Origin of the sequence: Vibrio sp. RM-41-2B (assembly GCF_024744415.1) — a bacterium.
Classification (GTDB): Bacteria; Pseudomonadota; Gammaproteobacteria; order Enterobacterales; family Vibrionaceae; genus Vibrio; species Vibrio diabolicus.
In genome coordinates this window covers 1-57,671 of sequence record NZ_JAMQWD010000051.1, presented here as the reverse complement: position 1 = coordinate 57,671, position 57,671 = coordinate 1, and the positions used below count along the sequence as shown (strand labels likewise).

The 57,671-nt window shown below is 44.6% G+C and carries 52 protein-coding genes (1 of these 52 running past the window's edge); 23 read left to right on the top strand and 29 right to left on the bottom strand.

Annotated features, from left to right (window positions below; genetic code table 11):
* The 3 genes in view from NB463_RS20670 to NB463_RS20660 are tightly spaced (at most 9 nt apart) and all read left to right on the top strand, a layout consistent with a single transcriptional unit that may run on beyond the window.
* A protein-coding gene (locus NB463_RS20670; RefSeq protein ID WP_258432555.1) for an ABC transporter ATP-binding protein crosses the window boundary here: on the top strand, nucleotides 1-91 show its 3' end. 893 nt of this gene lie to the left of the window's left edge; the window shows 91 of its 984 coding nt (coding positions 894-984); its start codon lies beyond the left edge, outside the window; it ends in the stop codon at nucleotides 89-91.
* 9 nt (nucleotides 92-100) lie between these two features.
* Complete coding sequence (locus tag NB463_RS20665) at nucleotides 101-1,093, top strand: ABC transporter ATP-binding protein (protein ID WP_258432554.1); 993 nt, start codon at nucleotides 101-103, stop codon at nucleotides 1,091-1,093.
* The gene (locus NB463_RS20660; RefSeq protein WP_258432553.1) at nucleotides 1,093-2,889 is read left to right on the top strand and encodes an aminopeptidase P family protein; all 1,797 of its coding nucleotides are present in this window, start codon (nucleotides 1,093-1,095) and stop codon (nucleotides 2,887-2,889) included. The genes NB463_RS20665 and NB463_RS20660 overlap by 1 nt, the downstream gene beginning before the upstream one ends.
* 161 nt (nucleotides 2,890-3,050) lie before the next feature.
* On the opposite strand, the gene NB463_RS20655 is transcribed toward NB463_RS20660, so the two are convergent.
* The gene (locus NB463_RS20655) at nucleotides 3,051-5,495 is read right to left on the bottom strand and encodes a collagenase (protein WP_053807322.1); all 2,445 of its coding nucleotides are present in this window, start codon (nucleotides 5,493-5,495) and stop codon (nucleotides 3,051-3,053) included.
* Nucleotides 5,496-5,845: 350 nt separating this feature from the next.
* On the bottom strand, nucleotides 5,846-6,379 hold the full coding sequence (locus tag NB463_RS20650) for a DNA repair protein (protein ID WP_258432551.1): 534 nt from the start codon (nucleotides 6,377-6,379) through the stop codon (nucleotides 5,846-5,848).
* Nucleotides 6,380-6,824: 445 nt separating this feature from the next.
* On the opposite strand from NB463_RS20650, the gene NB463_RS20645 reads away from it, so the two are divergent.
* Entirely contained in the window at nucleotides 6,825-7,259 is a 435-nt protein-coding gene (locus tag NB463_RS20645) for a hypothetical protein (RefSeq protein WP_258432550.1), read from the top strand.
* A 120-nt stretch (nucleotides 7,260-7,379) separates the two neighbouring features.
* On the opposite strand, the gene NB463_RS20640 is transcribed toward NB463_RS20645, so the two are convergent.
* From NB463_RS20640 to NB463_RS20610, 7 genes are all read right to left on the bottom strand, one after another.
* Complete coding sequence (locus tag NB463_RS20640; RefSeq protein WP_053807319.1) at nucleotides 7,380-8,228, bottom strand: ABC transporter permease; 849 nt, start codon at nucleotides 8,226-8,228, stop codon at nucleotides 7,380-7,382.
* A 2-nt stretch (nucleotides 8,229-8,230) separates the two neighbouring features.
* Nucleotides 8,231-9,511: an ABC transporter permease gene (locus NB463_RS20635; protein WP_258432549.1), complete on the bottom strand. Its 1,281-nt coding sequence runs from the start codon at nucleotides 9,509-9,511 to the stop codon at nucleotides 8,231-8,233.
* Nucleotides 9,508-10,629 (bottom strand): ABC transporter ATP-binding protein, encoded by a 1,122-nt coding sequence (locus tag NB463_RS20630; protein WP_258432548.1) that lies wholly within the window; start codon nucleotides 10,627-10,629, stop codon nucleotides 9,508-9,510. Before NB463_RS20630 ends, NB463_RS20635 begins: the two co-directional genes overlap by 4 nt.
* 73 nt (nucleotides 10,630-10,702) lie before the next feature.
* A complete protein-coding gene (locus NB463_RS20625) occupies nucleotides 10,703-11,617 on the bottom strand; it encodes a dihydrodipicolinate synthase family protein (RefSeq protein ID WP_005377851.1) in 915 nt (304 codons plus the stop codon).
* A 56-nt stretch (nucleotides 11,618-11,673) separates the two neighbouring features.
* A complete protein-coding gene (locus tag NB463_RS20620) occupies nucleotides 11,674-12,648 on the bottom strand; it encodes an ornithine cyclodeaminase family protein (RefSeq protein ID WP_258432577.1) in 975 nt (324 codons plus the stop codon).
* 87 nt (nucleotides 12,649-12,735) lie between these two features.
* On the bottom strand, nucleotides 12,736-13,809 hold the full coding sequence (locus NB463_RS20615; RefSeq protein WP_258432547.1) for a polyamine ABC transporter substrate-binding protein: 1,074 nt from the start codon (nucleotides 13,807-13,809) through the stop codon (nucleotides 12,736-12,738).
* Between the two features lie 121 nt (nucleotides 13,810-13,930).
* Nucleotides 13,931-15,187 carry an NAD(P)/FAD-dependent oxidoreductase gene (locus NB463_RS20610; RefSeq protein WP_258432546.1) on the bottom strand — a complete coding sequence of 419 codons (1,257 nt, stop codon included), beginning with the start codon at nucleotides 15,185-15,187 and terminating at the stop codon, nucleotides 13,931-13,933.
* A gap of 109 nt (nucleotides 15,188-15,296) precedes the next feature.
* Here NB463_RS20610 and NB463_RS20605 point away from each other — a divergent pair, with 109 nt between their 5' ends.
* The 6 genes from NB463_RS20605 to NB463_RS20580 all read left to right on the top strand — a co-directional run bounded on the left by NB463_RS20605 (nucleotide 15,297) and on the right by NB463_RS20580 (nucleotide 21,819).
* On the top strand, nucleotides 15,297-16,298 hold the full coding sequence (locus tag NB463_RS20605) for a 4-hydroxyproline epimerase (protein ID WP_048626298.1): 1,002 nt from the start codon (nucleotides 15,297-15,299) through the stop codon (nucleotides 16,296-16,298).
* A 21-nt stretch (nucleotides 16,299-16,319) separates the two neighbouring features.
* Entirely contained in the window at nucleotides 16,320-17,852 is a 1,533-nt protein-coding gene (locus NB463_RS20600) for an aldehyde dehydrogenase (NADP(+)) (RefSeq protein WP_258432576.1), read from the top strand.
* Nucleotides 17,853-18,004: 152 nt separating this feature from the next.
* Nucleotides 18,005-18,679, top strand: coding sequence for a GntR family transcriptional regulator (locus NB463_RS20595; protein WP_005377862.1), 675 nt, complete (start codon nucleotides 18,005-18,007; stop codon nucleotides 18,677-18,679).
* Nucleotides 18,680-18,709: 30 nt separating this feature from the next.
* On the top strand, nucleotides 18,710-19,474 hold the full coding sequence (locus NB463_RS20590) for a transcriptional regulator (RefSeq protein WP_258432545.1): 765 nt from the start codon (nucleotides 18,710-18,712) through the stop codon (nucleotides 19,472-19,474).
* 361 nt (nucleotides 19,475-19,835) lie between these two features.
* Nucleotides 19,836-21,428, top strand: coding sequence for a S41 family peptidase (locus NB463_RS20585; protein ID WP_005397753.1), 1,593 nt, complete (start codon nucleotides 19,836-19,838; stop codon nucleotides 21,426-21,428).
* Between the two features lie 70 nt (nucleotides 21,429-21,498).
* Nucleotides 21,499-21,819 (top strand): hypothetical protein, encoded by a 321-nt coding sequence (locus NB463_RS20580; protein ID WP_053350410.1) that lies wholly within the window; start codon nucleotides 21,499-21,501, stop codon nucleotides 21,817-21,819.
* 72 nt (nucleotides 21,820-21,891) lie between these two features.
* Here NB463_RS20580 and rlmF read toward each other — a convergent pair whose 3' ends face one another.
* Both rlmF and NB463_RS20570 read right to left on the bottom strand, forming a co-directional pair.
* Nucleotides 21,892-23,019, bottom strand: coding sequence for a 23S rRNA (adenine(1618)-N(6))-methyltransferase RlmF (gene rlmF, locus NB463_RS20575; protein ID WP_258432383.1), 1,128 nt, complete (start codon nucleotides 23,017-23,019; stop codon nucleotides 21,892-21,894).
* The gene (locus NB463_RS20570; protein ID WP_005377870.1) at nucleotides 23,006-23,521 is read right to left on the bottom strand and encodes a M48 metallopeptidase family protein; all 516 of its coding nucleotides are present in this window, start codon (nucleotides 23,519-23,521) and stop codon (nucleotides 23,006-23,008) included. The genes rlmF and NB463_RS20570 overlap by 14 nt, the downstream gene beginning before the upstream one ends.
* Nucleotides 23,522-23,659: 138 nt before the next feature.
* On the opposite strand from NB463_RS20570, the gene NB463_RS20565 reads away from it, so the two are divergent.
* Nucleotides 23,660-23,890 (top strand): glutaredoxin family protein, encoded by a 231-nt coding sequence (locus NB463_RS20565; RefSeq protein WP_005377871.1) that lies wholly within the window; start codon nucleotides 23,660-23,662, stop codon nucleotides 23,888-23,890.
* Between the two features lie 27 nt (nucleotides 23,891-23,917).
* Here the strand turns inward: NB463_RS20565 and NB463_RS20560 are convergent, their stop codons facing one another.
* Nucleotides 23,918-24,787, bottom strand: a complete 870-nt coding sequence (locus tag NB463_RS20560) for a LysR family transcriptional regulator (RefSeq protein ID WP_054866061.1) — start codon at nucleotides 24,785-24,787, stop codon at nucleotides 23,918-23,920.
* Between the two features lie 106 nt (nucleotides 24,788-24,893).
* On the opposite strand from NB463_RS20560, the gene NB463_RS20555 reads away from it, so the two are divergent.
* The 3 genes from NB463_RS20555 (at nucleotide 24,894) to NB463_RS20545 (ending at nucleotide 27,465) form a co-directional block, all read left to right on the top strand.
* The gene (locus NB463_RS20555; protein ID WP_258432237.1) at nucleotides 24,894-26,117 is read left to right on the top strand and encodes an MFS transporter; all 1,224 of its coding nucleotides are present in this window, start codon (nucleotides 24,894-24,896) and stop codon (nucleotides 26,115-26,117) included.
* A gap of 89 nt (nucleotides 26,118-26,206) precedes the next feature.
* Nucleotides 26,207-26,779, top strand: coding sequence for a DUF1415 domain-containing protein (locus NB463_RS20550; protein WP_258432238.1), 573 nt, complete (start codon nucleotides 26,207-26,209; stop codon nucleotides 26,777-26,779).
* Nucleotides 26,780-26,889: 110 nt separating this feature from the next.
* Nucleotides 26,890-27,465, top strand: coding sequence for a nucleoside triphosphate pyrophosphohydrolase family protein (locus NB463_RS20545; RefSeq protein ID WP_005397767.1), 576 nt, complete (start codon nucleotides 26,890-26,892; stop codon nucleotides 27,463-27,465).
* A gap of 67 nt (nucleotides 27,466-27,532) precedes the next feature.
* Here the strand turns inward: NB463_RS20545 and btuD are convergent, their stop codons facing one another.
* From btuD to cobT, 8 genes are all read right to left on the bottom strand, one after another.
* Nucleotides 27,533-28,300 carry a vitamin B12 ABC transporter ATP-binding protein BtuD gene (btuD, locus tag NB463_RS20540; protein WP_134646785.1) on the bottom strand — a complete coding sequence of 256 codons (768 nt, stop codon included), beginning with the start codon at nucleotides 28,298-28,300 and terminating at the stop codon, nucleotides 27,533-27,535.
* Nucleotides 28,287-29,282: a vitamin B12 ABC transporter permease BtuC gene (gene btuC / locus NB463_RS20535; protein ID WP_053807303.1), complete on the bottom strand. Its 996-nt coding sequence runs from the start codon at nucleotides 29,280-29,282 to the stop codon at nucleotides 28,287-28,289. The genes btuD and btuC overlap by 14 nt, the downstream gene beginning before the upstream one ends.
* Nucleotides 29,283-29,364: 82 nt before the next feature.
* Nucleotides 29,365-30,393: a succinylglutamate desuccinylase gene (locus NB463_RS20530; RefSeq protein WP_005377878.1), complete on the bottom strand. Its 1,029-nt coding sequence runs from the start codon at nucleotides 30,391-30,393 to the stop codon at nucleotides 29,365-29,367.
* Nucleotides 30,394-30,667: 274 nt separating this feature from the next.
* A complete protein-coding gene (locus NB463_RS20525; RefSeq protein ID WP_258432240.1) occupies nucleotides 30,668-32,464 on the bottom strand; it encodes a M3 family oligoendopeptidase in 1,797 nt (598 codons plus the stop codon).
* Between the two features lie 128 nt (nucleotides 32,465-32,592).
* Nucleotides 32,593-33,207 carry an alpha-ribazole phosphatase gene (gene cobC, locus NB463_RS20520; RefSeq protein WP_258432242.1) on the bottom strand — a complete coding sequence of 205 codons (615 nt, stop codon included), beginning with the start codon at nucleotides 33,205-33,207 and terminating at the stop codon, nucleotides 32,593-32,595.
* Between the two features lie 11 nt (nucleotides 33,208-33,218).
* A complete protein-coding gene (cobU, locus tag NB463_RS20515) occupies nucleotides 33,219-33,752 on the bottom strand; it encodes a bifunctional adenosylcobinamide kinase/adenosylcobinamide-phosphate guanylyltransferase (protein ID WP_258432243.1) in 534 nt (177 codons plus the stop codon).
* Nucleotides 33,749-34,555 carry an adenosylcobinamide-GDP ribazoletransferase gene (locus NB463_RS20510; protein ID WP_258432244.1) on the bottom strand — a complete coding sequence of 269 codons (807 nt, stop codon included), beginning with the start codon at nucleotides 34,553-34,555 and terminating at the stop codon, nucleotides 33,749-33,751. The genes cobU and NB463_RS20510 overlap by 4 nt, the downstream gene beginning before the upstream one ends.
* A complete protein-coding gene (gene cobT, locus NB463_RS20505) occupies nucleotides 34,555-35,598 on the bottom strand; it encodes a nicotinate-nucleotide--dimethylbenzimidazole phosphoribosyltransferase (protein WP_258432246.1) in 1,044 nt (347 codons plus the stop codon). The genes NB463_RS20510 and cobT overlap by 1 nt, the downstream gene beginning before the upstream one ends.
* 248 nt (nucleotides 35,599-35,846) lie before the next feature.
* Between cobT and NB463_RS20500 the strand changes: the two genes are divergently transcribed.
* The 7 genes from NB463_RS20500 to purT all read left to right on the top strand — a co-directional run bounded on the left by NB463_RS20500 (nucleotide 35,847) and on the right by purT (nucleotide 43,449).
* On the top strand, nucleotides 35,847-36,536 hold the full coding sequence (locus tag NB463_RS20500) for an NAD(P)H-binding protein (protein ID WP_258432247.1): 690 nt from the start codon (nucleotides 35,847-35,849) through the stop codon (nucleotides 36,534-36,536).
* A gap of 200 nt (nucleotides 36,537-36,736) precedes the next feature.
* Nucleotides 36,737-38,110, top strand: coding sequence for an L-cystine transporter (locus tag NB463_RS20495; protein WP_258432249.1), 1,374 nt, complete (start codon nucleotides 36,737-36,739; stop codon nucleotides 38,108-38,110).
* A gap of 156 nt (nucleotides 38,111-38,266) precedes the next feature.
* A complete protein-coding gene (gene sbcB / locus NB463_RS20490) occupies nucleotides 38,267-39,688 on the top strand; it encodes an exodeoxyribonuclease I (protein WP_005397785.1) in 1,422 nt (473 codons plus the stop codon).
* 55 nt (nucleotides 39,689-39,743) lie between these two features.
* Nucleotides 39,744-40,118: a CidA/LrgA family protein gene (locus NB463_RS20485; protein ID WP_005397786.1), complete on the top strand. Its 375-nt coding sequence runs from the start codon at nucleotides 39,744-39,746 to the stop codon at nucleotides 40,116-40,118.
* Between the two features lies 1 nt (nucleotide 40,119).
* Nucleotides 40,120-40,797, top strand: a complete 678-nt coding sequence (locus NB463_RS20480; protein ID WP_005377888.1) for an LrgB family protein — start codon at nucleotides 40,120-40,122, stop codon at nucleotides 40,795-40,797.
* A 443-nt stretch (nucleotides 40,798-41,240) separates the two neighbouring features.
* The gene (cdd, locus tag NB463_RS20475; protein WP_258432251.1) at nucleotides 41,241-42,128 is read left to right on the top strand and encodes a cytidine deaminase; all 888 of its coding nucleotides are present in this window, start codon (nucleotides 41,241-41,243) and stop codon (nucleotides 42,126-42,128) included.
* Between the two features lie 145 nt (nucleotides 42,129-42,273).
* The gene (purT, locus tag NB463_RS20470; RefSeq protein ID WP_258432252.1) at nucleotides 42,274-43,449 is read left to right on the top strand and encodes a formate-dependent phosphoribosylglycinamide formyltransferase; all 1,176 of its coding nucleotides are present in this window, start codon (nucleotides 42,274-42,276) and stop codon (nucleotides 43,447-43,449) included.
* Nucleotides 43,450-43,520: 71 nt separating this feature from the next.
* On the opposite strand, the gene NB463_RS20465 is transcribed toward purT, so the two are convergent.
* Nucleotides 43,521-44,171, bottom strand: a complete 651-nt coding sequence (locus NB463_RS20465; protein ID WP_164666168.1) for a thiopurine S-methyltransferase — start codon at nucleotides 44,169-44,171, stop codon at nucleotides 43,521-43,523.
* A gap of 316 nt (nucleotides 44,172-44,487) precedes the next feature.
* Here NB463_RS20465 and NB463_RS20460 point away from each other — a divergent pair, with 316 nt between their 5' ends.
* Nucleotides 44,488-45,267 (top strand): RelA/SpoT domain-containing protein, encoded by a 780-nt coding sequence (locus NB463_RS20460; protein ID WP_258432254.1) that lies wholly within the window; start codon nucleotides 44,488-44,490, stop codon nucleotides 45,265-45,267.
* Between the two features lie 123 nt (nucleotides 45,268-45,390).
* Here NB463_RS20460 and ihfA read toward each other — a convergent pair whose 3' ends face one another.
* Nucleotides 45,391-45,687: an integration host factor subunit alpha gene (ihfA, locus tag NB463_RS20455; RefSeq protein WP_005377899.1), complete on the bottom strand. Its 297-nt coding sequence runs from the start codon at nucleotides 45,685-45,687 to the stop codon at nucleotides 45,391-45,393.
* Nucleotides 45,688-46,220: 533 nt separating this feature from the next.
* On the opposite strand from ihfA, the gene NB463_RS20450 reads away from it, so the two are divergent.
* Nucleotides 46,221-47,102 (top strand): AEC family transporter, encoded by an 882-nt coding sequence (locus tag NB463_RS20450; protein WP_258432255.1) that lies wholly within the window; start codon nucleotides 46,221-46,223, stop codon nucleotides 47,100-47,102.
* 217 nt (nucleotides 47,103-47,319) lie between these two features.
* On the opposite strand, the gene pheT is transcribed toward NB463_RS20450, so the two are convergent.
* From pheT to NB463_RS20415, 7 genes are all read right to left on the bottom strand, one after another.
* Complete coding sequence (gene pheT, locus NB463_RS20445; RefSeq protein ID WP_258432256.1) at nucleotides 47,320-49,725, bottom strand: phenylalanine--tRNA ligase subunit beta; 2,406 nt, start codon at nucleotides 49,723-49,725, stop codon at nucleotides 47,320-47,322.
* Nucleotides 49,726-49,743: 18 nt separating this feature from the next.
* The gene (pheS, locus tag NB463_RS20440) at nucleotides 49,744-50,727 is read right to left on the bottom strand and encodes a phenylalanine--tRNA ligase subunit alpha (RefSeq protein ID WP_005385470.1); all 984 of its coding nucleotides are present in this window, start codon (nucleotides 50,725-50,727) and stop codon (nucleotides 49,744-49,746) included.
* 191 nt (nucleotides 50,728-50,918) lie between these two features.
* Entirely contained in the window at nucleotides 50,919-52,094 is a 1,176-nt protein-coding gene (locus tag NB463_RS20435; protein ID WP_258432257.1) for a hypothetical protein, read from the bottom strand.
* A gap of 10 nt (nucleotides 52,095-52,104) precedes the next feature.
* Entirely contained in the window at nucleotides 52,105-52,896 is a 792-nt protein-coding gene (locus NB463_RS20430) for an outer membrane lipoprotein-sorting protein (RefSeq protein ID WP_258432259.1), read from the bottom strand.
* A gap of 18 nt (nucleotides 52,897-52,914) precedes the next feature.
* Nucleotides 52,915-55,293, bottom strand: a complete 2,379-nt coding sequence (locus NB463_RS20425; RefSeq protein ID WP_258432260.1) for an efflux RND transporter permease subunit — start codon at nucleotides 55,291-55,293, stop codon at nucleotides 52,915-52,917.
* Nucleotides 55,294-55,539: 246 nt separating this feature from the next.
* The gene (locus NB463_RS20420) at nucleotides 55,540-56,328 is read right to left on the bottom strand and encodes a TetR/AcrR family transcriptional regulator (protein ID WP_005395898.1); all 789 of its coding nucleotides are present in this window, start codon (nucleotides 56,326-56,328) and stop codon (nucleotides 55,540-55,542) included.
* A gap of 489 nt (nucleotides 56,329-56,817) precedes the next feature.
* Nucleotides 56,818-57,627: a helix-turn-helix domain-containing protein gene (locus tag NB463_RS20415; RefSeq protein WP_006741660.1), complete on the bottom strand. Its 810-nt coding sequence runs from the start codon at nucleotides 57,625-57,627 to the stop codon at nucleotides 56,818-56,820.
* Nucleotides 57,628-57,671 lie beyond the last annotated feature (44 nt).

Sequence of the window (57,671 nt, the reverse complement as noted above, 5' to 3'; positions counted from 1 at the left end):
CCCACGGTTTTCTCCATTAAACACGAGCCAGTCCATTGCCTGTCACGTTAACGCACCCAGTGTTATCACTCCTATTCAAATAAAAGCTTAAGGAGGCGTTATGAATAAAAAAGAAGTCCTCATGTCTGCTCGTGATTTAAACGTCCACTTTCCTGTTTCGCGTCACCTTATTCCAAGTCGACGTAAAATCGTGAAAGCGGTCAATGGTATCGACTTAGATGTTTATCGAGGTGAAACACTTGGCATTGTGGGGGAATCAGGCTGCGGAAAATCAACGCTTGCACGCGCCTTACTTCGCTTAATTGAACCCACACATGGCGAGTTGACTTGGAAAGGTCAAGACATGCTCGGGTTTAGTAAGAAAGAGCTTTCCTCTCGACGTAGAGAATTTCAGATGGTGTTTCAAGACCCATCCGCTTGTTTGAATCCGAGATTAACCATCTCAGAATGCATCGCCGAACCACTGCTCACCCACGAGCCGCAACTTAAACGGGCGGAGGTAGAAAAGCGTGTCATCGCTATGATGGATAAAGTGGGCCTCTTGGCGAGCCAGCGAAACCGCTATCCACATGAATTTTCCGGAGGTCAATGCCAGCGTGTGGGCATTGCCAGAGCATTAATTCTCAATCCAGATTTGGTCGTGTGTGATGAACCTGTTAGTGCGCTAGATGTCTCCATACAAGCTCAGGTCATCAATCTTCTAGACGATCTTAAACAAGAAATGGGGTTAACACTGGTGATGATTGCGCACGACTTAAGCGTGGTGCGCCATATCAGCGACCGCGTTATGGTGATGTATCTTGGTAAACCTATGGAAGTAGGACGTTACGATAAAGTATTTGATGATGCTCAACACCCCTACACCAAAGCACTGTTATCTGCTGTCCCGATAGCTAATCCGCAATTAGCACGTGACCGTGAAATACAACTATTGCCCGGCGATCTTCCTTCTCCACTTAACCCACCGAGCGGTTGCGTTTTTCGTACTCGATGCCCAGAAGCCACAGAAGTATGCGAGCAACAGAACCCAATAAAAACAGGCTCGGTGCAGCATCATATCTATTGCTCAAATATGACTTTAGGAACCATTTAATGAACAATACTAACTCAGTAAACCAACGCCTTACGTTATTGCGTGAGGCAATGTCCTTTCACAACGTGTCTGCATATATCGTGACCAACAATGACCCACATAACAGCGAATACTCAGCGGATCATTGGTTAGCGCGAAGCTGGATTTCAGGTTTTACCGGCTCAGCAGGCGATGTCGTCATTCCCCAACAAGGTGGTGGCCTGTGGACTGATGGTCGTTACTATATTCAAGCTGAAGAACAGTTACACGGCACAGGACTTGAACTGTTTAAAGCCAAACAACCAGAAACGCCGACAATTGCCAAATGGCTAGCTACCACGCTCCCAGAAAACGGGATTGTAGCGGTTGACGGGCGCGCCATCAGTTACGCTTTTTATCAAGGCCTCAAACATGCCTTTGAAGCGAAAAACATTAAGATCATTCTCGACCTGGATTTACTCGCACCGATTTGGCTTGAAAGACCACCTCGCCCAAGTGCACCCGTATTCGAGCACCCCACCGCTTTTGCTGGCGTTGACACAGAAAATAAGTTAGCGAGAATCCGTTCTTGGTTAACCGAGAACCAAGTAGATAGCTTATTAGTGTCAACGCTAGATGATGTCATGTGGACAATGAATATTCGAGGTGGTGATACGAATTACTGCCCAGTTTCAGAAGCCTATCTAATCGTAGAGCAATCACTTGCGACACTGTTTATTGATAAGGCCAAACTGCCTCAAGACGTTGAAAGAGCGCTGACCGAGCAGAGTGTACACATTCGCCATTACAACTACGTAAGTCAGTATTTGAATCAGCAATGTGAGGGATTATCGCTCGCTTTTAGCCCGACCCACACAGACAGCTTATTGGTGAGTTCGATTGAACGGAATATGAATCTAAAGCCAATGGCTTGCCCTGTAACGGCAATGAAGGCCATAAAAAATGCAACCGAGCTAACTAGCCTAGAACAGGCATTAACAGATGATGGTGTGGCAATCGTAAGGTTTATGAACTGGCTAGAAGAGCAAGTTCCAAGCGGACTCGTTACAGAATTATCTGCTGAGGCACAACTGAATCACTATCGCCGTCAAACCCGACATTATGTAAGTGACAGTTTCCGCACTATTGCAGGCTTCGCAGCTCACGGGGCAAAAATGCATTATGCCGCCGATGAAGAAAGCAATGCAGTAGTCAATGAAAGCAACTTCTTTCTCGTCGATTCTGGTGGCCAATACCTTGGCGGGACAACAGACATCACCCGTACTTTCCACTTCGGGTCACCGACCATTAAGCAGCGCAAAGATTATACCTTGGTGCTCAAAGCGGTCATCCGACTGACTCAGACTCGATTCATGAAAGGCTCTACGGGTGCCAATCTTGATATCATGGCGCGTGGCGTCTTATGGCAACATGGTATTGATTACAAGTGCGGCACTGGACACGGCGTGGGCATTTGCTTGAATGTTCACGAAGGCCCACAAAATTTCTCGCAAAGCCACCACGAGGTTGAGCTAAAACCGGGTATGGTCATTACTAATGAACCAGGCGTTTATCGCGAAGGTGAGTACGGGGTAAGAATAGAGAACATTCTTAAAGTTGTAGAAGTAGAACAAAATGAGTTCGGCACGTTTTACGGTTTTGAGACTATCACTCTTGCTCCAATTGCGACCAACGCCCTTGATTTATCAATGCTAGATCAAGCAGAGCTAGACTGGCTCAATCATTACCATTCACGAGTCTATCAAGCACTTAGCCCTTTTCTTGATACGCAAGATAAAAACTGGCTTCAACGCACAACCCAACTTATTGAGAAATAGGATATCAGCAAGCTTTATAACGTTTTCATTTTCATCTCAAACTCCTTGTTTGCCAGCCTTCGGGCTGGTTTTTTTTATAGAGATAACGGCGTGAAAAACAAAAACGCCCCGCAATGTTAGCGAGGCGATCAATTAAATTAAAATGATGCAGTTAAAATGCCCTACTGACGACACTTCTGAGCATCAAAATCAACGACGATGGCGGCATTCTCAAAGTCACCAGATACTTTAACGTAGCCCCAGTAGTTACTCTGATTTGACAACGTAATACACTCTCCATTACCAATATTATCTGACCATCCGTGAAGATTAGTATCATCCGGCCAACCAGAGTTACTGTATTCAAGCTTTAGGTTGCCCGTACCATTCCCCGTCGTTATCGCCAGATTTGAGCTCTCATTCACCGCTGGTACGCTCAGCCACATGGTTTGTTGATTTGCCAAGCAAACTGGTTCTCCTGCTGTTAAGCGCCCACCGCTTACTTTACTTTGCACCGCGCAGTCTTGTGGCAATGTGTCATTACCGCCCAACGCTGAGATAACAACAGTATGAGTGGCGGTTGCCGTCAAGCCTTCACTGTCTGTCACACTTAGGCTGACCGAATACTCCCCTTCACTCCCATATTGGTGCGTCGGCTTGGTTTGTGTACTTGTCGAGCCATCACCGAAGTCCCATAAGACGCTGACGATCTTCCCGTTTGGGTCTGTACTGTTTTCACTGCTAAATGTAATGCTTTCACCGACTTTCCCCTTGTTGTTTGCGGTTATGACTGCATTAGGTGCACCATTTGAAACAAGGGCTTGCTGCCACTGCTCAAACTCACTTTGATACAAATTCGCCCATTGGGTGATCGTGGCCTTGTAATTGCTCCAATTCCCTTGGCGTGTTTCCACCAGCATTTGGTTTACGTCATCTTTATGATTTTCAAACATAAAACGTACAGCTAAGTACCCCCAACGATAAATTCGATCGACATCAAACCCATCATAAGTAGTCTCGAAAATCTCACTTAAGGTATATGTCGAGCCGTCTAAAATCGTCTCAAGTGCTGCTTGGTTGTCATTTTCTTGAGCGACGTACTCTGCAATGCCTTCACTCCACCACACTATTTTTTCAGTTGGATGACTAAACCCTCCATAGAGATCAAATCGACCATCTAAGTAATGCACGTATTCGTGCTCTAGGTTCCAGACAAAGTGATCCGCGTTCGCATAAGAGGCTTCATAAGCAATAAAGTTGGGAATATTCCCCGGCTGGGAAGGGTCACCCTCCAAGTACATACCGCCATTGTCAGTACTAATATCGAAAATTGGCCCTGCGTACTTACCATAATCAGTGCTTGAATCGAAGATATTGACTTGGAGCTGAGTGTTGTGGTCATCTTTTACTGGCTGTTCACCCGTTTCTAAAGACTGATGAAAGTAACCCTCTTCGTAACCCATTTTAGAACATGCAGCCGCGTGTTGCTCTTGCGTCATATTCTGGGACAATATTCGAATTGTCGGACTACAGGTATAAGTTTGCGATAGCACCAAGCCTTTTAGCTCAGTTTCGAAATTACAAATTCCGAACTCACTACAATCTGCGTAATATGAGGCGGTGTCCGCCGCCGCAAGCCAAACCGCGTCACCCCGACCATACATTTCATACTGTTCAAAGATTCGACTCAGCTGACTCTTCACCACAGAACTCGCGTTACCCGCATACTTGGTCAAACGCCCGAGCTCTCGCCCCGCATTCGCGGCCATGAACTCATCTTCAGCACCGATTGATGACGCCCTTAGAGCAAAATCGCCTAAAGCTTTGGCAAGGTCCGTTTGGTTGCCAATTATTTGCACAAATTGCTCGTTCCACTGCCCACCAAACAAAATAGTGAAAACACCATTAACCGCATTGCGCATATACCAGTGCTGGGCGTATTGATCATTCCAACGTGTAAGCCACTGGGTCACTTGCGGTAAGTACGCGTGCTGCAAGCCCGCACTATCCATCGTGATGATAACTTCACTAAGCACTTTGCCATGACGATCGCTGTTCTCGTAGAAGTTTGCGTTGTTAACAAACGCATCCACGGACTCTTTCACCGCAGGGGTGACCCATTCAATAAATGAGATGTTGTCATTGTAAAACTCGGCGTAATAACCCGCGCGTAAGTATAAGAACAACGTTTCTAGTTCATCGCTCCCGCCACCTGTATACCCCTTCGCCAATGTCGTAGTGTGCTTAGCGATGTTGTACATATGATCGGAGCTAAATACCGACTCTTGAATCCGACTTTCAGCAGAGAATAACTGGTTCACACACGTCGCGCCCTGACTTAAAATTTCGCTGATCAATTGGTTACTGCTTTCGGTAACCAATGCCTCCAAATCACAAGCAGTGCTCGACTCATCAAGGCTTTCAAGTGACTGTACTCGAGTTGCCTTAGAGGGCTGAATTGGGAGAGTTGCGGTTGGTTGGTATTCAACTCGATTGGATTCAACACCGTGTGTATGAGCCGAATGTGCATGTTGCTCTGTAACTTGAGAAACTGGCTCGCTTAACGCAAATACGCCAGTGCTGGTTAATGTTGTCGCAATCGCGACACTCAAAATCTTCAGTTCCATCTAATTTCTTCTATATTGAGTTTTCCTTAGATGCATTACGTCTTTTGCATCGCCACTGCCCTTATTACTGCAAGAGCATCTCCATATAATCTACTCGCAAGACAAGAAGAAACATTTTGTTAACAAATAGATGTGGCGGTATCAGTTTTTGGTACCAGAAGGAACACGGAGTGAGCTTTTAAAATTCGTATTTGTTAAAAAATAGAGGTGAGCTAGAGAAGAAACGTGTAGTTAAACGAGTATACCCAGCACGTTAAATGGCTAGGTATACTCCAAAGCGGGTCGGTAAAAATTCGCGAATCAAAGCCCCTGCAGAAGGAATCGGGCAATAGGCGAATACTTTGTAGGTTCTAGGCTGCTTTGTGGTCGAAGAGTGCGGTAATTTGCTCTTTTAACGCGTGCAAAAATTCGGTATTTGGTGTGTTTTCAAGGTACATTTCATACTCTTTAGAGTTATAAAAGTACTCATGTGCAGATGCGTTAAGGATCTTACTAAAAGATAGTGTTTCCAACTCGTCTTCAAGGGAACGACTGCTCAGTTCACCATATCCTAAAGCGCTATCCTCAGCGAATTGGGACTCAATGTTGCTGACATATAAAGCACAATCCTTAATACAGAACTCGACATTACTTATACGTTGCTCGATGTCTTTGAGCTGATCACTGTTCCATTTAGACTTCTCTTGCTCAAGCTTATCAATAAGCCCACTTTCACGAAGCCTTGAATTGTTATCTTTAATTCTTAGTAGCTCATCAAGCACTTTATTAAACTCAGTTTCAGCTCTAAGTCTTAAGATTTCCAACTCCTTGGAGAACAGCTTTGCTTTAAGTTCACTCGCTTGGTACAAGCCAGAGATAGCAGTATTTCTTTTAACTCCAAACATAAAAACCCACCCAAAAGATACTTATTAAAAAGTAGCACACAAAAAGCCAGATAGAAGACGCAAGGTTTTCGTCATTAGGCTACATTCTACGAACGACACTCGATTGTAGCGCAATAAACAGAATTTTCATCACCATGAAACACATACTATTTGAATGAAAATCACACAGTTACTTTGATAAAAGTATTTATTTCAGAAAGAGTAAGACGTGAGTATGTGATGATGTATATTGACGCTTCAAAACAAAAAACGCCCACACTCTACTACCTAAGTCAAACACTAATGTCAGAAACTGGACAAATCACTCACTATTTACAGTAATAAGAAGTCACTGTTTCATTGAAAATCAAAGTGTCAACATAAAGATGGGAAGTAACCGAATCATAGACGGCATCGCTGATGAAACGTTAGAATGCCACTACTTTAATAATCTTCCATAATATTTATGACCGACGCTGATATTGAGCTACAACACCTTTGGTTAGAAGTCCAAGCCGAACGCTGGCAAAACCTGCCACGCTTTTTATTCAGTTACTACTGCTACAAGCACAACCTTGTCAGTAAAACCAACAAAGTTTGTTGGGAGACGGCACGTGCAACACTGCCCGCTTCAACATCAATAAAAGAGCGAAAAAAGGCGGTGGTTGAACCGTTAGTCTCTGAGGAAACCGTCGTTGGATTATTGAAAGCCATCAGCAAAGATGGGGAAATGACATTTGACGTGATGGTAACCACACTTAATACATTTTTGCACTATGTTGTGATTAGCAAGGAAGAAAAAGCCCGACTTAAACCAAACATGCCAGCTAGTTGGTATCAGCGATCAAACAAGTCGCCTTTGGCACGTTTCGAGCAGGCTGGCATTAATCTACAAGAGTGACATGTCAGTCATCGCTGACGATAAACACAAAATATAAGCGCCTACAATGAGGCGCATTTGGTCAAAAATTGAGGAGCCCCTAAACAAAAGTGCATAGCGAGCAACAAAGAAAAAGTTTGGTTATTCTTGAATGCCTCGAATGCGTACATTACGCCTACGTAGAACTTCTAAAGTCACGAGCAAACACACCGACATAAAAATCAGCAACGTAGCGACCGCCAATATGGTCGGACTAATTTGCTCTCGAATTCCTGACCACATCTGCCTCGGAACGGTTTTTTGTTCTGCCCCAGTCAGGAATAACGCCACCACAACCTCGTCGAACGAAGTGCCAAAAGCAAACAAGCCGCCAGATATCATCCCTGGACGAATCAGCGGAAAGGTAATGTGTCTGAAAGTATAAACAGGGTTTACGCCTAAGCTAGCCGCCGCTTTTACCAAGCTATGGTCAAAGCCGCTTAACGTCGCAGTAACGGTAATGACGACAAAAGGCGTACCTAACGCAGCGTGTGCCAAAATGACGCCTAAATAAGTTTGTGACAAGCCAAGGCGTGTGTAGAAAAAGTACATCGCAGCAGCAGAGATAATGACTGGTACGATCATGGGTGAGATCAACAGCGCCATAATCGTATTACGAAAAGGCAAGTTACTACTTGCTAAACCCAACGCCGCCAGAGTTCCTAGCCCTGTTGCAACGAGTGTCGCCATAAAAGCAATGAACGTGCTGTTTTTCAGCGCCAACAGCCACTGATCACTAGTAAACATTTCTTGATACCAGCGAGTAGAATACGCTGCCGAATCAAGGTTTAGCATCCCCTCGGTAAAAGTAAAGTAAGGCGTTGCATTAAACGATAACGGGATGATGGTCAGAATCGGAGCGATTAAAAAGAACAGCACCAACCCACAAAAAACTAAGTAGCCTGCGTAAGCGACTCGCTCTACTTTTGATGCATAGTTTGGTAATGCCATGGTTATCCTCCTACCTTAAGGTTATTCATGCCAACCACACGGTTGAATATATAAAACAGAACCAGTACAACGAACAAAAGCAGTCCACCCAATGCGCCAGCCATCCCCCAGTTCAGTGATGTCTGCATATGATAGGCAATCATATTGGATATCATCTGTCCGCTTCTTCCACCAACCAAAGCGGGCGTAATGTAGAAACCAATAGAAAGAATGAAAGTGAGCAAGGCCCCCGCACCTATCCCCGGTAACGTAAGCGGCATATAAACTTTGATGAACGCAATGAAAGGCGTCGCGCCTAGAGAACGAGCGGCACGGAAATAAGTTGGGCTAATTCCTTTCATTACGCTGTACAGAGGCAGGATCATAAACGGCAGCAGAATGTGAACCATAGACACCACCGTTCCGAAGGTATTGTGAATCATCTGAATTCGTTCGGAAGTAAAACCCGACCAAATAAGGAGATCATTAATGACCCCTTGGTTTTGCAGCAGAACAATCCAAGACGTGGTTCTGACTAATAATGACGTCCAAAATGGCAGCAGTACAATGATTAAAAGTAAGTTCGCGCGCTTATCAGGTAAATTGGCAAGCAGGTAAGCAACGGGGTACGCCATCACCAAACAAATTAAGGTGATTGAAATAGACATCCAAAAAGTTTTAAAGAAAAGGTCGACGTATATTTGGCGTTTTTCTGGTTGGGGCTCAATGTCTCCAAACTCATTCACTTGCAAGTCTAGCGCAGCAAGATAATGACTGAATGTTAGTGCGCCACTAAGATTCTTAAACGCCGCCCAATATTTAGGATTAGTCCATCGCTTATCAAGCTTGGCCAACTGTGTCACCGAGCTAGGCAGCGACGTCAAACGAGACAACTTTCTACCTGTTTTCATCAATAAGCTGCGCATACCAGACTCTTCAATATTCATCCGGCTGGCTATTTTCGGTAGCTCTTTGCTTTGATAAAGCGCAAGTACTTCAACAGAGAATGCCTCAATGACTTCTTGATGAGGCTGACCTTGATAATCCCAACTTTCCAAGGCTTGAATAGTTTGTGGCAGTGACTGGGATATTTCTCGGTTATCCACGCTTCGATAAAGCATGTCGAGGATAGGAAAAGCAAACGTAAGCAGAATAAAACACACCAATGGCGTTGTGAGCATAATGGAGCGAAGCTTTTTTCGGCGCTCCGCCTTTTGCAACTGCGCTTTAAGATTGGTTTCTTGTTGATGAACTTGACGTTCGATTTCCAATACAGAATCTAATGCGGTTAGCTCTCGACTCATGCTGCTACCTCGCTACTTTGAGTTTGTGTCCCATCAAGAGCATGGCAATCGTCACTTTGCCAACCAATACGACAAATTGAGCCAGGCGTTAACTGCAAGTGTTTACGATTATCGTTAGGTACTTTAACGATGAAGTGACCAACGCTCTCTACTTCGACGACCAGACGATAATGATCACCGTGATAAATCAATTCTCGTAAGACACCCGAGACTTGGTTCTCACAAGACGCTTTCTCTGGTTGAATAACAATCTTTTCTGGTCGAATGGAAAGTGTTGTCCTCTGCCCTTGCTCAGAGACTCTGACAGGTTTCGCAGTAAATAACTCTTTCCCAACGAGCACTTGGCAATACTTTCCGTTCCACTCTTTGACTAAACCTAAGAGTTGGTTGTTTTCTCCAATAAACTGCGCAACAAACGTATTACTCGGAGATTCATAAAGCTCGGTTGGTGTCGCGAGTTGTTGCACTTCGCCGTGATTAAAAACCGCAATACGGTCGGACATAGTGAGAGCTTCGTCTTGATCGTGCGTCACATACAAAATGGTAATGCCAAGCTTTTCATGCAAATGTTTAATTTCCATCTGCATTTGCTCGCGCAGCTGCTTATCTAACGCGCCTAGTGGTTCATCCATCAACACGAGTTTAGGCTCAAACACTAATGCTCGCGCTAACGCGACGCGCTGTTGTTGACCACCTGATAACTGCTTTGGGTATCGAGTCGCAACATGCTCAAGCTCGACCATTTCTAATGCACTCTGAACTTTGCTTTGAATCGTGTCACTGTCGAGTTTTCGCACTTTTAAAGGAAACGCAAGATTCTCAGCAATGGTCATATGTGGAAACAACGCATAGTTTTGAAACACCATACCAATATCACGCTTGTGCGGCGCGAGATGATTGACAGGAACGCCATCGATATAAATGTTTCCACCGGTCGCAGTTTCAAAGCCTGCTAGCATCATCAAGCAAGTGGTCTTGCCCGATCCTGACGGCCCCAACATAGTAACGAACTCTCCAGGAGCAATATCTAAGTTGAAGTCTTTCACCACCAAATTCGTGCCATCGTAGGTTTTCTTAACGTGTTGAAAGCTGACATAGTCCTTGTTTTCCGTGCTCATGACTTCCCTCTTCTCATTTTTTGAATATTACGAATGAGTAGAGCGTCAGTTAACGCTCTACTAAACAGCACAATTACAGATTGTATTTGGATAGGTCTAAGCGGGTTTCTAACGCATGTTCAACCATTTGAATGACTTGTTGACGCTCTTCACCTTGTAAGAGTTGGCGTGGCGCACGAACTTGTTCAGAGCCACGTCCGCAGACTTGCTCGGCCAATTTTATGCACTGAACCAGCGTAGGAATGGTGTCTAAACGCAGTAGGGGTAAGAACCAACGGTAGATCTCTAACGCTTCAGCATAACGACCTTGGCTTGCCAGTTTATAAATCGCAACGGACTCTTCTGGGAATGCGTTGGTTAAACCAGAAATCCAGCCGGTCGCACCTAGCATCAATGATTCAAGAGCGATGTCATCAACACCACTGAACACGGTAAAGCGGTCATCAAATTTATTGTAAAGCTCGGTGATACGACGAGTATCAGTGGTCGACTCTTTGATAGCTACAATACTTTCAAACTCAGCCAGTTTCGCCATGATATCGAGGTTTACATCGACACCATAAGCAACCGGGTTGTTGTAAATCATGATTGGCATTTCTGGCGTTGCTTCTGCTAGCGTGCGGTAATATTCGAACGTTTCGCTCTCAGACGTGCGGTAAACCATGGCAGGCATCACCATACAACCATCGATACCAATTTTGTACGCATCCTGCATGTAATCAACAGCTGCTGTGGTAATAGACTCTGCTGTACCAGCAATCAAAGGCACACGGCCATTTACGACTTCTTTTGCCGCTTGCAAAACCTGGCGTTTCTCCTCCGGGTACAACGCGCAGTTCTCACCGACAGTACCCAAGCAGATAATGCCATTCACACCATCTTTAATCTGGTTGTCTATAACGGTTTGCGTTGCGTCTAAGTCAATTGACTGATCTTGACGAAATTGCGTACTGACCGCCGGATAAACACCTTTCCAATCAATTTTCATGAACTACTTTCCTTATATGTATATTATATGCAATTTAAATGAACGAGCGAAAATGCTCAGACATGGCTATCTATGCCATTTTCTAACAACACCGCCTTTACAGCGGCCAAATCAGCCAAAGCACTGCCAACTGATTTGTATAAAGTAATGACCTCATCGTTTTGACGTCCTGAGATTTGTTGGGCGCAAAGCTGCGGTAATTCCCCTTTGATATCGTCTGACGTGAACACGCCCTCTTGAATTGGAATGAGAAGATCGCCCGCTTCGGCTAATACATTAATACGGCTATCAACATACACCTGTGCTCGTTGCACTGCTTCGGAGTCGCATTCACGCTTATCCAAGTCATGATTACCGACCAAATCAATATGGGTGCCCGGCTGCACGTCTGCGCCATTAAACAAAGGCTCTGCTGATGCGGTAATACAGCTGATGATGTCAACGTGTTTGATAACGTGGTCCACATTTTCTACGACTGAAACACGGAACCGACGCTCATCAGGAAGCGACTGATACTCTGAAGATGACACAATGGCATCTACCGTCGCCTCGGCTTTGTCTGAGTTACGCCCCCAAATATAAACCAGCTTAAGTGGGCGAACCGCAGCGTATGCCCACGCAAAATAAGGCGCAAGATTGCCCGTTCCGAAGATCAACAGACGATCAGCATCGGGACGCGCTAAATAGTCCGCTGCCAACGCAGAAGCTGCGGCGGTGCGCCAAAACGTTAAAACTTTACCGTCCACGAGTGCGAGCGGCTCACCATCGTTTCGTCTGAAAACAAGCAGCTTAGATGCAAGCGTATCTTTGCCTTGCTCGGGATTATGCGGGAAATACGTAAAGGCTTTCACCGCAATCAACTCCTGGTTCCAAGCTGGAAGTAGCGCAAACGCCTCGTATTCTCCCTCTTCTAAGGGCATGACTCGGCGTTGAGGTATTGTTGCTGGCCGCGAGTACATTTCACGCATCGTTTCAATAAGAGACTCCATTGTTAAACATTGCGCGACTTGCTGTGCTTCGATGACTTTCATCATTTCTCCGAAAACATAAATACAGTTGAGGAAAAGTACGGAACCTCACTTATGGATGAAAACTTGGCCCCATACACAAATTAACGCCTAGTTAAGCAGCCAGGTATTAAACTCTTCATTTAGTTCATCTGCGTAGTCTGACCACCATTCATCGTTAATCAGGAAGGCGGTTTGGAAGTTTTGAGGTGCGGTAGGAAGGTTCGCTAAAATGTCTGGGTTCACCTCCGCCGAAGACGACTTACGCGTAGGCCCATAGGCAACGTACTTAGCTTGATCAGCTAATGGTTTTGTTCCTGAAGAAAAAGCAATGAAGTCCAATGCAAGCTTTGTGTTCTCACTCCCTTTAGGTATCGCCCATCCATTCATGTAACCCATTTGACGGTCCCATATAATCCGAAATGGTTGACCTTCATCTTTACGGGCATTGTGAATTCGGCCGTTAAACGCCGAGGCGATCACCACTTCTTTGTCTGCAAGCATTTGAGGTGGCTGGGCTCCTGTTGTCCACCACAGCACTTCTGATTTGATCGTATCCAACTTAGCAAACGCACGCTCACGCCCGGCTTCGGTTTCGAGCAGGCTGTAGACCTCTTCTGGTTTTACACCATCAGCCAATAGTGCCCACTCAAGATTACCCTGAGGTTGTTTTTGCAATGCACGTCGACCTGGAAAAGTTTTTAGGTCAAAGAGATCGGTCAACTTGCTAGGCAAAGCCTTACCTTTAAATGCGTCTTCGTTCACCGCTAATACTGTGGACACAACGATGGTATTGATTGCGCATTCGTGAATCGCACCATCAATGAAATCCTCTTGTGCTGGTGTTCCATCTGCGCCCGGAGGCAAAATACTTGGGCTCACTGGTTCTAGTAACCCTTCGGTGCAACCACGAACAATGTCTGGCTTGTCGAGAGAAACCAAATCCCAGCGCACGTTGTTCGCTTCCACCTGCGCTTTAATTTCGGCTAATCCGCCGCTGAAATCCTCGGATACGATCTCGACACCTGTTTTTTTAATGAAAGGCTTGTGATATGCCTCCACTTGGCTCTTGGTGAATGCACCACCCCAAGATACGACCGTCAATTTGTCTTCAGCATAAGCAGAGGTCCCCAACAGCATTCCTGAAATCAACAGCGCCAATGGTGCTTTGGTCATTCGTGACATGTTTTACTCCTTTTGGTTGTTTTCTGGAGGCATCCGAATACGGCTGTTGGACACCATCTTTGTTAAAATTAAGTTAACATTAGCATTTGATATATTTTATACAATATTTAATATTAAATTTTCAGGCGAATCGTTGTAGTGAAAAAGGTGAAAGATCAATCGATGTCGGCTTTCCTTCGATAAGCTCTAAAAGGAGATCTGCCGTAATCGCCGCTTGAGTTAATCCAAGGTGTTGGTGGCCAAATGCCAGTAATACATTTCCATCCCAAATGCTATCAATAACCGGTAACGAGTCGACTGTTGAAGGCCGATTACCCATCCACTTTTCTCCTTGCTTGAGTGGATGTAACCCCGATTCAAACATCTCATCACCTAACTTAAAAAGCATTTTTGAACGTTTCATATTGGGTGGTGACTCTACATCGGCATACTCAACAGTGCCTGCCAAGCGTAGCCCACCAGACATCGGAGTCATGATGAATTTTCTATCGGCAGAGCTAATAGGAAATGGCAGTACATCATGCTTGTCGTCCACCATTAGGTGATAACCTCGCTCGGCTTGAATAGGCACTTTGACTCCGGTTAGTTGCCGTATCAAAAGCTTAGAATGTACACCAGCGGCAACAATGATTCGGTCAAATGAATGTGTTTGAGACTCAACCAACACATCACCATTTTTCTCCAACGCAGATACACCTTTTTGTAAAATCTTACCGCCAAGAGCTTCAAAAGCTTCACTTAGCTCAACACAGATCTGATAAGGGTCTAGCGTATGTCCTGTATCGGGAAAAAAGACTCCGACACGAACCTTATGGCTGAGATCAGGTATCCGCTTTCGAATCGCCTCTTGCGTCCAAACTTGATACGCCACACCGTTTTTAGCCAGTGAGTTAAGCGTACTTTGGTAGTCTTTAAACAGTTTCTCGTTTTCAAAAGTGAGCAATGAACCATTCATTTTTATTAGATGCGCTTTTCCGATTGAATCAAGCACGCCACGCCAACTTGCCACTGACCGCTCGTTAAGAGTTTTAATCGCGTTTTTTGCCTGCTCCGCGGCTGATGGCTTTGTTTGTAATAGAAAACGAATCATCCACCCGATAGTGCTTGGAATATCTTGCCAACGGATCGAAACCGGACTTTTGGGATCTAGCAGCATTTTAGGTAATTGTGGAAGCAGCGCTGGCGTTGCAAGAGGGAAGATTTGCTCAGTCGCGATATGACCTGCATTTCCCTTAGAGCATCCATTCCCCACGCCATTGGGATCAAAAATCGTGACTTGATAACCTTGCTGCTGCAACTTCAATCCAATTGATAAGCCGATAATCCCCGCACCTATCACGGCGATCCTTTCCTTTTTGGTTTCATCCTTGACCAACATAAATATGCTCCGAGTCACACTTGAAAACGTAGATTGTATACAATATATTTTACATTACGTTAACATCACTATTGTTTAATTCAACCATTTTTTCAGCAAGGAGCGAAGAATGAGACAAGGAACTTTTTTCTGTATTGATGCCCACACCTGCGGCAACCCAGTTAGGCTGGTAGCAGGTGGTGTGCCTCCACTCGAAGGCAATACCATGAGCGAAAAGCGCCAATACTTTCTGGAGCATTATGATTGGATTCGTCAGGCACTCATGTTTGAGCCTCGCGGCCACTCAATGATGTCGGGGTCCGTTGTCTTGCCTCCTTGCAGCGATAACGCAGACGCTTCAATTCTGTTTATTGAAACCAGTGGCTGCTTACCAATGTGTGGCCACGGCACCATTGGAACCGTCACCACCGCTATCGAGAATCGCCTTATCACTCCCAAAAAAGAAGGTCGTTTGATACTTGATGTCCCAGCAGGACAAATCGAAGTGCACTACCAAACAAAAGGTGACAAGGTCACGTCGGTAAAGATATTTAACGTACCAGCTTACCTTGCCCACCAAGACGTAACCGTGGACATAGAGGGCTTAGGTGAGCTCACCGTCGATGTTGCTTATGGCGGAAACTATTACGTAATCGTCGACCCTCAAGATAACTACGCCGGACTTGAACACTACTCTCCAGATGAAATTTTGATGCTTTCTCCAAAAGTTCGCGAAGCGGTATCTCGAGCGGTTGAGTGCGTACATCCAGAAGATCCAACAGTGTGCGGTGTTTCTCACGTGCTATGGACCGGAGAGCCCACTCAAGAAAACGCCACCGCTCGAAATGCTGTGTTTTACGGCGACAAAGCGTTGGATCGCTCGCCATGTGGTACGGGCACTAGTGCGCGCATGGCGCAATGGCATGCAAGAGGCAAACTCAATCAAGGAGAAGACTTTGTTCACGAAAGTATCATCGGCAGCCTATTTCAAGGACGTATAGAAGGCATTACCGAAGTGAATGGCAAAGCCGCTATTTTGCCAAGTATTGAAGGATGGGCACAAGTATACGGTCACAACACGATATGGGTAGACGATGAAGACCCATATGCGTACGGATTTGAAGTGAAGTAATAAGGATAGTAAGGAAGAATGATGAACCCACAAGAACCAACCACTTTTTACGCAGTCAACGCCTTTACTGGTGAGCCTCTACCCACAGCGTTTCCGGTACATGGAGAGCAAGAAGTTAATCAAGCCGCCTCAGCCGCCCAAAACGTTGCGCGTGAGTTTCGCCAACTAAGCAATGCAAAGCGAGCGAGCTTACTTTGCTCTATCGCCTCTGAATTGGAAGTGAAGAGTGAAGAAATCGTTGCTCGTGCTCATTTAGAAACTGCCCTTCCCGAAGCACGTTTAAGCGGTGAAATAGGACGTACCGCCAACCAATTACGACTATTTGCCGAGGTTGTGAGCTCGGGTAATCACCATCAAGCAATTTTCGATACGCCAAACCCAGACCGTCAACCACTGCCGAAACCAGATATTCGTCGTCAGCAAATCGCAATTGGCCCTGTCGCCGTGTTTGGTGCGTCTAATTTTCCGCTCGCATTTTCTACTGCAGGTGGTGATACGGCTTCGGCACTGGCAGCTGGCTGTCCTGTGATTGTAAAAGGCCATACCGCCCACCCTGGCACCAGTCAACTTGTTGCTGAGTGTATTGAGGCTGCACTGGAGAAAGAGTGCTTACCGCAAGCCATCTTCACGCTATTGCAAGGCAACAAACGCGCACTTGGCCAAGCACTCGTTACCCATCCAAAAATTAAAGGGGTTGGTTTTACAGGCTCAGTCGGTGGTGGCCGTGCGCTGTTTAACCTAGCTCAGCAAAGACCAGAGCCAATCCCCTTCTATGGCGAACTAGGGGCGATTAACCCAACATTTATTCTCCCTTCAGCCATACGAGCAAACGCATCATTGGCTGAAGAGTTTGTGGCTTCTATGACTTTGGGCTGTGGACAATTTTGTACAAAACCAGGCGTTGTACTTGTCTTGAATAGCCCAGAAACGCAAGCCTTTATCGAAACTGCTCAAGGGTTAATTCGACAACAATCAACGGCCACTTTGCTAACGCAAGGAATCCGAGAAACGTATGAATCAGAAGTTAACAAGCGAGCTTCCGAAACGGGCATTAATGTAACTCGCTCTGAACAAGCAGAAGTGACCAATGTCGCACCAGTACTGTTCGTGACGGACAGTAAAAACTGGCGTAAAAACCCACAATGGGAGGAAGAAATATTTGGTCCTCAATCGTTAATCGTAATCTGTGAAGATTTCGATAACATGTTGAAACTGAGTGATTCACTGACTGGCTCGCTCACCGCAACCCTTCACGCTACCGCTGAAGACGAAGAACAAGCCAAGCAACTGCTTCCAAGTTTGGAAGAAATCGCCGGACGCCTTGTATTCAACGGTTGGCCAACTGGCGTCGAGGTTGGTTACGCTATGGTTCATGGTGGACCATATCCTGCTTCAACCAATTCTGCCTCAACATCTGTCGGTGCGGAGGCTATTCATCGTTGGTTGCGTCCGGTCGCTTATCAAGCTTTGCCAGAATCTTTATTGCCGGATTCATTAAAAGCGTCGAACCCACTGGGTATTCAACGCGCCATAGATGGCAGAGTGTCCCAATAAGCTCACCAAATGGCTCAAAAAGGCATCAACTGATGCCTTTTATTTCACTCTACTTCTCAAAACCTTCTTTCCTAGTTGGTTTGTGCCAGAAAAACAATAAACTACTAAAGTAAAATGGATTGGATACAATATTAATTTCACGGGAGACTTCAATGTCACAGAAACCTGTTTTTAAAACGCGCACTCAGCTCGTTGAGGAAGCAATTCGAACTCAGATCTTGAAGGGCGAGTTAAAAACTGGTCAACCTTTACGTCAAGATGCGTTAGCAAAAGAGTTTAATGTTAGCCGAATTCCTGTGCGTGAAGCGTTAGTTCAATTGGAAGCACAAGGACTCGTTAGCTTTGAACCTCACAAAGGTGCGACGGTCACCGAGCTATCTCCAGAGAAAATCAATGAGCTATTTGAACTGCGCGCTGTCGTGGAGTGCCACATTTTAGAGCGTGCGATTCAGAACATGACGGACGCTGACCTAGAACGCGCGCGAGAAGTTCGCGAACGTTTCGAGTCAGTAGTGAACAGTGGCGACGAAGTAGAAGAATGGAGCAACTACAACTACGAGTTCCACAAAGCCCTATATGCGCCAGCCAACATGCCTGAAACTATGGACGTCATTTACAACTTGAACACAAAGTGTGACCGATACATACGTATGCAGCTATTGTTCACAACAGGCATTAAAAAGGCAGAAGAAGAGCACTTAAGCTTGTTTGAAATGTGCCAAAATCGCGATATAGAAGGCGCCAAGTACCTGCTGAAAAAACACATTCTAGAAGCAGGCACAGCGATTCGAAACCTGCTGCTTGAAAGGCAAAATATCAGCCAGTAAACGGAATAACGAATAAGGTGATATTCAAGGATGAATGTTGGACCAAAGTTTTTACTTGCAGCGCTACGACAAAAGATTAAAGAAGAAGGGCTTTGCTATAATTCCTTGTCAGAGAAAAGTGGCATCCCTTTATCTAGTATTAAACGCCACCTACATAATCCTGCTTTAGGTTTGGATAAAGTACTTATTTATCTGAACTACCTGAATACCGATCTCATCGAACTCGCAACCTTAGCCAACGAGCTTCAGCACCAAAACGAGCAAATGCTAACAGATGAAGAGAGCGCCCTTTTCGTTGAGCATCCTTATTTACTTGATTTTATTTATATGCTGACTTCTCGTGATATTAAACCGCAAGAGATAGCCCAAACTTACGAACTTTCTGATACAAGCTTACGATTCTATTTACGTATCGCGGAAATTCTAGGATATGTCGAAAACTTCGGAGACGGCTTGTTTTACCGTTCTGGTCGTCGATTTATTATGGAAGAAGGTACCGCATTGGACACCTTATTCAAAGAGCGATTTCAACAAGAGTCGCTTTCTCATAACATCAACCCAGGTGTGTGTGTCGGTCGTATTAGGCTCACCGAAGAGCAAAAAGTGCAAATAGAGGACGAGCTTTGTAATAAATTAGCGAAACTTAACGCAGTTAACACTTCCAACAATGAAGGTGAACTAACAAATATATTAATGCGCTGCACTCCCGGCGCTCAGATATTTTTCGCTGATGATTTACCCAACATTGACGGAAGCTTATTAAAGCACGTCGCTCAACTCACTAAATTAAGTTAAAGCATCAGATAAATAAATCAAACAAATCCCAGATAACATCATATATCCCTACCAAACTATTGATTCAAAGCGTTTCCTGAATCTAATTCTGATTTTTTATTTAGCGAGCATCGCGTCGTCAACTAAGAGCTTGTCTTAATTTCACACTTACTAATGGTCTTGTTAGCTATTTTGAAATAGACAGAAAACTTAAGTAATGACTAATTTAGCTTAAGTATAAAAGACAACTTTTTTACGTTATTTACCTCACACTATTTAACTATAAATTTGCAGACGAACAAATTAAATTAATACATTCATCTAGCTAATAAAAAAGCAAAACAGATAATTATAATTCTATTATTTATAAGGACATAGAAAAGTGAAATTTAAGTATTCTTTAGCAACGGCAGTCACTCTCGCATTATTACAAGGTTGTGGCGGTGGCGGCGGTGATGGTTCATCTACTCCGTCAACTAGCAGCGCAACCGGACCAACATGGAAAGCCGGTGATTTTAGCCAACCATCAAGCTCGTTTGTCAACCAATGTGAAACCCCACGAGTGGGTCGAGACCCATATAACAATTATGCCGCCTATCCAGATGAATTAGGTTCTGCTTTACACGAAAAACTCTTTTTAAGAGCTTTTACTAACGAAACTTACCTTTGGTATGACGAAGTTCCTGATAATAATCCAGCAAACTACAAAACCGTGACGGATTACTTCAACACATTGGTCACCTCTGCTACTACCACGACTGGTAAACCGAAAGATCGCTTCCACTTTACCGTCCCTTATGAAGATGATATGAAGTCATCGCAATCTGGTTTAGTCGCTGGGTTTGGTTTTAACTGGGCATTCCTACGCGGCGTACAACCTAGAGACGTTCGTATCTCCTATACTGAAGAAGCCTCTCCAGCGGATAGAAGCGGCATTGCTCGTGGTGATAAGCTTCTAAAAATCAATAATATTGATGTGGTTAACACCGGTAGTCAGTCCGACATTGATTTTATTAATAGAACGCTGTTTAACCCTGACATCAATCAAGATTACACCTTCACATTTGAGAGTGTTGACGGCCTAAAGAAAACCGTGACGCTTACCGCCTCTGATGTCATGACTTCTCCAGTTAAAAATGCCAAAGTGATCGCACACAATGGTATGCAGATCGGCTATCTACAATACAACTCATTTGAACCAAGCGCTCAAGCCCCACTTATTGAGGCGTTCAGTACGCTCTCGGCAGAGAATGTTGACGAGATCGTCGTTGATTTACGTTACAACGGCGGTGGCTTAGTCCTTCAGTCCTCGCAAGTAGGCTACATGCTAAGCGGTGCTGGTCAGAACCGAGTCTTCAGTGAGTTGATTCACAACGACAAAGTGATGCGTACCATTAAAGATGGGGATAACATCTATCGCTTTACGAATCTAGCAATAGACTGGGCAGCACAAAAGTATTCGGACCAAGTGCTGCCGACACTGAACAAAAAGCGCGTATATGTGCTGACTTCAGGAGGCACGGCTTCCTCAAGTGAACTGTTGATCAACGCTTTGCGCGGCATTGATGTTGAGGTTATCCAAATAGGCTCAACAACCACAGGTAAACCGTATGGGTTCTCAGCAGAACAAAACTGCGGCACTATGTACTACACTATTCAGTTCAAGTCAGCGAACGAGAAAAAATTTGGCGATTTCTCTGATGGTTTTATTCCTACTCCAAAGAGCCAAATCAATACCGAGCTAGGCTTAAACAATAGAGTGGAAGGTTGCTGGGTCAATGATGACCTAACAAAACCATTAGGCGATCCGTCTGAAGGTATGCTTTCTGCGGCACTAAACTACATGGAAACAGGAACCTGTCCGCCAGTCTCCTCTTCAAGTTTCAACGCCATGCCGCGTAACATTTCATCTCCGGAGTTAAGCGATCTTCGCTCTCCGCTACGAACAGAGGCAATTCATGTTGAGATCAACTAACTTTTTACGAATGCTGATTCGGGTTGCGCTTTTCTTAGGCACTTCGATTTCTTTGATAGGATGTCAAGCTATGTCACAAGAACCCGTTGAAGCATTGAGTAAAAAGAACTCTCCGGAAACAGTCATAGAGATTCAAAATGCGATCGCAGAAATCCAAGGGACACCAGCACCTAGAATCGCAAATAACGTATTTGAATCTTCACCGCATTTGTTGATTGAAAAAGGACGAGTAAAAGGGAATAACAATCAACTGTTGGATGGCAGCTATACGGATCTTCCAGACCAATATACGTTGCAGATAAGAGGTGAAACCTGTGGCTTGTATTACGCCAAAACAGATACCTTTGTCACTCTCAGTTCACTAGATTGTGAGCCCATCATTAAGTTTTAGATCTCCCAAAAAGAGAAGCCCGCTGATATCAGCGGGCTTCCTACTTTATTGTTCAGTGTGAAACGGTCAACGTTACTTTAGTTCAATCCATGCTTTGCGCTGTTGCTTATCCATGTATGACCAAGCTACAAAGCGGCTCACTTTCTGTCCTTGGCTCATTTCAACCACACGAATGGCTTTCACACCCAATTTTTCAAGCTGCTTGCGCATCGGGCGAACGTTGTCTTTTTTGGATATGAGTGTTGTAAACCACAAGACCTGCGCGGCAAAAGCTTGGCTTTCATTCGCCATTTTTCGGATAAACGCCGCTTCTCCGCCTTCACACCACAATTCAGCGTTTTGACCGCCAAAATTCAACGCAGGCTTACTTGTCTTTACTGGTGCGGTTTGAGGTTTTAGCCCTTTCTTACGCTGGTTTGCTTTTAGATTATCGATTTTACGCTGGCTGCCCATAGCGGCATCTTCCGCCGAACGGTGGAATGGCGGATTACATGTCGTCACATCATAACGATCATTCGGTTGAATGATACCTCGATAAATATTGGCATCATTGTGTTGCTGTATTAGTGCAATTTTTCCCGTCAAAACACGATTGTGCTCTACGATCGTTTGAGCCGATTGGATGGATTTTGGATCGACATCGCTGCCCGTATAGTGCCAACCGTATTTTGTTACACCAACAATCGGATAAATACAGTTTGCTCCCACGCCAATGTCCAACGCTTTCACTTTTTGGTGCGTGTACTGACCTTTTACTTCACCATCAAGTAGCTCTGCCACTCGGTGAATGTAATCAGCGCGGCCCGGAATCGGTGGGCAAAGGTAGGTGTCGGGAATGTCCCAGAACTCGATACCATAATACGCAGCAAGCAATGCTTTATTGAGCATTTTAACAGCGTTAGGATCAGAGAAGTTTATGGAGTCTTCCCCTTTCGGATTTTTGATAACGAATGGCTTTAACTGTGGTTCACTTTCCACGAGTTTTTTAAAATCGTAACGACCTCGATGAACATTACGCTCATGCAAACCATTCTTCGCTATTTTTATGAACTCGACTTCGCTCTTTCCTGCAGGCTGCGGAGATTTGCGCGCAACTTTGTCTTTAACACGCTTCGGCTTGGCTTTATTCGCGTCTGTATTCTGAGCCGCCTTTGAAGCCTTTGGCTTTGCTTGCTTCGCGTTGTGATTATTGTTCTTCATTCAAATTCGCTTTTAAATCGAGGTAAATCATAAACAAACGAGCATCAAATTCGAGTTGGTGATACTCAGGCTCCATGTAGCAACATAGCTGATAGAACGCCTTGTCGTGGTTTTTCTCACGAGTATGCGCCAACTCATGTACCACCAGCATTCTTAATAGTGGCTCGGGCGCATCCTTAAATACATTGGCAATGCGAATCTCGTTTTTCGACTTCAGCTTACCGCCATGGTTTCTACTGATAACACTGTGCAAACCAAGCGCATTGTTTACCGCGTGAATTTTCTTATCGTAGACAACTTTACTGATTGGCGCAGCTTTCTTCATGTAGCGGTTTTTGATTGCCATGGCGTACTCATAGAGCGCCCTTTCGCTTTTGATTTGGTGCCTATCGGGATAACGCTTTTCGAACCAAGGAACAAACTTGCCACTCGCTATCAATGAGCTCACCTGCTCTACGATGTTTTGTGGGTAACCTTGAATGTATCGAAGTGACGGATGCATAGAATTAACGTCTGTTATGACAAAATAAAGGCGCTCAATATACCTGAGATAAAGGACAGTTTCACCTTAGCTTTCGCCTTTCATTTATGGTGAAAGGCCGTTAAACTTCGCCTCCCAATGATAATGGAGAGAAATTCAATGAAACGTGTCGTTCTTTACGTCAAAGACAAATGCCCTCACTGCAAAGATGCTCAACGTTATCTGGATTCGAAAAATATTAACTATCGTTTGTGCAATGCTAAGATGCAACGCGGTCGCAAAGAACTTGATGCGCTTGGTGCTCGTTCAGTGCCAGTTTTAAAAATTGGTGATCGAGTAATGATTGGCTGGAACCCAAAGAACTTCGAGAAGATGTACAAAGGCGACTAGTGCTCGAACGATGAATCTGCGCTGCGTTTAAACGTAGCGCTTGATAAAGTCGATAAACGTTCGATCTGCTATTGATAAATACCCTTGCTTGCGCCAAGCAAGTGCCAGATCCAGCGTCACTGGTGGTTCAAACGGCACGCCAACAACGCCTGACTCATGTTGGGTCACCAATTCCAGTAACGCGGTAATCGCAAACTCTTGTTTCACAATACTCAAAATCAAAGGCAGTAAGTTGGTCTCGAATGATGACTTCATGGTAAACCCATGCTCCTCACTCACCTGATCCAAAAATTCACGGTGAAAATAGCCATGCTGAAACATAACCAAATCGTGTTCAAAGAACTCATCAAAAGTAAGAGATTCTCGCTGGGCTAACTCATGCTCAGGTGAAACAACGGCGACCATTTGGCTAGTAAATAAATGGTCAGTTTCTAGGTCATCAGGCACATTATCACAACTGATCACACCGATATCGAGTTGACCATTAAGCAGCATACGACGAATCGATTGAGTCCCAGCTTCGACCAAGGTCAATTTTAACTCCGGGAACTGGCTTTTAAACGCCATCACAATTCGTGGAAAGAAATAACTGCCCATCATTGATGGCGTCCCGAGCCTTACTTCGCCTTTCGCTAAACCTTTCAACTCATCAATCGCGAGCTGCGCGTCGTGCAACTGTTGAATCACCCGCTTAGCATGTACAAGTAGCGTTTCGCCCTCTTTCGTTAAGCTGATTTTTTTATCATCACGGCGAAATAGGGTAACGCCCAAAGACTGCTCAAACTTTTTGATAGAAATGCTTAATGCGGGCTGGGCAATATGCAGGGCTTTCGCCGCATGGGTAATGTTTCCGTGTTCAGCGACCGCCAGAAAATGTTTAAGTTGTTTCGATTCCATTAGATCAAAAGTATATGGTGTCCATATTTTTAATATATTTTTTTAATTTACAATGAACTGATAGATTGATCACAGTCTCTCCATTTGCTCACATTAGGCAGGATTCATGGTCAGTTTTGGCACACCGGAATACAAACGCATTACGCTCTCGCTAGCGCTTGGTTCCTTCTTGGTTTTTTCAAATTTATACCTACTACAGCCAATGCTGCCCACTTTTGCCCAAATTTTCACGATCTCAGAAACGCAAGTGAACTGGTTATTTGCGGCCTCAACACTTGCTCTCTCTTTTAGCCTCGTTCCAATGGCTGTGTTGTCAGAGTCAGTGGGACGAAAGCCAGTCATGATGGCCGGTCTGTTTTCGATTCCTACCCTTTCCGCTTTGATGCTGTTTGGTGACTCATTCCTGTTTTTGGTGGTATGTCGAGCATTGATCGGTGTCGCGCTCGCCGCTTTTGCTGCGGTCGCCGTGGCTTACATGGCAGAAGAGCTCGACAAGCACGCTTTCTCGATGGCAATTGGAACGTACATTGCGGCTAACTCATTAGGCGGTATTGCAGGGCGTATTAGCGGCGGCTTATTGGCGGACAATTTCAGTGTTGATGTCGCCATTGAAGTTATGATGGTGTTCACTCTTCTTGGTGTCATTGGCGTTCACTATTTATTGCCAAGACAGCGCAACTTCACCCCGTCATCAAGCAGCTTGCGCCATCAAAATCGTGCGCTTATTGGTCATTTTAAAAACCAACGCGTGTGGTTCGCGATGCTGATAGGAGGACTCAACTTTGCTTTGTTCGTCAACCTTTATTCCGTAATGGGTTTCCGTCTGGTGAGTGAACCTCACAATGTGCCCGTCGGGTTGGCCTCACTGATCTTTATTTGTTACTTGGGAGGGACTTTCTCCTCTCGTTGCGCAGGCCACTGGAGTAAACGTTATTCCTCAATCCTCGGTATGTTCTTGGGCGCGATAGTGAGCATGACGGGGATGTGGATTGCGGCGGTTGAAAGCTTGACTGCAATGCTATTTGGGTTGTTGCTGATAAGTTTTGGTGCCTTCTTTACTCATACCCTCGCCTACGGTTGGGTCGGTCAGAACGCCACTCGCGCCAAAGCCACCGCGACAGCGCTCTACTTAGTACACTACTACGTAGGCGGTAGCTTAGGAGGATTCTTACTTCTTTATTGTTGGCAGCATGGTGGTTGGTCGAGTGTTCTTATGGGGGGAAGCGCAGTCTACCTAGCGATGTTTGCTGCGATTGCGTATTTGAAACACATTGCCGAAAGAAAGCATACTGACCAAACACCTGACGCTGCGAGTTTAAAGAGTAGCTAAGTTGCGCTCATTTGCGTAATACCTCTCTGGTTACTTGGATAACCAACTCTGCTATGCTTGCGCTACTTTAATAAAAACCAGAAAGTCGTATGTCAACGCGTTCAACACAAAACACAGATATCGAAGCGATCACTCAACAGGTCGATCAATGGCTCAACGATGTGGTAATCGGACTCAACCTTTGTCCGTTTGCTGCCAAACCGCAACGTAATAAACAAATCAAAATCTTTGTTAGTGAAGCGACTCAAGAAGAAGCGCTTCTTGAAGATATTTTATTGCAGCTGATTGAGCTGAGTAACACAGAACCCGAACAACTTGAGACCACGTTGGTTGTGGTTCCCAACATGCTACAAGATTTCTGGGACTACAACTTTTGTATCGATTGGGTTGAAGGATTAATTAAGCAACAAAACTGGGAAGGCATTTTCCAAGTGGCGACTTTCCATCCTGATTACTGTTTTGGCGGCGCAAGGCCTGAAGACGACGAAAACCTGACCAATCGTTCTCCTTACCCGATCTTCCATTTGATTCGCGAAGAGAGTATGGAAAAAGTACTAAAACACTATCCTGATCCTGAATCCATTCCCGATTCAAACATCGCTCGTGTTTCCGCCCTTTCAGAGGAAGAACGTAAAAAGCTGTTCCCTTACCTATTTCGTTAAGCACCACCATTCCCCAAAGGCAGATTTATCACCAGTTAGATGCAATGCCCTTGGGGTTCAAAGTGCGGTTTGATATCATTGCTGCTTCAATCGATTCAATGGAAATTAGAATGCAACTGTCAAAGCTAACCCAAGAGATTTTTGATCACTTATACCGTGATATCACCGAGTTCCGTAGTACGTTCGACTTACCAGTCGCAGACGCTGCAAGCCTTGATGCGCAAGCAGACACACTACACACCTCTTTGGCGATCGAAGAGCTAACAGAGCTAGCAGAAGCAGATTGTAAAACTGAGCAAGCAGATGCCATCGTAGACAGCGTGTATGTATTAATGGGCCGTCTCGTTCATCTTGGCCACAGCAAAGTAGAAGACAACCTGGCGATCAGCTACTTAATTGATCTTCTATTAAACGTTGCGGTAAACCGTGGTATCGAATTTATTCCTTGCTGGGATGAAGTACATTCAAGCAACATGAGCAAAGTATGCCGTAACGAGCAAGAGTACTCAGAAACAGAGGCATTCTACGCGGAACAAGGCATCAAGTTGATGGCGGTACAGAAAGGTGAATACATCATCGCAAAATGCGCCGAAGATTTCGTATCGGAAGGTAAAACCATTCGTAAAGGCAAAGTACTCAAATCAGTTTACTACCGCCCAGCAGATCTAAAACCGCTAACTCAGTAAGCGTTGAGTTTGGCTATCTCGATTAAAAAAACGACCTCAAGTAGGTCGTTTTATTGTCTCTTAAATACTAATCAAAGATTAAATAAGGTTGCTCATCTACGATGACCTTTTTGACTTGAGTATTGAATACTTCCCCGAGGGCTTCTTCCGTTAGCACAGTATCGGCATTTCCTGATGAGTGCAGCACACCGTTGTTAAGCAGCAATACTTTATCTGCGTGCTTTAATGTGCGGTTGAGATCGTGATTAGCAACCAATACTCCAATTCCCTGCGCCGCCATAGCGTTAATCAATTGATAGAGCAGACCCTCTTGCGCAATATCTAACGGTGCTGCTGGCTCATCCAAAATTAAAAACTGCGAAAAAGGATTAATGGTACGCCACACCTGCAAACATACACCTGCTAATCGGACACGTTGCCACTCACCGCCGGATAATGTTTGAATACTGCGATGAAGCTTATCTTGCAGCTGTACCAGCTCCACCACCATATTGACGGCATCACGCACTTTGATATCCGCAATCTCAGCGCCACTCGGTAGAGATAGGGCGAGATACTGAAAAACATCGACATTAAATGCAGGGCGTGATTGCTGACACAAATAACCTCGAACATGAGCTTGCTCTGACAACGGTAAAGTAAGCAAGTTTTTGTCGCCAACGTACACTTCACCACTCATACCCTCTCGGTGGCTTAACGTACCAGAAATAGCAGCCAATAAAGTGCTCTTACCGGAACCATTAGGCCCAACAACATGTACGATTTCGCCTGCTTTGCATTCAAAAGAAAGAGGCAATAATCGACTACCAACCGACATATGTTTAACGTGCATCATGACTCTTCACCAGCATCCAGATGAAAATAGGTGCGCCAATCGATGTTGTCATGACACCTAAAGGTAACTCTGCGGAGTCCAATAACAGTCTTGCGCCGATGTCAGCAAATACAAGCAACGCAGCACCAGATATTGCAGAAAGTGGCAATAAATAACGGTTTTCCGTACCAAAAGCCAAACGCAACAAGTGCGGGACCACCAAACCAACAAAACTGATGATGCCACCCAAAGCGACTGAACTCCCCACCAAGACAGAAATGGCGAGGATCAGTTTCCAACGCATTTGATGCACATCGACTCCCAATTGGGTCGCATGAATCTCACCAAGCATCAATTTATCAAGCGACTTGCCTTTGCAACACAACCAGATAAGCACCGGCAGCATCACCAAGGTAACGGTATGTTGATACCAACTTGCGCCACCAATACTGCCCATTAACCAATACATCAGTTGGCGTAGGCTAAGATCATCACTGAAGTAAAATGCCCACGTCACAATCGCGCTCGATAAAATACCCAATGCGACACCAACCAAAAGCAATCGAGCCGTCGTCAGGTGCATTGCCCTTGCTATCGCTACCAAAACAAACGTGAACACCATCGAGCCTGCAATCGCTGCCAACATAAAAACAATCGGGGTAGGAAGAACAGGTGACGCGAACATGATTAAGACCATTGCTAAGCTTGCACCACCAGATATACCGAGTACGCCGGGTTCAGCCAACACGTTCCCAAGCAACACTTGTAACGTCGCGCCAGATACCGCTAACGCAGCACCAATAATTGCCGCAGACACCAACCTCGGTAAACGCAAGTCCACCAGTAGCTTATGTTCAAATGCAGATAAAGATTGAAAAGGAGAAAGGAAAATTTCTCCGACCATCAAGTGGATGGCAGAGAGTACAGCGAGCACGATCGACATAACCATCAGGTTACGTTGCCAGCGTCGTTCCTTGTTCAGGATAAGTTGTTGAAAATCCATAGCGGCCGATAAAAACAAACGAGGCTTAACCTTACAGTTAAGCCTCGGTAAATTGCAATTAACTTCTCAAAGCAATGTTGGATTAATCGTAAACCAACTCACCCTCTTCAAAACGGGTTTTCACTTCACAAACCATCAGAGCTGCACGTTGACCTATCGCGACGTGGCGGTTCGGGAAGACAATCGCTTCGTTTTCATTCTTCGCCATTAATGGTTTGTCGCCATCATGACCAAACACTTCGCCGTGAACAAATGAAGTGAAGTTTTCAACATTGTCGTCGAACATAAAGTCAAAGTCTTCGTTCAGGCGAACGATTGTGCGACTTACGCGATATTTAATGCATGGTTTTGGTAGGTGTTCTGGCTTCGTTTCCGCAATCAAATTACGTAAAGACAAATCAAACGCGGTCAGTTTATCGAGGTCATTTTCACCAATACGAGCCACACGACCAAGCTCCATCGTCAGAGCCTGCGCACCAAAGTTCTCGGCACTGTACCAGCTAAACGTACTCGATGGTGAGTTTGATAAGAGCACAGCTTCAATGTGTGCACTGTCCAAGAAATCGATTAATGCCTTGCTTCGCACAGGATGACGAGTCTTAGGACTCACTGCAAACGTATAGTGCTTCGAACCTCTAATCGCGCAGTGTAAATCAAGGTGCCAGCGTGTTGTCGGGTCGGTATCCTGATAAAAATCTCGAACAAGCAGCTTAAGCGTATCAGCGATGACAAGCTCTTTTGTCTGTTTGTGTTCTTTTTCGTCAAACAGACGGTTGAGGTTTTCTTCAAGGAATCGCGTGTGCGCCAGAGTGGATTCTGGGTGAGCGATAATGAACAGACAACGGGTATCGACCGTCTGGAACCCAGATTCTATGTCTTGAATAATGGAATCCACCAGCTCCATCGGTGCGGTTTCATCTCCGTGAACCCCACAAGAGATGATGATGTTCTTCGTATCCTGAGTATAATTCGCAGGGATTACTTCTAATACACCACGCTGATAGAGTTTAAGTTTTACACCGTTAGAAAGCACCTGCTCCGCTGGTGCAACATCGATATGAACATCTAACGTGTCAGTTAAAAACGATTGGCGAAAGAGAGACTTCGTCATGCGTTACTCCTTAATAGCACGGCGGGTATGTTAATAAATTGTACAAAGGATTTTTGTTGCTGCGATCTCACTTATGAGTAGAAATCACTATTTCCCTCGAAAATCCGATACCTTTTCGCGCCAGGCACTCAAATCAAGCATTGAGGCGTTTAATTTTTAAACAATTACAAAGTGTTAGGGCTGTGAACTTTACCACAGCCCTGATTAAGATCATTATGATTTGATCAAATTTTTGTAGCTATAAAGCAGATTATGCCTCAACACTGCGAAAAACTTAGCCGCGCTGTGCGAGTAAACGCTCAAACTCATCGACTTTGTCACGCACTAGCTCAACGCTCTGCTGCCAAAACGTTGGCTGGGTTAAATCCATAGACAGATGCTTTTCGACAACATCTTCCGCCATCATGCAGCCAGTATCGCGCAGCAAATTGATGTAATCGGTGTAAAACGCTTCGCCTTTGGTTTCTCGCTGTGCATAAATACCCTTGCTGAATAAGAAACCAAATAGGTATGGGTAGTTATAAAAGCTCACACTATCGATAGAAAAATGTAACTTGCTTGCCCAGAAGTACGGATCCGGCTCGCTCATTACGTCGCCATACCATTCTTTCCAAGTTTCAGACATCAACTCACAGAATTCATCTGCGGTAAACTCTCCATCCTGGCGGCGTTCATAGAACGATTTCTCAAACTCATAGCGGACCGGAATGTTGATCATTAAAGCTAGCGCAGATGACAACTCTTCCCACAACATCTCTAGCTTTTCATCGACGCTCTCCGCTTTCGAAATCAAATGATCACGAACGATGTTTTCTGCAAAAATAGAGGCGGTTTCTGCTAACGTCATTGGATAGTAAGTTTGGCAAAGTGGCAAATCACGAATAACCCAGTTATGGAACGCATGGCCAAGTTCATGTGCAAGAGTCATCAGGTCTGAACGGCTGCCACTCCAAGTCATAAACACAAGTGGTGTTCGCGTTGCTGGCAGTTTGGTGCAGTATGCGCCAAGACGCTTGTTAGCATTTGGCGCGGCATCAATCCAACCATTTTGTACCATCAAACGGACAAACTCCGACATCTCAGGGTTTACTGTTTCAAATGCTTCACAAATAACATCAATCGCTTCATCAAAGTCGTAGACCTTCGCTTCACCGCTCAAAGCAGGCATAGCCGCCAGATGATTCCAAGGTTTCATCTCATCCAGACCATGTACTTTCGCCATCAATAAACCCGCTTTCTGACCAATAGCTCGACTGTCTTTGGCTACGGTCATCATCGCATTTAAAGTTTCAGCTTGGATTCGGCTACCATGCAAACTCGGCTCTAGGAAGTGAACTTCACGCTTCGTCGAACGCTTTTTGTTTTCAGTTAAACGCCACCCTGCTAACGCATTTAAAATCGCAGCGAATGATTCTTGGTGCGTTTGCATTGCATCTTGTACGCCTCGCCACGCGGCTTCTTGACGCTCGAATTCAGAACCATAAAGAATGCTTGCCGCTTGAGAAAACCCAAGCTCTTCACTCTTACCATCTGCGTACTCAAGCTTCACTTTCAATGAGCCAGTCAGATTATCGTATAGGTTACCCCAAGCCGATTTACCATCCACACTCATCGCAGCCAGTAACTGTTCTTCTGCGTTGCTAAGACGAGTATCCGCCAACTTTCTAGAATTCAAGATAGAAAAAGCTTGCCCACTGATATCTGGATTCTCATGGTCTAACACACGCAAGATAAACTCTTCGTCGGCATGCGTTAATGTCAAATCAAAGGGACTGAACGCTTGAGAAAGCTCCGAAAAGATGCGGGTCATTTTACCAAGTAACGATTTCGCTTCGGCGTTTGTTGCATCAACAGAAGCATAACAACTCGCAAAATTTGCAACTGTGCCCGCTAAACGACTCGCGGCTTCATTGGTCAAAATCGCATTTTGCATGATCTCTACGTTGCCGCAATCTGCTGATTGTTTATTCAAAAGATCAATACATTGTTCCACAAGAGCAATATCGTCTTGAATTCGTGGGTCAGAAAGGTCGTTATAAACGATGGACAAATCCCAACTCGGCGTTGTCATTTCTATATTTCCTTTTTATGTAACTGAGTCAATTTTCGCTTCCTGCACCTAGCAGATGGGCTTCCACTGACATCTTCCGTGACTATGCCCATAAGCAGTATCGCTTTGGGCATTTTAATATTTATAAATTAACGAGTTAAAAGAGGTACGCCAATCGAACGCACCGAGGCGTAAATTTGCTCATCTATGGTCATTGTTATATGCGTGACAGAAGCGTTTCCTATCGACAACGTCGAATACCACTTGGGGTTACGCCAATCTAACTCCAATACATGAGCAAGAATCATACGAATGACGCCACCATGCGTGACGATAAGTAGATTGTCATTGATATCGTTGATGATTTGAGACCAAACGCGACATATGCGCTCAGAAAATGTGCTTAAGCTCTCAGCGTTCGGCAACGTATGTTGTGCTGGCGATTGCCAAAAAGCATCTAGCTTTTTCCACTGCTCAGTGAGCATATCAAAAGGCATACCATCAAAATCACCAAATGCCATCTCTTGTAAAGATTCATCCGTCATTACTGGTAATAATTGCTGTTCAGCAATTATATTTGCCAGTTCTTGACAACGTGAAAGAGGAGAACAAATCACTCCACCCACACCTCGTCCACTCTCAACCCAAGCCCGAGCAATGCTTTCTTGGTCAGCAGGCGTAACTTTCACATCCGTTTGGCCATGGAGTCCTGGTGGAGCGTCTACTTTTCCATGACGCACAAGATAGATATTGAGTGTTTTCATTTTGTTCCATCCTACTCTTTAAGAACCAACGGCAAGCCAGCAGCGACAAAGGTAACGCGATGACAAACACTGGCTAGTTTTTGATTCATCCGTCCTGCATTATCCATAAAGTAACGACTAACCACCCCCAAAGGCACAATGCCCATTCCAACCTCGTTAGAGACGAATATTAACGTCGCATCTGAACCACGTACCACCTGTATAAGCTTTTCAATTTCTGCTTCTAGCTTCTCATTGGAACATTCATCACCTAACTCAAATAACCAATTATTGAGCCACAAGGTTAAACAATCGACCAATACAACATCGGTGGTAGCGAAACTTGTCAGTAACTCAGATAAATGAAGGGGGCATTCATGCTCTTGCCACTCGCCCCCTCGTTGCTTTTGATGATGCGCTATTCGCTCTCGCATTTCTTGGTCAAATGGCAGCGCGGTTGCAACATAATGTAATGAGTGTTGATAAGTGGTCGATAATTGCTTGGCTGTTTTTTCCGCCAAATGCGACTTCCCAGAGCGCGCGCCACCGAGTATCAATTGCTTCATAAGATGTGATAAAACCCAATCATAGTGAGATAAACAAGCAGTTCCGATAGCTGCTGCGCTGCGCCAAGACAATCCCCCGTAAAGCCGCCAATTCGCTTGGTTAACCAACGTTTGAACATCAAACGAAATACCACGAGAACAAGCGATATAAAGATCGCCTGCGTGATACCAAGCACAAGCAATGTTATGCCACCAGTAAACAACAAAATGGAGACTTCTAAAGAAGACTGGTTATTTGCCAGCGGTTTACTTTTCGACGTATCACTGTCACTGACATAAGGCATGTCATAAATAAGCGTCGCGGCTAGTGCTCGGCTTGCGGTATAAGCGACGACAATGACCAACCAAAACTGCGGCAAGTTAGCCAGTTCACTCCAAAAAACATACTTAGCCAATAACGCCATAATGAGAGTGGCTGCACCATAAGTGCCAATGCGGCTGTCCTTCATAATAGAGAGGCGTCGCTCGACAGTCATGCCACCGCCAATGCCATCCGCCATATCAGTCAAGCCGTCTTCGTGAAATGCCCCTGTTAACAATAAGCTAAACACCATCGTTAATACTATGGCAACCGATTCTGGGAAAAGAATTGAGGTGAGCGAAAATACCAGAGCACAAAGCGCTCCAAGCACGAGACCAACTAACGCGAAGTAACGACCGGCCTGATTCATGCGTTCTTCACTGTATGGCAACGCTTGGGGTACGGGTAAGCGACTAAAAAAACTGATAGCTAATAGAAACAACTCCCACTGGTATCTTAACGATGACGACGTGACGTTCTCAGAATTATCAGGGGCTGACACTATACTGTAACTCCTGCACTCTCAAAGCTCGCCATCTTGTTGTAAAACTGGGCAGCAGCTTTTAACAAGGGTAAGGCAAGAGCGGCTCCGGTTCCCTCCCCTAATCGTAAACCAAGATCGAGTAGAGGTTCTGCTTTTAGGTACTCTAATACAAACTTATGTCCATTTTCTTCGGAGCGGTGGGCAAACAACATGTATTCGCGTGCTTCTTCGTCTAGCAACGTTGCTATATACGCAGCAACCGATACGATAAACCCATCCACTAAAGCTGGAATTTTAAGCCGCTTGGCTTCTAAAAAAGCACCTACCATTTGTACGATTTCAAAGCCTCCAACCTGTGCGAGAATCGCTTTAGTATCAAGACCTCGACATCGGTTCACGCCCTGTGCCACTAGTTTATATTTACGGCTCAACTGCTGTTGATTGATTCCTGTACCGACACCAACACAATAGTCAATATCTAATGAACTCAGCGCCGATAACAGTGCGGAAGCCGAACTGGTGTTACCAATGCCCATCTCACCGAACATCAATAGATTTGAGCCAGACAAAATGGTTTGCTCAGCAATCTTCGCACCATACTCTAAACCTAGCGCCACTTGTTCTGGGGACATCGCTGATTGTTTAGAGAAATTAGCCGTACCGTTACCCAACCGTTGTTCAACCAAGTTTGGATGAAACTTAAATTCTGGAACCAGCACATCAATAGGTGCCAACATGCCGCAATCTATTACTTTGAGTTGGATGCCATTGATGTCGCAAAAGCAGTTGATGGCTGCGCCGCCGGCGAGAAAGTTAGCCACCATTTGCTGAGTGACTTCGCTTGGCGCAATGCTTACGCCCTCCTCTGCAACGCCGTGATCTCCAGCAAATACCAGCATGCTCGGTTTACAGATAGCGATGGAATCAACTGGCTGAGGTTTATCCTGACTTTGAATAAGAGCTAGCTGTAGTGCCACCTTTTCCAATAAGCCTAAAGAACCGACGGGTTTGGTTTTGTTATCTATGCGCGCTTGTATCTCCGCAGCAAAAGAGTCATCCATTTTTTACGTTCCTTTGATGTTGTCTGGGTGAGAGGTGTTCTGTTGTTCAAGAGGTCTTGTTCAGCGACAGTTTTTGCGCACCCACTATTGTATACCCTTGCATCCGCTTGGGGCAGCGCTAATCAAGTTTATCTCAGGATAGTCTGCCGAGTTCGCAGAGCGTCTCACCTTTCTTGCACGAGATTATAAGTAACTCGTTGAAATCCGCTACAATAGCTTAGACTATGTTCCCATATAGGAGAAAAGATATGGATAACAACACCTGCGCCATCATCGCTGGGGCGACTGGCTTAGTCGGTTCAAAAGTCATTACAAACCTCATAAATCAATCAGGTGTTGGTACCTTATATTATCTTTCTCGTCGCCCACTCGATGGCGTCATAGATGCGGACAAAAAGCTTGTCCCTCTCATTGATGCCGACCTCTCTATCCACCAATGGGATGAGAATCAACCAACACCGACCATCGGCTTTATCTGTTTAGGCACAACCCTTAAGCAAGCAGGCAGTAAGGATAATTTACGTAGAGTAGATGTTGATCTGGTGTGTAAAGTCGCCCAACAGATGAAAACGATCGGAGTCAAACGCCTTGCGGTTGTTTCTAGCCTTGGTGCAAATAGTAAATCGCCATCCCATTACCTAGCCTGTAAAGGACAAATGGAACAACGAATCGAAGCTATGGGTTTTGAGGAAATTGTGTTTGTTCGCCCAGGCCCGCTTGTTGGTCAACGTCAAAGCCCAAGAACGGACGAGAAGTTAGTGCAAACTCTGTTTAAGGTAATTCGCCCACTCATGCTTGGCAAACTGTCCAACTTCTTACCTATTCGAGCGGAAGATGTCGCCAAAGCGATGATTTATCAACTTTTCAGTTATCAAGAAGACTCGGTGGTTTACTTACAAAGGCAAGACATGAGTGACTTACTGCATCACTACGAATAACCATTTTGTACATTTAACGTGCTAATTCACACTCTCACGCGACTTAGATCTCGTTTTTATATTCATTTTAGATCTAGCTAATATCCGTTTGTCATTTTTAAAGTTATATCGCGAGCGTTATCTTACGCCCCATAAACAAATCCGTATAAAACCCCGTATAAAAAACAACCGCCATTTCGGCAGGTTGATAAGGTCAGATTATGAATTTTGCAGTGATAGCCTCTCTAGCCGTCTTTGTTGGCATATTGTTCTTTCTATTTAACCAACAACAAAAGAAACACACACTCTCTCGTCTCGTTTTAATCGGTCTTGTTACTGGTTCTCTTTTTGGTCTTGCTTTGCAACTCATTCACGGTGAAGGCAACAGTGCGATTGCTCAAACACTTGAATGGGTCGGTATTGTAGGCAGTGGCTACGTTGGTCTACTGAAAATGGTCATCATGCCACTGGTGTTAGTGTCGATGATCTCTGCAGTTGTTAAATTGGAGAAAGGTGGATCATTAGGTAAAATTTCTGGCCTGACCATCTCTGTTCTTCTAGTAACGACTGCAATTGCTGCACTTATCGGTATCTTGGTGACAACAACATTTGGCCTGTCAGCAGAAGGTTTAACTGAAGGCGCTCGTGAAACCGCTCGTATCGCCGTTTTAGAAAACCGTGCTGGTACAGTGAGTGACCTGACTATTCCTCAAATGCTAGTTAGCTTCATTCCAACCAACCCATTTGCTGATCTAACAGGTGCTCGCTCGACCTCAATTATCGCTGTCGTTATCTTCGGTGTATTAACCGGTATCGCCGCTCGCAAAGTGATGATGGAAAAAGCAGAGTTAGAATCACCGATTCGTACTTTCGTAGAAGCAGCTCAGTCAATCGTTATGCGATTAGTGAAGATGATCATGGCGTTAACGCCATACGGCATCGCAGCACTGATGGCAAAAGTGGTAGCAACATCAAGCGCAGGCGACATCCTAAACCTACTTGGCTTTATTGTGGCGTCTTATGTTGCTATCGCTCTGATGTTTGTTGTTCACGGCGTATTAGTCTCGTTTGTCGGCGTTAGCCCTGCGGAATACTTTAAGAAAATCTGGCCTGTACTGACCTTCGCGTTTACATCTCGTAGCTCAGCAGCAACGATCCCACTAAACGTAGAAGCGCAAATCACCAAGCTTAACGTTCCACCAGCGATTGCAAACCTATCAGCATCGTTTGGTGCCACTATCGGCCAAAACGGATGTGCAGGTATCTATCCTGCAATGCTGGCAGTGATGGTAGCTCCGACAATGGGCATCAACCCACTGGATCTGCACTTTATCCTGTCATTGATTGCGATTATCACTATCAGCTCATTTGGTATTGCTGGAGTCGGCGGAGGTGCAACGTTTGCAGCATTGATTGTTCTCCCTGCAATGGGCTTACCTGTCACCATCGCGGCGCTACTTATCTCTATTGAACCATTGATTGACATGGCACGTACCGCACTGAACGTTTCAGGATCAATGACTGCGGGTACGATTGCTAGCCGAGTGCTGAAGTCACCAGAAAGCGAAACAGCATTGGAAGAAACACGAGCGTAAAGCTCAAACTACTTCCCAAGCAATAAAACGTAAAATATCAAGCCGATGGTTCGCCATCGGCTTTTTCATTTTCAAAAATTCAACTTGCATCTTTCGTTGCTAGTCAAGGCGTTGAATGGTCTAATACTGTTATCGGTTTTGTAAACGGTAAGCAGAATGCACCAAGATAATCAGCCCACTTTTTTCTTCTTTGATTATGAGACATGGGGAACAAACCCCGCGAAAGATCGCCCAAGCCAGTTCGCTGGTGTTCGTACAGATGAAAACTTTAATATCATCGGCGAGCCTTTAGTCATGTACTGCCAGCCACCTGCTGATTATCTTCCGTCTCCTGAAGCTGCGCTTATTACTGGTATTACTCCGCAAAAAACGGTTCAAGAAGGCCTTTCTGAGCCTGAGTTTATCGCTAAGATTCACGCTGAACTCGCGAAACCAAATACCACCAGTTTAGGCTACAACAGCATTCGCTTTGATGACGAAGTGACCCGTTATACTTGTTATCGCAACTTTATCGATCCATACGCATGGAGTTGGCAAAACGGTAACTCGCGTTGGGATTTACTCGATGTATTACGCGCGTGCCACGCCCTTCGTCCAGAAGGCGTAGAATGGCCAGAAAACGAAGATGGCTTTACTAGTTTTAAATTAGAGCACTTGTCTGTTGCTAACGGCATAGAACATAGTAACGCGCACGATGCGATGGCAGACGTGATTGCGACTATCGAAATGGCAAAGAAAGTAAAAGCAGCGCAACCAAAATTGTTTGACTACTTCTTTTCTATGCGCCAAAAGCGTAAGCTCAATGAATTAGTCGACATCGTCAACATGACGCCGTTGATGCACGTTTCAGGCATGCTAGGGCGCGAATGCCAGTACACTAGCTGGATTGTGCCTGTTGCTTGGCATCCAACCAATAACAACGCTGTTATCACCATCGATTTAGCGAAAGACCCTCAACCTATTCTTGAGCTATCCGCAGAAGAGCTACACGAAAGACTCTACACTAAGCGAGAAGATCTTGGTGAATTGCTACCAGTGCCAGTTAAACTAGTTCATTTGAACAAATGCCCTATTCTCGCCCCTGCAAAAACGTTAACGGCTGAAAATGCAGAGTCTATTGGCATTGATCGCCAGCAATGTCTCGCTAATCTCGCTTTGTTGCGCCAACATCCTGAAATTAGAGAAAAGTTGATTAGCCTCTTTTCAGTCGAGCGTAAATTCGATAAAAGTGATGACGTCGATACGCAACTTTACGACGGATTCTTCTCTCCGGCCGATCGCGCAGCCATGGATATCATTCGAGAAACCGACCCGAACAATCTTGCCGCATTGGACATTGAATTTGATGACAAGCGCATTAAACCTCTATTGTTCCGCTATCGTGCGCGTAACTTCCCAGGCACATTAGACGAGCAAGAACAGAGACGCTGGGCATTACACTGTCGAGAAGTGTTTGAAAGCCAAATTGAAGAGTACATGCTGAATTTAGAAAACTTAGTTCACGAACATGAAAGTGACGAAAAGAAGATTGCGATATTAAAATCCGTGTACCGTTATGTAGAGAGCTTAGCTTCTTAACTCCTCCTAATACAAGCGCACCTTATGGTGTGCTTGTTGTTTATATACTGTCAAAATGATTAAAGAACGATTCTTACAACTGATCCAACTGCTCATTTCAATCTTCCTCATCATGGGGGCACTTGGCATCGGAATTACCATTCAAAAGTTCACTGGCGTTTCCGTCCCAGGAAGTGTCATCGGTATGCTCGTACTGTTTTTCTCTATGACTCTTGGGCTTGTAAAGGTCGATTGGGTCAAACCGGGCGCCACGCTATTTATCCGCTACATGATTTTGTTGTTCGTTCCTATTAGCGTGGGATTAATGCAACATTTCGATATGCTACTCGCTAATGCCCTCCCTATCATTGCTAGCGCAGTTGGAGGCTCACTCATTGTACTAGTCAGCCTCGCTTGGCTGCTGGACTACTTGCTAAAGGAGAAGCACTGATATGTGGTTAGTTGTTACCATTGCGGTTTTTCTTGTCGCGCGCCAAATCGCAATCAAAGTGAATAATCCTCTAGCAAATCCTTTGCTGATCAGTATTGCAGTGCTCATTCCTTTGCTTACTTACTTAAATGTACCGTTTGAAACGTATTATGCGGATAACGAAGGGATCAGTTTTTTACTTCAACCAGCCGTAGTTGCTCTGGCTTACCCGCTATATGAACAACTACCACAGATTAAAGCAAACTGGCGAATCATCACTTTTGCTTGCACAGTAGGCAGTGTGATGTCGATGATGACAACCACCTTGATCGCAGTCGCTTTCAAAGCGGATATCAGTTTAATCGCAAGTCTAGTGGGTAAATCCGTCACTACGCCAATAGCAATGGAAATTTCGAGTCACCTCGGTGGTGAAGCTGCCGTTGCGGCGATCTTGGTTCTGATTGTTGGTTTATTGGGCGCGATTTTGGCATACCCAATATACAACTTAATTGGAATTAAACACCCGATTGCACGTGGCCTAACAATGGGTACCGTGTCTCATGCCTTAGGCACCGCGACATGTGCAGAGAAACAGCCCATTGATGCCGCGTTCTCATCACTCGCATTGGTTTTATGCGGCATCATCACTTCTATTTTGGCTCCAAGCTTTTTTGCTTTGGCTGTCTGGCTATATCAATAGTTAAGCGCTCTCGGTCTGCCCTCCTTCCGGCAGGCCGTGGCCTTCCCGTTTCTTCCTTATCCCTTCCAAAATTCTGTATTACCTCATCTAACAACCCGTTCTAGTAAGATCGTTAAGGCACTCTGACGAGATACACACTAATAACTTCAACATTCAGTGCAATATTACTGACTCAACGTTGCTTAGATATCTAGGAATAACGTTGTGTGGACATGTAGGCATCGTAATTAACATATCCCAGCGTCTTGGTCATATGAATATATACTGATATGGTTAATTGTGAGACGGAGATAACGCTTCACGTCAGTGCAATCGAATACATGTGTGAGCTCACTCTAATTATGTAACAGAATTATCAATTGCATTATTTATCGTGATCTAACGCACGGAACATTTCTATCCTTCACATAGAATAACTGTCCATGCAATAACAAGGATTCAACATGAAAAGTCGCATTGAACAGGCGCTAGCAGGCGCTCCAGAAGCACTTTCCAAACAACTTGCTCCTATCATCCAAGCTGATGATTTTGATGCTACGCTTTCAGTTCAACAGTTTAAGCAGTTGCTTTCAGCTACCGGTTTATCAGATAAAGAGCTTCGTGTTGCTCTACTTCCTTTTGCCGCAGCATATTCCTATGCCCCTCTTTCTGAATTTTATGTCGGTGCTATCGTTCGTGGTCTCTCAGGTCGCCTTTACTTCGGTGCCAACATGGAATTCTTTGGTGTTCAGTTAGGTCAAACAGTTCACGCTGAGCAGTCTGCAATTAGCCACGCTTGGATGAAAGGTGAACGTGGTATTAAAGATATCACTATTAACTTCAGCCCATGTGGTCACTGCCGTCAGTTCATGAACGAGTTATCTACCGCAAACGAGCTTAAAATTCAGCTCCCAGAACGCGAAGAAAAGTCGCTGCATGAATACCTACCTGAAGCCTTTGGACCAAACGATCTCGGTATCGAATCCGGCTTAATGGCAGAAGTAAAGCATCAGTTCTCATGCGATGATGAAGACACTCTAATTCAAAGCGCTGTTGAAGCGATGAACATGAGCCACTCACCATATACCAACAACCTGAGTGGCTTAGCATTAGAAATGGCTAGCGGCCGTGTATTCCAAGGTGCTTATGCGGAAAATGCGGCGTTTAACCCTAGCTTGCCGCCGTTACAAGTTGCGCTGATCCAAGTACTACTTGCAGGTGAAACTTTTGACAATATCAAAGCCGCTGCTCTGGTAGAAAACTCAGAAGGCAAGATCAGTCATTTGGCTGATACGCAATCAACGTTAGAAGCGTTGAATCCAGATATTCCACTTAGTTTTGTCAACGTATAAGCGACAATTTCAGTATAAAAAGCTCTACGGCATGTAGAGCTTTTTTATTGCCTAAAAACCAAAAGCAAACGTTTGCTTTGTCATAAAACTTCAGTATGATCTCCTGCAATTTCTGTCTCACCACTCTATTTTGTAAGGGAACACTATGTTTGGCACTGCAACCAGCGCAAATGCTACCCGTGTATTACTTTTAGGCTCTGGCGAACTCGGTAAAGAAGTCGCAATTGAATGTCAGAGACTTGGTTTAGAAGTGATTGCTTGTGATCGCTATGCTAATGCTCCAGCGATGCAAGTTGCTCACCGTAGTTACGTCATCGATATGTTAGATGGAAGCGCCTTAGAAGAAGTTATTGCGAAGGAACAACCTACTTACGTCGTACCTGAAATCGAAGCTATCGCAACCGACAAACTGGTAGAACTTGAAGAAAAAGGGCTGAATGTTGTTCCAACCGCTAAGGCAACCAAGCTAACAATGAATCGTGAAGGTATCCGACGTTTGGCTGCAGAAGAGCTAGAACTGACGACATCACCTTATCGTTTTGCAGATACTTTTGAAGACTTCAAAGCCGCGGTTGAGCATGTAGGCATCCCGTGCGTAGTAAAGCCAGTTATGAGTTCTTCAGGTAAAGGGCAAAGTGTCATCAAGACCGAAGACGACGTAGCAAAAGCATGGGATTACGCACAGGAAGGCGGACGTACGGGTGCAGGTCGCGTGATCGTGGAAGGTTTTATCGACTTCGATTACGAAATCACTTTATTGACCGTAAGAGCCGTTGACGGTGTTCACTTCTGTGCTCCAATTGGCCATCGTCAGGAAGATGGCGACTACCGCGAATCATGGCAACCGCAAGCCATGTCAGAAAACGCAGTAAAAGCAGCAGAATACACGGCAGAGAAAGTAGTCAACGCACTCGGTGGCTACGGCATCTTTGGTGTAGAGTTATTTGTTAAAGGCGATAAGGTCATTTTCAATGAGGTCTCTCCTCGCCCACACGATACAGGCATGGTCACAATGATTTCGCAGGAAATGTCTGAGTTTGCTCTCCACGTACGTGCATTTACCGGAATGCCGATTAATAATATCGTACAATATGGCTCATCTGCGTCGGCCGTTATTCTTGGTCAAGGGACTTCCACAAACATTCGCTTTGACAACCTAACCAAAGCCTTAGCTCAACCTCAAACGCAAGTTCGTCTATTCGGCAAGCCAGAAATCGATGGTCGCCGCCGTTTAGGTGTTGTCCTTACGCGACGAAAAACCACCGAAGAAGCCGTTCAAGATGCTGTTGAAAGTGCTTCAAAAGTGAATATCACTTATTAAATACGAACCACTTATACAAAAATAGCGCAGCTCAAATTGCTGCGCTATTTCGTTTTACAAACCAAAAAAACCTATTCACTCTCGATTAGGTACACTTCTTCAGAGAAGCGACTTAAGCCTTTTTTCGCAATTTTAGGATGGTTTTCATCAGCTTCATCTACGTTCAAACAGGTAACTTTGTAACCTGAAAATAACTGCTCAATCTCTTCGACTGGCACGCTAAATGGAGGCCCCGCCATCTCTTCTTGAGGATAGTTGAGTGTAACAAGCAAAATACGACCGCCTGGATTCAAAAGTTGCTTGAGACGCTCTACATACTCCTCTCGCATATCTTTCGGTAAAGCAACCAACGCGGCGCGATCATAAATGATATCGGCTTGAGATACTGGTGCAGTGAAAAAGTCCCCAGTATAAATAGAGAGCTCATCAAATTGATAAAGCTCGTGCATACCATTAAGAGGCGTCACGGTTGGCGTATAAAAATGTTCAGCAAAAAAGGCACGAACAGCGATATGGCTCAGCTCAACACCTTCAACTGAATCATGCTTCATCGCCAACCAAATCAAGTCTTCTGACTTTCCACACAAAGGCACTAACACTTTGTCTTCACGCTTTGGGTTTGTGTGTTGCCAATATGCAGGTAATAGCGGGTTTACATCTTCCAAGTGAAATCCGATTTGATTACTGGCCCATTTATTATGCCAAAACTCTTGGTCTCTCATTTTACTTTCTACTTGTCGGCTGATTTTCATTTTGAGAAGTAAGACTAACGATTTTTTTCAATTTGTCTATGCCGTTCATCTTTGGTTAATACAGCGGTGATAGGATGTAAATGTTCTTATAGGAACCACGCCTTTATCTGATAAACAGAATAAAGAAAAGAGAAATGGTGATCTAACGCACGATTCCACTTCAAGACAAAACTGAAACCTTGGAATCTTTCGTAATGACCCCATTAATAAGTTAGTACCTGATTTGCCGAACTTAGCGACCTTTATGTTCCCTATTTTCTAAGTACAAGCAAGTTAAGGAGAGTGAATGAGCTTATTTCTTCGTACTACAGCATTGATGCTTTTGGTACTTAGCCGTGCACCGGCATTTGCCGCACTTCCAATTACCCCAGCGCCGAGTGGCGATCAAAATCGTTCAACAAGTCAAAACGAAGTTTGTTCGAAACTCTTTAAACATAGCCTTAGCGGCTTGTATGGTATTCAGTCAATCGACGCAACTCCAACTCAGCCATACACTGACTTCGACATTCTTTACAGCAAAGCTCACCAAGCACAATTTGAGCTTGAAACTATCTGTAAAAGTACCACACTTCTTAATGATGCTCAGCCATACTTCGCAGGCGTAAAGTCCAAACAACGAGCAGAAGAAAAAATAGCTTTGGAGTTAGATGGAAAAGTCGAACGCATTACTGACCTAGCCCGTGCCACGATTGTTGCTGAAGACGTCGCGAGCTTAGTCTCCATTTATGAAACCTTAGAGCGTGAAACAACAATTGTTAAAGTAAAAAATCGCTTCAAAAAACCTGGTCCTTCAGGCTATAGAGACTTGAACTTACTCGTTCGTTTACCAAAGACAAATCTAGTTGCCGAAGTTCAACTGCACTTAAAAGCCATCGCAGATGTGAAAAGCGGTCCTGAACACGACCTATACGAAAAAATCCAGAAACTAGAACGCCAAGCGATGATGGAGAAACGCGAACTAAGCGAACTAGAACTCGCTTCTATTCGCAACATGCGTGCACAGTCTAAAAACTTGTACCAACAAGCATGGCAACCATACTTAACAACGCACCTAGAAGCAGCGTAATCCATATCATTAAGATATACTCAAAAACAGAAAAACCACCGCATTGCGGTGGTTTTCGTTTATATGCGACACAAGTTTTACGCAAAAAAAAGACCACGCCTTAGCGTGATCCATTTATTCGGCTTACTGTACTTTCTTCAGGTTTTCTACACGAGCTTTTAACTTCTGACCCGGGCGAAAAGTCACTACACGTCGAGCAGTAATTGGAATATCTTCACCGGTTTTCGGGTTACGACCAGGTCGTTCATTCTTGTCACGAAGATCAAAGTTACCAAAACCTGACAGTTTTACCTGTTCGCCACTTTCCAGTGCCTTACGAATCTCTTCAAAGAACACTTCCACCGTTTCCTTGGCGTCCCGCTTACTAAATCCTAATTTATCAAACAGGTTTTCTGCCAGTTCGGCTTTTGTGAGCGCCATAAAACTTTCCTCAAAGCTATGTTAAACAATGCTACGTTAGTGTAGCGCCAGAGCAGTTTTACCCTACCAATTCAACAACATATCGGGGTTACATCAGGAAGTGTATGACAAGCTTATGATTTTCGCCAACTTTTTTCTTGGCGAACAAAAGGAATAGCACTATGTAAATTATTGTTAAACGCCAACATTTTGATATTTTTGTTTTTGTTTTCTCTTTAATAGGAAAAACATCCAGCTGATAAAACTAAAAGTAGTTTAAACATCAACATTAATCACTATTTAATAAAAATATCAGAGATTGGTTATTTAACAGACACTTGACATAGAACTTGTCGTAAATTCAGTGATTTGTATGTAACTCGATACGTAACAATTGAACTAAATGGTATGACCACCTGGCTTTGCAACTGTGCTTAGAAAGCTTGATTAAACCCACGCTTCTCACTGTTCAGCGATGACGCAATATATAAAGGTTGATAATGTGGTTCTTCGTGTATCTCCACATTAGCTCCTTACACTTCATCTAGGCGACCATGATTAATCAAATCATAAATATTCTTTTCCCTGTTTTTGCTCTTGTCGGCGTCGGCTATTTGGTAGGTCGTTACATCAAGCCTGACTTTCGTCCAATCAACCGCATTAACATTGAGGTTTTCACACCTGCGCTGGTGTTTTCTTCGCTCGTTAACATGCCGTTAGACTCGAATCAGGGACCACTCCTTTTTGCAGCAATTGTCGCGGTTTTGGTTCCCGCACTACTCATGATCCCAGTATGTCGATTAACGTCACTGTCGTTTAAAACCTGGGCACCACCACATATGTTTCGCAATAGCGGAAACCTTGCTATTCCTTTGTTTACCTATACGTTTGGAGAAATTGCGCTATCCTCAGCAGTACTGCTATTTGTCGTGTCAGCATGCTTGCACATTAGTTTAGGTGTAATGCTACTTAGTCATGGCAACCCTTTTAAGCAAATAGTCAAGATGCCAATCTTTTTAGCTGCGTCGTTGGCTCTGTTTCTCAACGTGTCAAATGTGGGTGTATGGGCACCTTTATACGAAGCGACTGCTCTACTTGGCCAAGCGGCAGTACCCGTGATGCTTTTATCCCTGGGGGCACAAATGTATCATTTAAGAGTGGACGGTTTAAAGGTTGGTGTATTGTGTACCGTGCAGTCGCTTGCAACTGGGGCGGTTGCATTTGCACTTATTTATTGGTTAATTCCCCTTCCAACGATGCAATTGCAAATGATGGTACTCTTCACAATGCTGCCACCAGCCGTCATGAATTACCTATTTGCGGAAAGGCTGAATATAGAGCCCATGAAAGTGGCGTCAATGGTACTATTTGGCAACTTTTTCAGTATTCTTACGCTCCCACTTCTGCTTAGCTATACCCTCTCACTCGCCGCCTAGCTGCCAATAAACTTGCGTTAGCGTCTGTTGGCGGAAAAACGATATATGCCAAATCTCGATTAAGCGTTACCTCGAGTTTGGTCCAGATTTTTGAGGTTGTGGGAGTTGACGTAAACGGCCTAGTACGTGAATCACAATAAGATAATGCTCAACATAAAAAAACCCTGCCGATTTGACAGGGTTTTTAGTTTCTTAAGAGAGATAGTTCGTCTAACGATTAGTCACGTAGAGCAGCACCAAACTTCTCAGAAACGTGAGCAACGATAGCGTCAACCGCACCTGCGATATCTGCATCTTCAAGCGTGCGCTCAACTGATTGTAGAGTCAAAGCGATTGCTAGGCTCTTCTTACCGTCTTCAACGCCTTTACCTACGTACACGTCGAACAGTTTCGCATCTTTAAGGAACTCACCACCTTGCTCTAAACAAGCATTAACGATGTCACCAGATGCTACCGCTTCGTCCACAACTACTGCGATGTCACGACGGTTTGATGGGAATTTAGAAAGCTGAACCGCTTCTGGAATCACTTTACTGTTGGTTGCAGACCATTCGATTTCGAATACGATAGTACGACCGTTTAGACCGAACTTACGCTCAAGCTCAGGGTGAACGGTACCGATCACCCCCACTTCTTTACCATCTACGATGATTGCCGCAGATTGACCTGGGTGAAGTGCTGGGTTAGCTTTTTTGCTTTCAGGTGACAGTGCAGCGAAAGAGTACGCTTTTTCGTTAGCAGACAGTTCTAGAACTGCTTCTAGGTCGCCTTTAAGGTCGAAGAAATCAACAGTGTTAGTTTCGATATCCCAGTGCTCTTCACCACGAGTACCAGCAATAACACCTGCAAGCATAGGCTCTTGGCGCATGCCGTTTTCTGCAGATTCACATGGGATGAAACGTAGGCCGTATTCGAATAGACGAACGCGTGGCTGTTGACGTTTCTGATTGTGAACAACCGTGTTCAACAGCCCTTGGATAAGACCAAGACGCATTGCTGACATGTCTGCTGAAATTGGGTTTGGAAGCACTAGAGGCTCAACACCAGGTACAACTAGCTTTTGTTGCTCAGGCTCAACGAAGCTGTATGTAATTGCTTCGTGGTAACCACGGTCAACAAGAAGATCACGAACGCGTTTCAGTGGAAGATCCGCTTCAACGTGGTTGTGCATCTTAAGTGCTGCGGCTGGGTGTTGGTTAGGAATGTTGTCGTAGCCGTAGATACGGCCAACTTCTTCAATCAGGTCTTGTTCGATAGCGATATCGAAACGCCATGTTGGCGCTACTGCCACCCAACCTTCTTCTGAAGCTTCAACAGTCAAACCTAGGCGCTCTAGGATTTCTACTACGTCAGCATCAGCGATGTGGTGACCTAGTAGGTTGTCTAGTTTAGTGCGACGTAGAGCAACTTTGTTTGGCTTAGGTAGGTCTGCTTCAGACTCTACTGCAACAACAGGTGCTACTTCACCGCCACAGATTTCAACAAGAAGCTGAGTTGCACGCTCCATTGCGCTCACTTGTAGTGCGTAATCCACACCACGCTCGAAACGCATTGAAGAATCAGTGTGAAGACCATAGCTACGAGCGCGACCGCGGATATGGTCAGGTGCAAAGAATGCACACTCTAGTAGAACGTCTTTAGTCTCAGTTGTTACACCAGACTCTTCACCACCAAAGATACCTGCGATTGCAAGTGCTTTGTTGTGGTCAGCTACAACTAATGTATCTGCATTTAGTTCTGCTTCGCTGCCGTCAAGAAGTGTTAGCTTCTCACCTTGCTCAGCCATACGAACTACGATGCCACCTTCGATCTTCGCTAGATCGAATGCGTGCATTGGTTGACCTTGCTCTAGAAGAACATAGTTAGTGATGTCTACAACAGGGTCGATAGAGCGAATACCACAACGACGCAGTTTCTCTTGCATCCATAGTGGCGTTTCAGCTTGAACGTTTACGTTCTTAACAACACGACCTAGGTAACGAGGACACGCAGCAGGAGCTTTCACTTCAATAGACACTTTATCGTCGATTGAAGGGGCAACTGCTTCTACTGATGGCTCAGTCACGTCAGCACGGTTTAGTACGCCAACTTCACGAGCTAGACCACGAATGCTGAAACAGTCAGCGCGGTTTGCTGTTAGATCTACGTCTACCGTTACGTCATCTAGACCTAGGAATTCACGGAAATCAGTACCGATTACTGCGTCTTCTGCTAGTTCCATGATGCCATCTGACTCAACATCAATACCTAGTTCAGTGAACGAACAAAGCATGCCGTGAGATGGCTGGCCACGTAGTTTCGCTTTTTTGATTTTGAAATCGCCTGGAAGAACAGCACCAACTGTTGCTACCGCTACTTTCAGACCTTGGCGACAGTTAGGTGCGCCACAAACGATGTCTAGAAGCTCTTCTTCACCCACGTCAACTTTAGTAACGCGAAGTTTGTCTGCGTCTGGGTGTTGACCACATTCAACAACGTGACCCACTTTAACGCCAGTGAAAGAACCCGCTACAGGAAGAACGTCGTCTACCTCTAGGCCGGCCATTGTAATTTGATGAGTGAGTTCGTCAGTAGTAACCGCTGGGTTTACCCACTCACGAAGCCATGATTCGCTGAATTTCATGTTGATGAACCCTCTGGATTACTTGAACTGTTTTAGGAAACGAAGATCGTTTTCGAAGAACGCACGTAGATCGTTCACGCCGTAACGAAGCATCGTTAGACGCTCAACACCCATACCGAATGCGAAACCAGAGTATTTTTCAGGATCGATGCCTACACTACGTAGTACGTTCGGGTGAACCATACCGCAGCCTAGTACTTCTAACCATTTACCGTTTTTGCCTTTCACGTCTACTTCAGCTGAAGGTTCAGTGAATGGGAAGTAAGATGGACGGAAACGTACTTCTACTTCTTCTTCGAAGAAGTTACATAGGAAATCGTGCAGGATGCCTTTCAACTGTGCAAAGTTTACGTTCTCATCAACCAGCATACCTTCCACTTGGTGGAACATTGGGGTATGAGTTTGGTCGTAGTCGTTACGGTATACACGGCCCGGAGCGATGAAACGGAATGGTGGTTTACCATTTTCCATCGTACGGATCTGTACGCCTGACGTATGAGTACGAAGCATCAAATCTGGATTGAAGAAGAAAGTATCGTGGTCAGTACGCGCTGGGTGATCAGCGGCAATATTTAGCGCATCAAAGTTGTGGAATGCATCTTCGATCTCTGGGCCAGCTTCGGTGTTGAAACCAAGTTCGCCAAAGAACTTCTCAATACGCTCTACAGTACGAGTTACTGGGTGTAAACCACCGTTCTCAATACGACGACCTGGTAGTGTTACGTCGATTGTTTCTGCTGCTAGTTTCGCTTCAAGCTCTGCACGTTGTAGTGCGTCTTTACGAGCTGCGATAGCTTGCTGAACGACGCCTTTCGCTTTGTTGATTTCTTGACCAGCTTCACGGCGTTCTTCTGGTGGTAGTTTACCTAGGCTTTGAAGTTGAGCAGTTAGCTCACCTTTTTTACCCAGATACTGAACACGCACTTCATCAAGTGCGACTAGCGATTCGGCAGCTTCAATTGCAGTGCTCGCGCTAGCAATGATCTCTTCTAGATGTTGCATCGTTTCCTCATCTACCTGTTGGTAGTGTCCATAAGGGAGTGATTGGTTTTTTGATAGCTGTACATAGTAGCCAAACCGGGCACCAATGCCAAATTGAATTACGAAAAGAAGAGGTTATTGAATAAAAAGAGCACAAAAACGTCAAAAATGTCATATTTCATTAATCTGACGTTAAGTTGTGCCCTTTTGTTTTAGAAATAGTATTGAATAGATAGCTCGATAAAATCGTCATCTCGGGCGAAATAGAGCAAATCGTTTGGCGTTTCATTTTTGAATAACCAAGCATCAATTTGCCACTTAAAGTTATTCGATATTCGGCTCGAGGCTTCTAACTTGGCATTGTAAACATCGGCGTTATCTAAATCCTTTGTGATTCCAGTCAACACTTCCGTTCCGTCCTCGTCGTTGAGCGCCCAACGAATGCCAGCAAACACATCATTTTGACCGATAGTTTGTGCGTTATTCCCACGACTGTCGTAGAGGTACTCACCAATCACACCCACATCCCAAACCGTGTCAAATGCGCCAACGAAGGTGTACTCAAATCCCGTCACAAGACCAACATGATTATCAGCACTATCTCGATAAACACTTTCCAGTTTCCATAACCAATCGCCAACGATTCCTTGTACATCGAGACCGACATGACTCATCAGAGCGTAGTAAGGCTTTAATTCCCCGTACTCAAAACGAAAGTAAGGATCCCGGTTTGTTCCATATAAATAGCTCAGGCCTACGTCCCAATCGCCAAGCATTTTCGAATATCGAAAAGCCACATCTACCTGCTTTTCTTCTCTGCTTGATTCATATATAGCATCATCTGAGACAACAGGTTCGGTTCGTAAACGACCGTCAGTACCCGCAAACGTTCGTTCCCTAAAGTAAGGTAATAACATTGCGTGGACGGTGCCCCAATCTTTGAATGAGGTAAAATGCAACATCGGCTGACCGAGCTTATCTTCACCATCGACGGCTTCAATGGCGTCTGTCTGGTTTACTACATCAACCAAATGGGCGGATTCCGTCACTCCCCAAAAGACCTTACTAATCCCAACTCGAAGCTCATAATCATCCCAATAAGTCAGATAAAGCGCCTCTCTTATGTCTCCATGACTTCGCTCATCGTCTAGACTATCCAAACGATAGAAAGGTGTGAGGGTAAAGCTCGCATCACCATTTTGCATCTCCCAGTAAAATTCTGGCTGCAAAACCAATGACGTTTGCGCTTTTCTCTGACCCTGAGAGCCCGTTTCAAAAAACTGACGATGCTCAATATTGACTTGTCCTGCAAGCTCAACGGCGGCAAGAGGCATCGAGTAAAGAGAGGTTGCTGCGCTAAGCAACAACCCAACATTTGATCGCTTCATTTCTCCTCCACTACCTCACTCGCTTTAACACATTCTTATGAAAATCATTGTCTTCTAGCCCAGTGTTAAAGCGCATTTCACTTGTTGTTAGCTCAGTGCTTTTTCCTGTTTGATGATTTGTCATCGCCATGGTGTGCGCTCGCCAATATTGGTTGAGGTACTGCTTGTAATCTGAGAAAGAAAGCGTTTTTAACAACGACCCTTTGCGATCGTAAAACTCAACTTTCAGTGGGCGATAATGCGCTTTATCTAACCACACCGTTTGCTTGGTATAACCTGAACTTTTGTCTGTAGGGATTTGCTCTATGACGAAAACATCTTGCCCATTTATGGTGTCATCTTTTAAGTAATTGAAACGATATTTTTCGATCTCAAAAGAACTGAGATCCTCATACGCAAATTCACTACCCATAAAAGGGCCTGATTTGTTACGCGAGGAAATACGTTTCACACGCTTCAATGCTGGAAGGTAAAGCCACTGGTCATCGGCACCCACTGTATGAGAGTGGTTGAGAAACGCGGTGCCTTTCACATCTCTTGGTTCATCAAATATTGTGAGTCCTTTGTCACCATCGTCCTCAACTTCAAGTGATTGGAGGCGCATTAAACGTGTGCTGCTTTCTCCTTGTGCGTTCCGCAGAATCATTTTCATGGTAGCAACAGAATCCCCCCACCCTTCATCACGGGCGTTGCGCTCTTGAGCAATTTCTAATCCTTTCGCTTCATCCGCTAACACCGCATGACTCATAAAAAGCGAGACAGAAAGTGCAGATACTTTTAAGGCATTTTTTAGTAAATTCATGTTCAATCCTTTGATTCGTTATGACTGAATAACAGCCGTGGTTTGAGAGTCAGTTGATTTAAGCTTGTTTCGGCGGTCCACCTCGTCGTAGACGCCTTTGTCAAACAACATCAGTAGAGTCGGTAGAAAGATGAAATCCACAACAAGAGCAATGAAGATAACAATGGCACTCAACTGCCCCATATCGGCATTTAAGCGGAAGCTCGACATCGCCAGAACGGAGAAACCAGCAACAAGCACGACAGTCGTAATCCAAAGCGCGCGCCCCACGGTGCGAAAAGCGTAACGAACCGCTTGTTCCGCGCTATGGCCATCTTTACGAGCGTGTTGGTATTTAGAGAGAAAATGAACGGCATCATCAACCACAACGCCAAGCGTCAACGTCACAACAACAGACAACCCCAAATTAATTTCACCAGAAACCAGCGCCCAAATACCAAAACCAATAAGCGCAGGGGCGATATTCGGGACTAGGCTGATTAAACCGAGCTTGAACGAGCGTAAGGCAAAGATCAGTAATGCCGAAATTAAGACCAGAGTGATAGGCAAGGTTGACAGCATGCTAGCCATATTCGTTTCGCCAATATGCGCAAACATCAGTGATGGACTAGAAGCAACAACATCATACTGAGGCGCGTTTTCGTTAAACCATTGGTAAATACGATTTTCCAAATCAACAAGCTCGACGCTGCCCAAGTTCTCCACGGTGAGAACCATCTTGATTGACGACTTATCAACATTGATTTGGTTGTTCAAATCTAAGCCATACGGTAGTGACATTTCATAAAGCAGCAGATATTGAGCCGCTAATTCTCTGTCTTGAGGAAGCGAGTAATAAGCCTGATCATCTCCATGCATGTTCTTGTTTAGGCGCTTATAAACATCGCTCAAGGTCGCAACATGGTCCGTTTCTGGCTGCAACCTTAGCCAGTCAGTAAATTTACCCACGGTATTGAGAAAATTAGGATCCGCAATACCCTGCGATTCGTTAGTTTTTATCGCGATACTGATGTTCGCCATGCCACTGATTCGCTCTTCCATAAAATCAGCCGCTCGACGAAATTCATTGCTATGACCAAAATATTCGACGGATTCATCGTTGACTTTGTTCAGCGGAATCAAACTCGCACTCGCGACAATAACAAGCACCGACAACGGCAATAACGCACGTCGCTTTGACACCACGAAATCCCCTAAGTGATCCATAAAGTGCTTTCTTTCATCAGCAGTGTCTGACTTCACCCTAACAGGAAGGATATGAAGTAACGCCGGAAGTAATGTGATGGAAAGGAAACAAGCAATCATGACGCCAAGGGCTGATAGGTTGCCGAAATCTCTCAGGATTGGAGAATCCGACATATTCATCATTAAAAAGCCGATCGCGGTGGTAATGGAGGTAATCAGGATGGGCATGAAATTGAGCGCAATACTTCGTTCAATAGAATGGGCTTTACTAAAGCCGTTTTGCATAGACTGACGCATCGTCGCTATGATGTGCACACAGTCGGCGACGGCAAGCGTCATCACCAAGGTAGGCACATTAACTGTCGCCGTGCTTAAGAACATACCAGCCCATCCTGATAAGCCCATTGTCACCATAACTGAGCCGATAATAACGATGAGTGTCGCGATAACACTAAGCAATGAGCGCAACATGATGGTCAAAAACACCAATATCACTAGTAACATAGTAGGCACTAGCGTCGCGCTGTCATCTTGAGCTGCGGTCATAAACGCGTAGTTCATTGCAATAATACCGGCTTTGTGGAACTCAGTATCCGGGTACACTTGCTGATAACGCTCAATCATTCCGTTTATGTAGGCAACCACTTCTTGTACTTCAGCGGTTTTATCGACCTCAGGGAGTTGGACCGTAATATTCACGACCGTGACATCCCCTTTTTCGGAAATCAATGAACTTTTCAGAACCGGTTCACTCAACGCAATACTTTTGACTTTCTCGATTCGCTGAGGCGTCAACTCATATTCGCTATACAGTAAATCTTCGACAAGAAGATCATCTTCAAACGCTTCGGTATGCTGGTAGTTGGCAAGGGAATCAACACGGGTGGAGTATGGGACTTGCCACGCCTCGTCAGTGATCTGCTGAATAAGAGATAAGGTGTTAGGAGTAAAAACAGTGCCACTTTTTGGCGCTATGACCAAAGCAAGACTGTCAGATTTTGCAAAGGTAGTCTGAATTTCATCAAACGCAAGTAACTGCTCATTTGTTCCATCAAAAAAGATGTCGTAATCCCCTCTAAAGTAAAGATTTTTTCCTCCAATAGTTGCTATAACAATCAATAAAACGGTAGCAAGCACAACCAACACACTGTAATTCGTTGGTAGCTTGACCCAGCTCATTCGGGCTTGTTGTTGAACGTTGTGATGTGGCATCACACTCTCCTTTTGTGACGTTTCGTCAAATTTAAAAACTAAAAAAACAGCGAATGCTGTGATAACCAGATAACTTCAACGTATAAAAATCAGATCGAATTTATTTGGTTATATAAGTTAGTTTTTGAGTAACTTCCTATATTTCTCGAGATGGGTAACTTGAGTACCAATCTCTGATTTTTTTGACGATTCGTCACAATAGTGTAATAAAAAGCCAACTAAAATATTAGATGGCCTCTATAACGATTAGCGATTCACAGACTCTAAATAAGCAAGCTCTTCGCTGAACAATTCCTGTTCCACTCGACGCCACGTTTTACGGTAATCCCACTCTGTCGATAAAGGTGACCACCCTAAACCATCAAGTAACATATTCGCGTTATGCAGTACTGAGAATGGATCTTGAATTCGCTGAATACATCGACTGTTCGATGCATTTTGCGCTAGAGCGTTTGAACCGAAGGCAATAGACCAGTTAGCAAATACGATGGCATCAGAACCAATTGCGGGAGAGAACTTAAGGTCTCCACATTCCACCGCATTATTCACCAACGCATCAGCACCATCTATTACTTGTTCTTCTAAGTTGTTCAATTCATTCACACGCTTAGGCGAAGCTTTCTCTAGGACCCAAGGCGTCTTTGCAACAATCGCACAGGTTGATAGTACAGGCTCCATACGAGCGTAAATACGATAACCTACATGCATAGCAATGATTTTTTCTCTGGTATTGCCATTGAACTTAGCGGTACGTTCGAAAAATATTGCCTCGCTTCTCAGCGAGTGAATACAAAGCGCAAGAATCACATCTTCTTTGCTGCAAAAATGATTGTAGATCGTTCCCTTCGAGTAAGGGCTTGCCGCTGTGAGCTTGTCCATCGTTAAGTTGGCAAAGCCTTGCTCTTGAACCAGAGACTTAGCCAATTGAATAAGCTCTATTTCACGATCAGCAATCGCCTGTTGTTTTTTAGTTAGCCCTGAAGACGTACGACATCCGTCTTGCTTGCTATCTTTTTTACAGCGAAAGTTAAACATAATCCTTTGATCCGTATACCAACACACTCCCAATAATTGTAACACGATTCTTGAATACAGGAACGCCACTAAATTTGACGAACCGTCACAAATGACACTTCGTCATAATAGATCAAAAAACAAACATTGCAAGTATGAATTTATAGCTAACCGAAAAATAAGCTTTAATTATATATAACCAAGTAACATCAAGATGCTTGGTTCAGCGAGAATGATTTGATTGTAAGGAAAGGCTAGAGTGGAGTGCGGGGACATAACCCCAAAAATCAGAACCTTAAAAATTGGACAACGAGTGATATTGAAATGATGTTATTCAAAAAAGCCCAAAACACTTAAAGTTTGGATTCAAAACAGTAACTGATAGATGCTCTATTTACAAAGTGTGCTCTGTCTTGGGCTTTTCTTTTACTGCTTCCTTTCAATATTAGAGCTGCAAAACTCAATAACATAATGAGAAAAGCGATTCTCTTTAAGTAAAAGACTGAATTTCTAAATCGAGAGGCTTGGTTTATCACCTGCAGATGCGATGGCATAACGAATATCGTCAATAAATCGCCCTTCTGTCTCGATAATTCCATCAGAGAATGTGACTGGTTGATGTGGCCCTGCAAGTAGAACAATATTAGTAAAATCAGAGACGTTGAAGTTCTCTGCCACAACATTTTTGGAATGAAAATCGATAACCGTTTTTGCGACTTGATCTTCCAATTGCAAAAGCTGCTCTTCGGTAATTTTCATGCGTGCCAAAGCCACACGAACACATTTATCGTGGGTTGTTGTCTGTTCTTTTATGATTTCCGTATATTTATCATTGAGCTTGGAGTTTTCTGCATAGCTGTAATATAACGGCCCGTGCAACGTTATATTTTTATCTTCATCAACGTAAACAAGATCCAATAACTCCAAAGCTTTTAGGTAATCAGACATGCTCTGCTCAGACAAATCATACTTTTTCTTTAAAATGGAATATCCATCTTTGCCTCGCAGCATTCTCAATTCACGATAAAAATCGTAAAGATGGGGAAATTGAAAAAAAACTTCATCTTGCGTACGGCTAAAGTAATCCTCGTCTTCGCCTTGTAATTGATTCGCAAGCTTTTGTAGTTCATCTAACGTGCAATCAACAGCTCTACAATATTCAAGCAGTTTATCCAAAGCGAGATTTGTGCTTGTTAAGTGTCTCTTAAAAGTGGACAGCGGCATGCCCATTTTCTCAGATAGCTCTCGATATGTTAGCCCTTTTGTTTTAATCGCTTGGCGTAATGCGGCTAGCAAGTATTCGGGAGTCAGATCTCTCATCTACAATTCCTTTTGGCAATGTTACAGCTGTATAGTATTTGTAA

Excerpts from the sequence above, each read along its gene's own strand:
- NB463_RS20665 (WP_258432554.1), top strand. The coding sequence starts at position 101 with ATGAATAAAAAAGAAGTCCTCATGTCTGCTCGTGATTTAAACGTCCAC.
- NB463_RS20660 (WP_258432553.1), top strand. The coding sequence starts at position 1,093 with ATGAACAATACTAACTCAGTAAACCAACGCCTTACGTTATTGCGTGAG.
- NB463_RS20655 (WP_053807322.1), bottom strand. The coding sequence starts at position 5,495 with ATGGAACTGAAGATTTTGAGTGTCGCGATTGCGACAACATTAACCAGC.
- NB463_RS20650 (WP_258432551.1), bottom strand. The coding sequence starts at position 6,379 with ATGTTTGGAGTTAAAAGAAATACTGCTATCTCTGGCTTGTACCAAGCG.
- NB463_RS20645 (WP_258432550.1), top strand. The coding sequence starts at position 6,825 with ATGACCGACGCTGATATTGAGCTACAACACCTTTGGTTAGAAGTCCAA.
- NB463_RS20640 (WP_053807319.1), bottom strand. The coding sequence starts at position 8,228 with ATGGCATTACCAAACTATGCATCAAAAGTAGAGCGAGTCGCTTACGCA.
- NB463_RS20635 (WP_258432549.1), bottom strand. The coding sequence starts at position 9,511 with ATGAGTCGAGAGCTAACCGCATTAGATTCTGTATTGGAAATCGAACGT.
- NB463_RS20630 (WP_258432548.1), bottom strand. The coding sequence starts at position 10,629 with ATGAGCACGGAAAACAAGGACTATGTCAGCTTTCAACACGTTAAGAAA.
- NB463_RS20625 (WP_005377851.1), bottom strand. The coding sequence starts at position 11,617 with ATGAAAATTGATTGGAAAGGTGTTTATCCGGCGGTCAGTACGCAATTT.
- NB463_RS20620 (WP_258432577.1), bottom strand. The coding sequence starts at position 12,648 with ATGAAAGTCATCGAAGCACAGCAAGTCGCGCAATGTTTAACAATGGAG.
- NB463_RS20615 (WP_258432547.1), bottom strand. The coding sequence starts at position 13,809 with ATGTCACGAATGACCAAAGCACCATTGGCGCTGTTGATTTCAGGAATG.
- NB463_RS20610 (WP_258432546.1), bottom strand. The coding sequence starts at position 15,187 with ATGTTGGTCAAGGATGAAACCAAAAAGGAAAGGATCGCCGTGATAGGT.
- NB463_RS20605 (WP_048626298.1), top strand. The coding sequence starts at position 15,297 with ATGAGACAAGGAACTTTTTTCTGTATTGATGCCCACACCTGCGGCAAC.
- NB463_RS20600 (WP_258432576.1), top strand. The coding sequence starts at position 16,320 with ATGAACCCACAAGAACCAACCACTTTTTACGCAGTCAACGCCTTTACT.
- NB463_RS20595 (WP_005377862.1), top strand. The coding sequence starts at position 18,005 with ATGTCACAGAAACCTGTTTTTAAAACGCGCACTCAGCTCGTTGAGGAA.
- NB463_RS20590 (WP_258432545.1), top strand. The coding sequence starts at position 18,710 with ATGAATGTTGGACCAAAGTTTTTACTTGCAGCGCTACGACAAAAGATT.
- NB463_RS20580 (WP_053350410.1), top strand. The coding sequence starts at position 21,499 with ATGTCACAAGAACCCGTTGAAGCATTGAGTAAAAAGAACTCTCCGGAA.
- rlmF (WP_258432383.1), bottom strand. The coding sequence starts at position 23,019 with ATGAAGAACAATAATCACAACGCGAAGCAAGCAAAGCCAAAGGCTTCA.
- NB463_RS20570 (WP_005377870.1), bottom strand. The coding sequence starts at position 23,521 with ATGCATCCGTCACTTCGATACATTCAAGGTTACCCACAAAACATCGTA.
- NB463_RS20565 (WP_005377871.1), top strand. The coding sequence starts at position 23,660 with ATGAAACGTGTCGTTCTTTACGTCAAAGACAAATGCCCTCACTGCAAA.
- NB463_RS20560 (WP_054866061.1), bottom strand. The coding sequence starts at position 24,787 with ATGGAATCGAAACAACTTAAACATTTTCTGGCGGTCGCTGAACACGGA.
- NB463_RS20555 (WP_258432237.1), top strand. The coding sequence starts at position 24,894 with ATGGTCAGTTTTGGCACACCGGAATACAAACGCATTACGCTCTCGCTA.
- NB463_RS20550 (WP_258432238.1), top strand. The coding sequence starts at position 26,207 with ATGTCAACGCGTTCAACACAAAACACAGATATCGAAGCGATCACTCAA.
- NB463_RS20545 (WP_005397767.1), top strand. The coding sequence starts at position 26,890 with ATGCAACTGTCAAAGCTAACCCAAGAGATTTTTGATCACTTATACCGT.
- btuD (WP_134646785.1), bottom strand. The coding sequence starts at position 28,300 with ATGATGCACGTTAAACATATGTCGGTTGGTAGTCGATTATTGCCTCTT.
- btuC (WP_053807303.1), bottom strand. The coding sequence starts at position 29,282 with ATGGATTTTCAACAACTTATCCTGAACAAGGAACGACGCTGGCAACGT.
- NB463_RS20530 (WP_005377878.1), bottom strand. The coding sequence starts at position 30,393 with ATGACGAAGTCTCTCTTTCGCCAATCGTTTTTAACTGACACGTTAGAT.
- NB463_RS20525 (WP_258432240.1), bottom strand. The coding sequence starts at position 32,464 with ATGACAACGCCGAGTTGGGATTTGTCCATCGTTTATAACGACCTTTCT.
- cobC (WP_258432242.1), bottom strand. The coding sequence starts at position 33,207 with ATGAAAACACTCAATATCTATCTTGTGCGTCATGGAAAAGTAGACGCT.
- cobU (WP_258432243.1), bottom strand. The coding sequence starts at position 33,752 with ATGAAGCAATTGATACTCGGTGGCGCGCGCTCTGGGAAGTCGCATTTG.
- cobT (WP_258432246.1), bottom strand. The coding sequence starts at position 35,598 with ATGGATGACTCTTTTGCTGCGGAGATACAAGCGCGCATAGATAACAAA.
- NB463_RS20500 (WP_258432247.1), top strand. The coding sequence starts at position 35,847 with ATGGATAACAACACCTGCGCCATCATCGCTGGGGCGACTGGCTTAGTC.
- NB463_RS20495 (WP_258432249.1), top strand. The coding sequence starts at position 36,737 with ATGAATTTTGCAGTGATAGCCTCTCTAGCCGTCTTTGTTGGCATATTG.
- sbcB (WP_005397785.1), top strand. The coding sequence starts at position 38,267 with ATGCACCAAGATAATCAGCCCACTTTTTTCTTCTTTGATTATGAGACA.
- NB463_RS20485 (WP_005397786.1), top strand. The coding sequence starts at position 39,744 with ATGATTAAAGAACGATTCTTACAACTGATCCAACTGCTCATTTCAATC.
- NB463_RS20480 (WP_005377888.1), top strand. The coding sequence starts at position 40,120 with ATGTGGTTAGTTGTTACCATTGCGGTTTTTCTTGTCGCGCGCCAAATC.
- cdd (WP_258432251.1), top strand. The coding sequence starts at position 41,241 with ATGAAAAGTCGCATTGAACAGGCGCTAGCAGGCGCTCCAGAAGCACTT.
- purT (WP_258432252.1), top strand. The coding sequence starts at position 42,274 with ATGTTTGGCACTGCAACCAGCGCAAATGCTACCCGTGTATTACTTTTA.
- NB463_RS20465 (WP_164666168.1), bottom strand. The coding sequence starts at position 44,171 with ATGAGAGACCAAGAGTTTTGGCATAATAAATGGGCCAGTAATCAAATC.
- NB463_RS20460 (WP_258432254.1), top strand. The coding sequence starts at position 44,488 with ATGAGCTTATTTCTTCGTACTACAGCATTGATGCTTTTGGTACTTAGC.
- ihfA (WP_005377899.1), bottom strand. The coding sequence starts at position 45,687 with ATGGCGCTCACAAAAGCCGAACTGGCAGAAAACCTGTTTGATAAATTA.
- NB463_RS20450 (WP_258432255.1), top strand. The coding sequence starts at position 46,221 with ATGATTAATCAAATCATAAATATTCTTTTCCCTGTTTTTGCTCTTGTC.
- pheT (WP_258432256.1), bottom strand. The coding sequence starts at position 49,725 with ATGAAATTCAGCGAATCATGGCTTCGTGAGTGGGTAAACCCAGCGGTT.
- pheS (WP_005385470.1), bottom strand. The coding sequence starts at position 50,727 with ATGCAACATCTAGAAGAGATCATTGCTAGCGCGAGCACTGCAATTGAA.
- NB463_RS20435 (WP_258432257.1), bottom strand. The coding sequence starts at position 52,094 with ATGAAGCGATCAAATGTTGGGTTGTTGCTTAGCGCAGCAACCTCTCTT.
- NB463_RS20430 (WP_258432259.1), bottom strand. The coding sequence starts at position 52,896 with ATGAATTTACTAAAAAATGCCTTAAAAGTATCTGCACTTTCTGTCTCG.
- NB463_RS20425 (WP_258432260.1), bottom strand. The coding sequence starts at position 55,293 with ATGCCACATCACAACGTTCAACAACAAGCCCGAATGAGCTGGGTCAAG.
- NB463_RS20420 (WP_005395898.1), bottom strand. The coding sequence starts at position 56,328 with ATGTTTAACTTTCGCTGTAAAAAAGATAGCAAGCAAGACGGATGTCGT.
- NB463_RS20415 (WP_006741660.1), bottom strand. The coding sequence starts at position 57,627 with ATGAGAGATCTGACTCCCGAATACTTGCTAGCCGCATTACGCCAAGCG.